At 70.4% G+C, this 42,285-nt stretch carries 39 protein-coding genes and 3 pseudogenes; 25 read left to right on the top strand and 17 right to left on the bottom strand.

Annotated elements, in window-relative coordinates:
* Positions 1-82: 82 nt before the first annotated feature.
* Positions 83-712 carry a MerR family transcriptional regulator gene (locus ACIPEK_RS33365; RefSeq protein ID WP_402003885.1) on the top strand — a complete coding sequence of 210 codons (630 nt, stop codon included), beginning with the start codon at positions 83-85 and terminating at the stop codon, positions 710-712.
* A 49-nt stretch (positions 713-761) separates the two neighbouring features.
* Here the strand turns inward: ACIPEK_RS33365 and ACIPEK_RS33360 are convergent, their stop codons facing one another.
* The gene (locus tag ACIPEK_RS33360) at positions 762-1,190 is read right to left on the bottom strand and encodes a TIGR03668 family PPOX class F420-dependent oxidoreductase (protein ID WP_383073231.1); all 429 of its coding nucleotides are present in this window, start codon (positions 1,188-1,190) and stop codon (positions 762-764) included.
* An 81-nt stretch (positions 1,191-1,271) separates the two neighbouring features.
* On the bottom strand, positions 1,272-2,096 hold the full coding sequence (locus tag ACIPEK_RS33355; RefSeq protein ID WP_402003881.1) for an LLM class F420-dependent oxidoreductase: 825 nt from the start codon (positions 2,094-2,096) through the stop codon (positions 1,272-1,274).
* 333 nt (positions 2,097-2,429) lie between these two features.
* On the opposite strand from ACIPEK_RS33355, the gene ACIPEK_RS33350 reads away from it, so the two are divergent.
* Both ACIPEK_RS33350 and ACIPEK_RS33345 read left to right on the top strand, forming a co-directional pair.
* Positions 2,430-3,158 carry a glucose 1-dehydrogenase gene (locus tag ACIPEK_RS33350; RefSeq protein WP_402003878.1) on the top strand — a complete coding sequence of 243 codons (729 nt, stop codon included), beginning with the start codon at positions 2,430-2,432 and terminating at the stop codon, positions 3,156-3,158.
* Between the two features lie 192 nt (positions 3,159-3,350).
* A complete protein-coding gene (locus tag ACIPEK_RS33345; RefSeq protein ID WP_402003875.1) occupies positions 3,351-4,337 on the top strand; it encodes an LLM class flavin-dependent oxidoreductase in 987 nt (328 codons plus the stop codon).
* A 199-nt stretch (positions 4,338-4,536) separates the two neighbouring features.
* Here ACIPEK_RS33345 and ACIPEK_RS33340 read toward each other — a convergent pair whose 3' ends face one another.
* Complete coding sequence (locus tag ACIPEK_RS33340; protein ID WP_402003872.1) at positions 4,537-5,280, bottom strand: SDR family NAD(P)-dependent oxidoreductase; 744 nt, start codon at positions 5,278-5,280, stop codon at positions 4,537-4,539.
* 328 nt (positions 5,281-5,608) lie between these two features.
* The gene (locus ACIPEK_RS33335; protein ID WP_402003869.1) at positions 5,609-6,073 is read right to left on the bottom strand and encodes an ATP-binding protein; all 465 of its coding nucleotides are present in this window, start codon (positions 6,071-6,073) and stop codon (positions 5,609-5,611) included.
* Between the two features lie 68 nt (positions 6,074-6,141).
* Between ACIPEK_RS33335 and ACIPEK_RS33330 the strand changes: the two are divergent.
* The 4 genes and pseudogenes from ACIPEK_RS33330 to ACIPEK_RS33315 form a co-directional block, all read left to right on the top strand.
* Positions 6,142-6,444, top strand: a pseudogene (locus tag ACIPEK_RS33330) (Scr1 family TA system antitoxin-like transcriptional regulator); the annotation flags it as partial.
* Positions 6,441-6,686 carry a DUF397 domain-containing protein gene (locus ACIPEK_RS33325; RefSeq protein WP_383960728.1) on the top strand — a complete coding sequence of 82 codons (246 nt, stop codon included), beginning with the start codon at positions 6,441-6,443 and terminating at the stop codon, positions 6,684-6,686. The pseudogene ACIPEK_RS33330 and the gene ACIPEK_RS33325, both read left to right, overlap by 4 nt.
* A 454-nt stretch (positions 6,687-7,140) precedes the next feature.
* Entirely contained in the window at positions 7,141-9,570 is a 2,430-nt protein-coding gene (locus ACIPEK_RS33320; protein ID WP_402003866.1) for a GTPase-associated protein 1-related protein, read from the top strand.
* A 178-nt stretch (positions 9,571-9,748) separates the two neighbouring features.
* Positions 9,749-11,392 carry a GMC oxidoreductase gene (locus tag ACIPEK_RS33315; protein ID WP_402003863.1) on the top strand — a complete coding sequence of 548 codons (1,644 nt, stop codon included), beginning with the start codon at positions 9,749-9,751 and terminating at the stop codon, positions 11,390-11,392.
* A 53-nt stretch (positions 11,393-11,445) separates the two neighbouring features.
* On the opposite strand, the gene ACIPEK_RS33310 is transcribed toward ACIPEK_RS33315, so the two are convergent.
* On the bottom strand, positions 11,446-11,925 hold the full coding sequence (locus ACIPEK_RS33310) for a carboxymuconolactone decarboxylase family protein (RefSeq protein ID WP_402003860.1): 480 nt from the start codon (positions 11,923-11,925) through the stop codon (positions 11,446-11,448).
* Positions 11,922-13,001, bottom strand: coding sequence for a dihydrodipicolinate reductase (locus ACIPEK_RS33305; RefSeq protein WP_402003857.1), 1,080 nt, complete (start codon positions 12,999-13,001; stop codon positions 11,922-11,924). Before ACIPEK_RS33305 ends, ACIPEK_RS33310 begins: the two co-directional genes overlap by 4 nt.
* 323 nt (positions 13,002-13,324) lie before the next feature.
* Between ACIPEK_RS33305 and ACIPEK_RS33300 the strand changes: the two genes are divergently transcribed.
* Positions 13,325-13,795 carry a hypothetical protein gene (locus ACIPEK_RS33300; protein WP_383073211.1) on the top strand — a complete coding sequence of 157 codons (471 nt, stop codon included), beginning with the start codon at positions 13,325-13,327 and terminating at the stop codon, positions 13,793-13,795.
* 34 nt (positions 13,796-13,829) lie between these two features.
* Here the strand turns inward: ACIPEK_RS33300 and msrB are convergent, their stop codons facing one another.
* The 4 genes from msrB to ACIPEK_RS33280 form a co-directional block, all read right to left on the bottom strand.
* Positions 13,830-14,237 (bottom strand): peptide-methionine (R)-S-oxide reductase MsrB, encoded by a 408-nt coding sequence (msrB, locus tag ACIPEK_RS33295; protein ID WP_114247299.1) that lies wholly within the window; start codon positions 14,235-14,237, stop codon positions 13,830-13,832.
* Positions 14,238-14,246: 9 nt separating this feature from the next.
* On the bottom strand, positions 14,247-15,641 hold the full coding sequence (gene murC / locus ACIPEK_RS33290; protein WP_402003852.1) for a UDP-N-acetylmuramate--L-alanine ligase: 1,395 nt from the start codon (positions 15,639-15,641) through the stop codon (positions 14,247-14,249).
* A gap of 41 nt (positions 15,642-15,682) precedes the next feature.
* A complete protein-coding gene (locus ACIPEK_RS33285; protein ID WP_351255283.1) occupies positions 15,683-16,135 on the bottom strand; it encodes an indole-3-glycerol phosphate synthase in 453 nt (150 codons plus the stop codon).
* Between the two features lie 147 nt (positions 16,136-16,282).
* On the bottom strand, positions 16,283-17,047 hold the full coding sequence (locus tag ACIPEK_RS33280; RefSeq protein WP_402003849.1) for a pyrimidine reductase family protein: 765 nt from the start codon (positions 17,045-17,047) through the stop codon (positions 16,283-16,285).
* Positions 17,048-17,084: 37 nt separating this feature from the next.
* On the opposite strand from ACIPEK_RS33280, the gene zapE reads away from it, so the two are divergent.
* The 5 genes from zapE to ACIPEK_RS33255 all read left to right on the top strand — a co-directional run bounded on the left by zapE (position 17,085) and on the right by ACIPEK_RS33255 (position 21,616).
* Positions 17,085-18,176 carry a cell division protein ZapE gene (zapE, locus tag ACIPEK_RS33275; RefSeq protein ID WP_402003846.1) on the top strand — a complete coding sequence of 364 codons (1,092 nt, stop codon included), beginning with the start codon at positions 17,085-17,087 and terminating at the stop codon, positions 18,174-18,176.
* Between the two features lie 98 nt (positions 18,177-18,274).
* The gene (locus tag ACIPEK_RS33270; protein ID WP_383073203.1) at positions 18,275-18,700 is read left to right on the top strand and encodes an OsmC family protein; all 426 of its coding nucleotides are present in this window, start codon (positions 18,275-18,277) and stop codon (positions 18,698-18,700) included.
* A gap of 125 nt (positions 18,701-18,825) precedes the next feature.
* Positions 18,826-20,205, top strand: coding sequence for an alkaline phosphatase PhoX (locus ACIPEK_RS33265; RefSeq protein ID WP_402003843.1), 1,380 nt, complete (start codon positions 18,826-18,828; stop codon positions 20,203-20,205).
* Between the two features lie 50 nt (positions 20,206-20,255).
* A complete protein-coding gene (locus tag ACIPEK_RS33260) occupies positions 20,256-20,615 on the top strand; it encodes a hypothetical protein (protein ID WP_402003841.1) in 360 nt (119 codons plus the stop codon).
* Between the two features lie 128 nt (positions 20,616-20,743).
* A complete protein-coding gene (locus ACIPEK_RS33255) occupies positions 20,744-21,616 on the top strand; it encodes a polysaccharide deacetylase family protein (protein WP_402003894.1) in 873 nt (290 codons plus the stop codon).
* Here ACIPEK_RS33255 and ACIPEK_RS33250 read toward each other — a convergent pair.
* From ACIPEK_RS33250 to ACIPEK_RS33235, 4 genes and pseudogenes are all read right to left on the bottom strand, one after another.
* Entirely contained in the window at positions 21,613-21,813 is a 201-nt protein-coding gene (locus tag ACIPEK_RS33250) for a hypothetical protein (protein ID WP_093899291.1), read from the bottom strand. The two genes, ACIPEK_RS33255 and ACIPEK_RS33250, sit on opposite strands and share 4 nt — an antisense overlap.
* A 14-nt stretch (positions 21,814-21,827) precedes the next feature.
* Positions 21,828-22,496: an ABC transporter gene (locus ACIPEK_RS33245; RefSeq protein WP_402003837.1), complete on the bottom strand. Its 669-nt coding sequence runs from the start codon at positions 22,494-22,496 to the stop codon at positions 21,828-21,830.
* Between the two features lie 257 nt (positions 22,497-22,753).
* Positions 22,754-23,569 (bottom strand): annotated as a pseudogene (locus ACIPEK_RS33240) (ATP-binding cassette domain-containing protein); the annotation flags it as partial.
* 44 nt (positions 23,570-23,613) lie between these two features.
* Positions 23,614-24,291: an AIM24 family protein gene (locus tag ACIPEK_RS33235; protein WP_383073191.1), complete on the bottom strand. Its 678-nt coding sequence runs from the start codon at positions 24,289-24,291 to the stop codon at positions 23,614-23,616.
* Positions 24,292-24,363: 72 nt separating this feature from the next.
* On the opposite strand from ACIPEK_RS33235, the gene ACIPEK_RS33230 reads away from it, so the two are divergent.
* The 5 genes and pseudogenes from ACIPEK_RS33230 (at position 24,364) to ACIPEK_RS33210 (ending at position 28,890) form a co-directional block, all read left to right on the top strand.
* Complete coding sequence (locus ACIPEK_RS33230) at positions 24,364-25,122, top strand: peptidyl-tRNA hydrolase (RefSeq protein WP_402003833.1); 759 nt, start codon at positions 24,364-24,366, stop codon at positions 25,120-25,122.
* A gap of 42 nt (positions 25,123-25,164) precedes the next feature.
* Positions 25,165-25,530: pseudogene (locus ACIPEK_RS33225) on the top strand (hypothetical protein); the annotation flags it as partial.
* A gap of 108 nt (positions 25,531-25,638) precedes the next feature.
* A complete protein-coding gene (locus tag ACIPEK_RS33220) occupies positions 25,639-26,946 on the top strand; it encodes a DUF692 domain-containing protein (protein WP_402003830.1) in 1,308 nt (435 codons plus the stop codon).
* Between the two features lie 5 nt (positions 26,947-26,951).
* Positions 26,952-28,001 carry a TIGR04222 domain-containing membrane protein gene (locus ACIPEK_RS33215; RefSeq protein ID WP_402003827.1) on the top strand — a complete coding sequence of 350 codons (1,050 nt, stop codon included), beginning with the start codon at positions 26,952-26,954 and terminating at the stop codon, positions 27,999-28,001.
* Positions 28,002-28,098: 97 nt separating this feature from the next.
* Positions 28,099-28,890 (top strand): TIGR04222 domain-containing membrane protein, encoded by a 792-nt coding sequence (locus ACIPEK_RS33210; RefSeq protein ID WP_402003824.1) that lies wholly within the window; start codon positions 28,099-28,101, stop codon positions 28,888-28,890.
* Between the two features lie 438 nt (positions 28,891-29,328).
* Here the strand turns inward: ACIPEK_RS33210 and hemQ are convergent, their stop codons facing one another.
* A complete protein-coding gene (gene hemQ, locus ACIPEK_RS33205; RefSeq protein ID WP_383073181.1) occupies positions 29,329-30,042 on the bottom strand; it encodes a hydrogen peroxide-dependent heme synthase in 714 nt (237 codons plus the stop codon).
* A gap of 4 nt (positions 30,043-30,046) precedes the next feature.
* Positions 30,047-31,534 (bottom strand): protoporphyrinogen oxidase, encoded by a 1,488-nt coding sequence (gene hemG, locus ACIPEK_RS33200; RefSeq protein ID WP_402003821.1) that lies wholly within the window; start codon positions 31,532-31,534, stop codon positions 30,047-30,049.
* Between the two features lie 127 nt (positions 31,535-31,661).
* Here hemG and ACIPEK_RS33195 point away from each other — a divergent pair, with 127 nt between their 5' ends.
* The gene (locus tag ACIPEK_RS33195; protein WP_402003818.1) at positions 31,662-32,642 is read left to right on the top strand and encodes a DUF4349 domain-containing protein; all 981 of its coding nucleotides are present in this window, start codon (positions 31,662-31,664) and stop codon (positions 32,640-32,642) included.
* 37 nt (positions 32,643-32,679) lie between these two features.
* Positions 32,680-34,068, top strand: coding sequence for an FAD-dependent oxidoreductase (locus ACIPEK_RS33190; protein ID WP_402003815.1), 1,389 nt, complete (start codon positions 32,680-32,682; stop codon positions 34,066-34,068).
* A 223-nt stretch (positions 34,069-34,291) separates the two neighbouring features.
* Here the strand turns inward: ACIPEK_RS33190 and hemE are convergent, their stop codons facing one another.
* Positions 34,292-35,365 (bottom strand): uroporphyrinogen decarboxylase, encoded by a 1,074-nt coding sequence (gene hemE / locus ACIPEK_RS33185; protein ID WP_402003812.1) that lies wholly within the window; start codon positions 35,363-35,365, stop codon positions 34,292-34,294.
* 91 nt (positions 35,366-35,456) lie between these two features.
* Between hemE and ACIPEK_RS33180 the strand changes: the two genes are divergently transcribed.
* From ACIPEK_RS33180 to ACIPEK_RS33160, 5 genes are all read left to right on the top strand, one after another.
* Positions 35,457-36,116 (top strand): DUF3000 domain-containing protein, encoded by a 660-nt coding sequence (locus tag ACIPEK_RS33180; protein WP_402003809.1) that lies wholly within the window; start codon positions 35,457-35,459, stop codon positions 36,114-36,116.
* Positions 36,117-36,366: 250 nt separating this feature from the next.
* A complete protein-coding gene (locus ACIPEK_RS33175) occupies positions 36,367-37,029 on the top strand; it encodes a response regulator transcription factor (protein WP_093899280.1) in 663 nt (220 codons plus the stop codon).
* Positions 37,030-37,146: 117 nt separating this feature from the next.
* Complete coding sequence (locus ACIPEK_RS33170) at positions 37,147-38,412, top strand: HRDC domain-containing protein (RefSeq protein WP_383075124.1); 1,266 nt, start codon at positions 37,147-37,149, stop codon at positions 38,410-38,412.
* A gap of 334 nt (positions 38,413-38,746) precedes the next feature.
* The gene (locus ACIPEK_RS33165) at positions 38,747-39,976 is read left to right on the top strand and encodes a thiolase family protein (protein WP_402003804.1); all 1,230 of its coding nucleotides are present in this window, start codon (positions 38,747-38,749) and stop codon (positions 39,974-39,976) included.
* Positions 39,973-42,102, top strand: a complete 2,130-nt coding sequence (locus tag ACIPEK_RS33160) for a 3-hydroxyacyl-CoA dehydrogenase NAD-binding domain-containing protein (protein ID WP_402003801.1) — start codon at positions 39,973-39,975, stop codon at positions 42,100-42,102. The genes ACIPEK_RS33165 and ACIPEK_RS33160 overlap by 4 nt, the downstream gene beginning before the upstream one ends.
* Positions 42,103-42,285: the final 183 nt, after the last annotated feature.

Genomic DNA, 42,285 nt, shown 5'->3' with positions numbered 1-42,285 from the left:
GCGGTCCGCAACTACGAGGACGCCGGCATCATCCCGCCGGCCCACCGCAGCGGGACGGGGTACCGGGACTACACCGCCACTCATGCCGCCGGCCTACCTGGCGCTCGTCCCTGCCTTCGGCTACTCGACGAGCCGACGCATCATGCATGCCGTCACCGGCGGCCGGCTCGACGAAGCGCTGGAGTACGTCGACGACGGGCACTCGCTCCTGACACGCGACCGCAACACGCTGCGAACCGTCGAAGCGGCGCTCTCACACCTCGGAGCCTCCACCCAGAATGCAGCGGCCAGCACTCGGACGCCTTACAGCATCGGTGAACTCGCCCGCCACCTCGCGCTCGACCCGGCCACCCTGCGCACCTGGGAACGCGCTGGAGTCCTCACCCCACAACGTGACCCGCGCGGGCACCGCCAGTACCTTGCGCAGGACGTGCGCGACGCCGAACTGGCACACCTGCTGCGCCGTGGAGGCCGGCCCCTGGGCACCATCGCCACCGTCCTCGGAGAACTCCGCGACGCCGGCAGCCTCGAAGCGCTGGCCAGGACCCTGGAAGGGTGGCGGCGCGACCTCACGTCCCGCGGAATGGCCCAGCTGTACGCCGCCGGTCAGCTCTCCACCTACCTCGACTCCTTGGACGGATCGGCGAGAACCCGATGCGGCTCGGAGGATGGTCCACGCTCTTCAACCACGGAACCGGCAACTCGTACCTGAGGGCGGGGAGCGTGACGGCCCCCGCCTCGCGCTCTCCGGCGACGTGCTGTCACGACGCGCGCCAGCCGCTCCAGCGCAGGACCGAGACCTCGACCACCGGTCCGCCGGGCGGCCGGTCGGCGTACTGCCGGTATTTAGCCGTGAGCAGGCCGATGCCGCGGCCCGCCTCGGAGGACCGGTCCGGTGGCGGGAGCACGCGGGCCGTGCCATCGGCCCGGGCCCACCACAGGCGGTCCCAGTCCTCCTCGTAGTGGTCGGTGAGCAGGCAGACCGAGGGGTTGGCGGCGATGTTGGCCAGACGTCTCAGCCGCGTCGTCCGCTTCGGCTTGTGGTCGACGGCCAGCATCACCGCGTCGCCGTCCAGGGCGAACACCACCGGAACCAGGTGCGGGCGGCCCTCCGTGTCGGCCGTCGCAAGGTGGGCGATGCGCGCCGCGGCGAACCGCTCCCGTGCCTCAGCGCTCGTCAGAGTCGGCATCGCACCTTCTTCCAGCAGTCACGGCGGTTACGGAATTTCGGATCGGTCCCGCACTCCCGAGGCGCAGCGGTCTCCGGCGCCTCAGCGGTACCGGGCAGCGACTTCGGCCAGTCGGTCCAGGTACTCCAGCGTCTCCCGTTCCGGCAACGTCGGTACGTAGAACAGCAGCCGCTCGACCCCCAGACCGATGTAGCCCTCGACCTGCTCGGGGTCGTCGGGAGCCGCGTACACCGTCACCGGAACCTCGCGGTCGGCGAGGACACGCAGCCGTTCGATCTGCGGACCGAGCTCCTGCGGCGACATGCTGTTGGCCAGCCACGCGTCTCCGAGCTGCGCCACCCGTCGGAACGCGCCCTCGCCACCGCCGACGTAGATCGGCGGATGGGGGCGCTGCACGGGCTTGGGCCAGGCGAAGACCGGATCGAAGTTCACGAACTCGCCGTGGAACTCGGCCTTCTCCTCGGTCCACAGCTCCCGCATGGCACGCAGCCGCTCATCGGTGAGCCGGCCGCGGGTGGAGGGGTCGGTTCCGTGGTTCCTCATCTCCTCACGGTTCCAGCCGACACCGACGCCGAGAATCACCCGGCCACCGGAGACCAGGTCGAGCGAGGCCACCTCCTTCGCCGTGATGATCGGGTCGCGCTGCGGGATCAGCGCGATGCCGGTGCCCAACAGCAGCCGCTCGGTCACCACACCGATCGCGGTCAGGGCCACGAAGGGGTCAAGGGTGCGGTAGTAGATCTCCGGCAGCTCACCACCGCCCGGGTAGGGCGTCTCGCGGCTCGCCGGGATATGGCTGTGCTCGGCGATGAACAACGAGTCGAACGTACGTTCCTCAAGGGCGATTCCGAGTGAGGTCGGGCGGATGCCCTGGTCGGTGATGAAGGTCGAGACCCCGAATTTCACGACGGCTCCTCAAAGGGGCGAGTACGGGAAAGGAACTGGTGGCACAGATCCCTGACTACCCACCCCGGGTGATCTCGCCCCGATGACCACCCGGGAGGACCATCTCGGAGCACGGTTCCAGGCCCGCGGTCGCAACCTCGCGCCGGTCAGTGCCACTTTCTCAGCCACCAGGTGCGGCGGACAGCACCGCTCGGACCGCCGCTTGGCTTTTTAATTCGCCATTCGGCGTGCGTGTGTCGGCTCGATCTGTTCCATCCGAACGATGATTGCGTCATCCGGGATGAACCCGGGCCGTCCGACCATCCATATCTACCGCTATCGGGAGCAGTGACCATGGGCAAACTACAAGGAAAAGTGGCGGTCATCACCGGCGGCACCACAGGGATCGGGCTGGCCACAGCAAAGCTCTTCGTCAGAGAGGGCGCCTATGTCTTCATCACGGGCCGCCGCCAGAAAGAACTCGATGAAGGCATGCAGGCAATCGGCAGCAACGTATGCGGCGTTCAGGGCGACGTCGCCGAACCGGCCGACCTTGACCGCCTCTACGAGACCGTCAAGGCGAATGGGCGGATCGATATCGTCTTCGCCAACGCCGGTCTAGCCGAGTTCGCTTCGCTGGAAGACGTCACGGAAGACCATTTCGACAAAATTTTCGACATCAACGTGAAGGGTGCGCTCTTTACGGTGCAAAAGGCCCTACCGCTCTTGAATGACGGCGCTTCCATCATCCTCACGGGCTCCGTTGCGAGCGTCAAGGGAACCCCCGCTTTCTCGGTCTACGGCGCCAGCAAGGCCGCCATCCGGAATTTCGTTCGAGGATGGACGGTAGAGCTGAAGGATCGCCGTATCCGGTCCAATGTCCTCAGCCCTGGTCCGATCGAAACGCCGCTTGTGGCGGCGCAACCCCAGGACGCCATCGAGAGGATTGCGTCCACCATTCCGATGGGCCGCATGGGGGAGCCCGACGAAGTTGCCAGGGCGGCGCTCTTCCTGGCCTCGGATGACTCCAGCTTCGTCACGGGAATCGAACTTTTCGTTGATGGCGGCAGAGCGCAAATCTGATACCGCAACGGCGCATCCGACAGTGTCGTTCAGTTCGTGGACCCGTCGTGACCACCCGCGGACAGAGAGCTTTCAGATCAGCCCCACTCCGCTGACGCCGCACGTGCCGATCGATCACCCCGCCCAGCTCAGAGCCCCGAAGGCTTGAGCCTGCGAGGTGTGAATTTCCTTCCTGCCCAAGGAGCCTGACCGATGGACATCTCTTGTCAGTTCGCCACATCCCTGCACTCGCCCGAACACATCGCCGTCGCGGATCAGTTGGGCTACCACCGCGCCTGGCTCTACGACACACCCGCCCAAAGTCCCGACGTGTGGGCGATGCTGGCGCTGGCCGCCGAACGCACCCACCGCATCGGCCTCGCCCCCGGTGTCCTCGTCCCGACACTGCGCCATCCGATGGTCAACGCCTCCGGCGCCGCCACTCTCGCCGCCCTCGCACCCGGCCGCGTGGCCCTGGCCTTCGGCACCGGCTTCAACGGCACGCGCGCCCTCGGCGCACCCGCGGCCACTTGGTCCTATCTCAGCACCTACGTCCGAACGGTACGCGGTCTGCTGCGCGGTGAGACCGTGGAATGGGACGACGCCCCCATGCGCATGATGCATCCCGGCACGAACGCACCGCAGCGCCCCATCGACATTCCGGTACTGGTCTCCGCGCTCGGCCCCAAAGGTCTCGCCGTCACCCGCGAGATCGCTGACGGCCTCTTCAGCGTCAACGGCGAGACCGCCCACGCCCACGAGTTCACCTGGGCCGCGCTGGGCATCCACGGCACCGTCCTGGGCGAGGACGAACCACTCGACTCCCCGCGCGTCCGCGCCGCCGCCGGACCCGGCAACGCTCTGGCCTACCACGCCGCCTACGAATTCGGCGGCGACCCCACCGCCCTGCCCGGCGGACAAGTCTGGCTCGACGCCATCACCGCCCATCCCCGAGCCCAACGCCACTTGGCCGTACACGACCAGCACCTCACCGACCTCAACGCGGCCGACACCGCTGCCTGGAACGCGGGAAGCTGGCAGGCCATCACCTCCACCACCGTCACCGGAACCCCCGACCGCATCCGCGACAGGCTCAGCGCCTACGCCCGAGACGGCATCACCGAAATCTCCTACCAGCCCACCGGCCCCGACATCCCCGGCGAGCTCGAACGATTCATCGCCATCGCCCGCGACGTATAGGAACCGAGGCGTCGCGCACCTCGTGCGCGGCGTGCACGGCAGCCCTCCGCAGATCGAAGCCTCTGGTCGAGCGAGCCGGCCCCTGGGCGACATCGCGGATCCGGGACGCGCCGAGCGCGCCCAGCCGCTGCGCGTCGGCCTCGGAGGCAGGGCTGGAGCACCTCGACCCAGAAGTGGGCGAGTCTCAGAGCTGGCGGGCTCAGATGGCGGTGCGGCCGCCGTCGACGGCGACGGTCGCGCCGGTGACGTAGCCGGCCTTCGGCGAGGCGAGGAATGCGACGACTTCGGCGATCTCGGCAGGTTCGGCCGCCCGCTTCATCGCGGTGGTCTCGGCGATTGCGTCGAACAGGTCGCGGGCCTCGGGCCGGGTGTAGACGGGGCCGGGGGCGACGGTGTTGAAGCGGATGCCGCGGCCGCTGTACTCGGCCGTCCAGCCTCGCGTCAGTGACGCCAGCGCGGCCTTGGTCGCACCGTACGCGGCGCCGTTGGCCAGGCCCAGGCTGCCGGCCATGCTGCCGATGTTGATCACGCTGCCCGATCCCTTCGCCGCCATGGCCGGGGCGAAGGCCGCCACGAGGAAGAACGGTGCGCGGACGTTGCTGGCGAACATCGCGTCGTAGTCGGAGACCTTCATCTCCTCAGTCGGTGCCCAGACGGCTCGCCCGGCGTTGTTGACCAGGACGTCGATCTCGCCGACCTCCGAGGCGAGCCGGTCGATGCCGGCCGGGTCCTCAAGGTCCGCCTCGACAAACCGCGCGTGGCCGCCGGCCGCGGTGATCTCGTTGACGGTCTCGGCGCCGCGCTGGGCGTTGCGGCCGGCCACGACGACGGACATTCCGTCGGCGGCGAGCCTCTTGGCGACCGCCCGGCCGATGCCGGACGTGGCCCCGGTGACCAGGGCAGTAATGGGGTGCGGGTCGGGGTTCGCGTGCTCCACAGACATGGGGATGCGCCTTTCCGAATTGTTCTCCAGACCGGAATGTCCGGTAACACCTCCAATCTAGACAGACCTGTCCGGATGCCGCAGGCACGCAGCACGGCAGCGCGGGCGCGGTTGCTGGCCGCCGCCAACGAATTATTCTTCCGCGATCGGCGACCCCCGATCCAGGCGACGGACGTCGCACGTGAGCTTCGACGGGCTTGCGCTGCGGGTTGGTGAACTGCCGGTCGTTGCGGGGCAGGGGGTATCGCCTGGTCGGTCAGTTGCAGCAGCCGCGCCGGCTCTGCCAGACGCACCGCCGGCCGGCCCGCGACGGGCGGTCCCGTGCCCGTCAGTACAGCAGGTCCAGCTCGGCGCGGACCGTCTTTCCCGGCGGTACGCGGTCCAGCACCGCCCACCGGTCGGCCAGCGCCTCGACCAGGATCAGCCCGTGTCCGCTGCCGGAACCGGGCGGCGGCGGTACAAGCTCCCCCGGCCCCGGCGGGCGTCGCTCGCCCCGCGTATCACTCACCTCGATCCGCAGGACGCCGAGTACCTGCGTGTCGCCCGGTGCATGGGTCAGCCGCAGGTCGAAGTCGCGGCCCGGCACCCGGCCGTGCGTTGCCGCGTTCGCGGCCAGCTCGGCAATGATCAGCGCCGCCGTCTCCGATGCGTCACTGCGGTACGGGATGCCCCGGTCGTGCAGCACGTGCAGTGCGAGATGCCGGGCGAGCCTTGCTCCTCGGGGCGTGGAGCTGAAGCGTTGCCCGAACACACGTACAGTGACCGGTGGTTGGGGAGTGGAGAGTGCTTCCATGCGCCCACCGTGACGGCCGGAACACCCGTCGGGCCAGCTCAGCAACTCGTACGCTGAGTCAGCGTACGGGCGCGGACGTCACGCGGAACCTCATCGATCACGTTCTCCGGCTGGTCCAGCTCCGGAACATCGAGGTTCAGATCATGCCGCAGGTTCGGGAGAGCCACGCCGGGCTGGACGGTCCGATGCAGCTGTTGGAGGCCCCGGACCACAGGTGGTTCGGCTACAGCGAGGGACAGGAAAATGGTCACTTCCACGTCGACCCGGCAGTCGTCAGCACGCTCCAGATGCGGTATGCCAGGATGCGTTCACAGGCTCACTCCCTCGAATACTCCGTGAGCCTGTTGCAGCGGATGCGGGGAGCAGCATGAGCACCACAGACCTGACCTGGTTCAAGAGCAGCTACAGCAGCCCCTCAGGCGACTCCTGCGTAGAAGTCGCCCTCTCCTGGCACAAGTCCACCTACAGTGGCGGTTCCGGCGACTCCTGCGTAGAGGTAGCCACCTGCCCCACCACCGTCCACGTCCGGGACTCCAAGGTCGAGCAGGGCCCCCAGCTCGCCCTCTCCCCCGCCGCCTGGACCGGCTTCGTCGCGTACGCCGTGAGCGGCTGACCGTAAACACACCGGCACGACACCGCGCCGCGCACCGGATCAACTCCGTTGCGCGGCACGGCGGGTATCAGTGGTCAAGCGTCAGACGTCAGGACAGCGCCAGCTCGATGACATTGTCGGCTTCCAGGACCCACGTCGCGCTCAGGCCACCCTCCTTCACCCCGGCGTCGCCCCACAAGGGCCGGCTGAACGTCGCAACCCCGGCCACGCCGGGCGTACGGGCGCTGCGTACCGTCCCGTTGGACCGAACGCCTCGACAAGGGATGACCGGGCGACCTTCCGGCAGGGTGCATGCGGGAGCGGTGTGCCTTGATAGCGTCGCTCCCGCGATTGCGGACCGCTCCCCGCCGGGGTCGTCGCTGCGCCCGGACGGCCCGCCCTCGACGGACGGCCGACGGAGCGGGCGTGCTGACGGTACGGGGACGTTCGCGGCAAGGACGAAGAGGGCCGACGCATGAGCCTCGCGCAGTTGCACTACACCTCTGCCTCTGCGGGGGACGACGGGGGCGGCGCGCGGTTCACGGCGGTCAGCTCCGGTATACCCACGCCGGTGCTGGCCGAGGCCGAGCAGCTCCTCGGCTACGAGCCGCCGGCCGGGGCCCCGTACCACCCCACGACCGCTGAACTCCGGTCTTTTCCGGAGGCGTTCAGCTTCAGCGCACTGTCTGACGGCAGCCATCTGCTGAGCCGTACAGTGGCACTCGGCGGCCCCGGCGCAGGCCGTTTCCACGCGCACGCGGTGCATCTCCCGGCCGGTACCGGGCTGCCGGGTGACGTACCGGCGATCACGGCCTGGCGGTCGCCGAACTGGGCCTCCACCACACCGGACGGCGGCACGCCCGGCCGAATGGCCTCGCTGCCCGCCTCCGCCTCCTTCGGGCCGGAGGCGCTGAACGACTTCGCGGTCTCCCGGAGCCCCTGGCTGGCGGCGGTCTTCGCCGACCTGCGCCGGGCGAGCGAGGAGTCGTCGTCGACGCGAGTGGTCATCGTGGAGCGGCAGAGCGCCGATGTGGCCCGGTGGATCGCCCTGGCCACAGCCGTACTCCCGCCGGAGAACGCACAGCGGCTGACCTTCACGACCTACACCCGACGTCCGGCGCAGTCCCCGCACCGGGTTGTCGGAGTGCTGCCCGAGGACGCACCGGAACCGAACGGCTCCGACAACGGACCGCGGGTGCACACCTGCGCCGGGCCACGCCCGGAAGGACCGGTGGACGACACCTGGGCCGAGACCTGCGCCCGGATCTGGCGGAGTCGGTCTCCGGAGCTGTTCCGGGCGGCGGCGGAGCTGCCCGGCGAACCCTTCGCCGCCGGACCACTCGCCGTCACGGCACTCTGCGCGGGCGTCGTGCTCGGCCCCGCCGAGCGTGCCGCGGCAGCCGACTGGGCCGCCGAACGGCCGTACGCGCTGGACGAGGAGCGGACGCGGCGGCTGACCGACGCGCTGACCGCTCCCGACATCGACCGCACGAGCGCCGAACTGTCCTGTGTGGCAATGCTGTTGACCGCTCTCGACGGACGGTCCCCCGCCGCCACGACCGCATCGCTCGCCGCTCTGCTGGTGACGGAGGCGGTATGCGGTGGCAATGTCGCACTCGAACCGCCCGCGCGCTCGGCCTTCGCCGAACCGGCCGGGGAGCGTGCCGCCGCCGCACTCGTCACGGCCCTGGGCGACGACCTGCGTACCGAACTCGCCACTGGTGCGCCCACCGTGCCCGGCCGCAGTGTGGCGCGCACCGTGCAGCTGCTGCGGATCGCGCGGCTGCTCGACGTGGACTGCGCGGACCTGCTCCCCGATGTCGTACACGGGATGGCCCGGTCCCTGCTGGGTGAAGGGGCGGCCGACTGCGGGCCGGTACTGCTCGACCTCCTGGACGAACAGTTCGATGTCCGTACCGCGCTGCTGGGCGAGCTGGACCGGATCGCCCCGCACGATCCGGCGGGGACGGAGCGGCTGCTGACCGGTGTCGCCCTGCCGTTCACCGGGACACAGGCGCTGCCGCATCTGCGGATGTGCGCGGCGGCGCCGGACGCCAGGGCGGGCGGCGGCGACCGGGTGAAGGTGTTGCACACAGTGGTCCGCGCCGGCGGAATGTCACCTTTCACCGAACCGCTGGTGCTGCGGACCGCGGTGGGTCTTGTGTGGGGCGGGGATACGCCCACGGCGGGTGAGGCCCGGCTGCTGCTGGGCGAGACCACCTCCGACGCGCACCGTACGGCCGGTACGTGGTCCGCTCTCGTCGCGGCGGCGCTCGGCGCCCCCGCCGACGACGAGGACGCCCCCGAACTCGCCCATGACCTGTTGCGCGGCTTCCCGCAGGAGATCGATGAGCGGGTGCGCGGCGCCCTGCTGCTCCTGGAGTTCGCACGGGACGTGCGGTCGGGGGCGGCGGAGCCCGGCTGGACGGAACGGACCCGGAAGCTGTGCGCCGGGGCCGACCCGGTGGAACCGGCCGTGCGCGACCAGGCGTTCGGCGCCCTGGCCGGCAGACTGCTCGCCCCGGACCGGCCCGAGGCGGAGCTGTACGCGTTCGTCCACAGCGACGACGCGGACCTCATCGCGGCCTACGGCAGGGCCGCCCGCCAAGACGCCGTCCTCGCCCGGCTGCGTTCCGAACCGGCTTATGTGGCCGACTGCTTCACCGTCTGGAGCTCACACCCGCATGCGGGCCGCGCCTGGAGCGAGACGCGGGCGGCGCTGCTGGAGGAGGTGCTGCGGCCCGTGGTGCGCGGACTGTCCGCAGGCGAGGTGGCGGCCGTGGCGGAGGCCGCCGAGCGTACGGGCAGCAGCCGCACGGCGGAGGCGTTCCGGGCGTGGAACCGGCCGGGCGGCTTCGGCAGACGGCTCGGCAGCAGGCTGACGGCACGGGTGCGGCGGTCGTAGCCAAGCTCAGGACATCAAGAGGCCGCGAGTCCTCGGGCAACCCGCGGGCGCCAGTTGTGCCGGATTGTGCGCTTCCCTGAGTCCATGATCAGGCAGAAGTTACCTATAAGTATGTAGTGACTTTGCGCGCAATCGACAGTAGAACCTGCTTCACTCTGTCGAGAGTGAAGGACGCCACATGAGTGACACCACCATGCATGATGCTGGATCCAAGAGTGTCTCGCGTCGAAGGTTCATCGCAGGAACCAGTTCTATTCTGGGAGCCATGGCTCTCATCGGCCACGCCGCCCCGGCTCAGGCGAAAGCTGTCTCCACTGCGACTCCGATCGACTCCGGGACCCATGTCCCGGCCCTGGTGATCGGCACCGGATACGGGGGCTCCGTCGCCGCCCTGCGTCTCGCCCAGGCCGGCGTCGACGTACACATGATCGAGATGGGCATGGCCTGGGACACGCCCGGCCCGGACGGCAAGATCTTCGCCAACACGACCCAGCCGGACAACCGGTCCTACTGGCTCCGCACCAAAACCAAACAGCCCCTCAGCAACTTCCTCGGCTTCCCCATCGACAAGGACATCTCCCGCTACACCGGGATCCTGGACGCCGAGGAATTCGGCGGCATCACGGTCTATCAGGGGCGCGGTGTCGGAGGCGGTTCGTTGGTCAACGGCGGCATGGCGGTCACTCCCAAGCGCGAGAACTTCGGCGCCATCCTCCCGTCGGTGAACGCCGACGAGATGTACGGCATCTACTACCCGCGTGCCAACGCCGGGCTCGGGGTCAACACCATCGACCCGGCCTGGTTCGAGACCGCCGAGTGCTACCAGTACGCCCGGGTCGGCCGTAAGCAAGCCCAGCGTTCCGGCTTCCCGTTCGTCTTCGTTCCCGCCGTGTACGACTGGGACTACATGAAGCAGGAGGCGGCCGGTACCGTCCCCAGATCGGCGCTGGACGGCGAGATCCTCTACGGCAACAACTACGGCAAGAAGTCGCTGCCGAAGACCTACATAGCCCAGATCAAGGCCACCGGCAAGGTCACCATCTCTCCACTGCACAAAGTCACCTCGGTCGCCCCGGCGGCCGGTGGCGGCTACACCGTCGTCATCGACCAGATCGACACCAACGGGGACACCACGGCCACCAAGTCCGTGACCGCGGACAAGGTGTTCTTCGCGGCAGGCAGCGTCGGCACCAGCAAGCTGCTGGTCACGCTGAAGGCCACCGGAGCGCTGCCCCGCCTGAACGACGAGATCGGCAAGGGCTGGGGCGACAACGGCAACGTCATGTGCGGCCGCGCCAACCACCTGTGGGACCCGACCGGCAGCGTCCAGGCGTCCATACCCACGGGCGGCATCGACAACTGGGCCACTGGTGGTGCGTTCGCCGAGGTCGCGCCGCTGCCCACCGGGATCGAGACGTACGCCTCGTTCTATCTGGCGATCACCAAGAACCCGAACCGAGCCGAGTTCTCCTGGAACGCCGCGACGAGCAAGGTCGATCTGAGCTGGCAGACCTCCTGGAAGCAGCCGTCCATCGACGCGGCCAAGACGATCTTCGACAAGATCAACAAGACGGAGGGGACGATCTACCGCACCGACCTCTTCGGCACCTACAAGATCTGGGGCGATCACCTCACGTACCACCCGCTCGGAGGCGCGGTGCTGAACAAGGCCACCGACAACTACGGCCGCCTCCACGGCTACTCCGGCCTGTACGTCATCGACGGCTCGCTGATCCCCGGCAACACCAGTGTCAACCCGTTCGTCACCATCACCGCGCTCGCCGAACGGAACATCGAAGAGATCATCGCCGCCGACCTGTAACGGTGAGATCGAAGCCCGGGGCCGGGCGGGCTCACCGAGCGGCCCCGGACCCTTCAGCGCCCTGGCAGCGCGCACACGGTGTCGAGGCCCAGCACATGGTTGAGCCGGCCGAACGCCAGCCACGAGCCGATGCTCATGCTCAGCTCCACGATCTCGGGCTGGCTGTAGTGCGCGGTCATCCGGGACCAGAACTCGTCGTCGAGGCCGTGGTGATCCAGGGCGTACCGCTCGGCGTACTCGGCGGCCAACCGGGTCCGGTCGTCGAAGGCGTCGGTGGTGCGCCAGTGGGCCACCGCGTCGGCGAACTCCTCCTCGACCTTCGCTCCGTCCCGTTCGGTCCGCCAATCGAGGCAGAAGACGCATCCGTTGATCTGTGCGATCCGCAACCGCGCGGCCTCGAACTCGCGTAGTCCGAGGGTCGTGTGGGCATACACCGACATCGAGAAATTCGCGGCGGCGATCCCGATCCCGGGGATCATCTCCCCCCACACGTACTCGATCGCATCCTTGCCTTCGGGGATATCGATGTTCATCGTTGTCTCCTTCCGAGCCTGCCAACCGCGGGGCGCAGTGGGACGTCGAGCGCGTCGTAAAGTCCGGGTTCCGCGCCCACAAGCCAGTCGATGGCGCTCACGAGCCTGCCGACTGCGGTGGCGTTCCCGCCCGCGGACCGGTTCTCGCCCTCGTCGGTGGCCTCGACCGTGACCTCGATGCGCGGGCGGCCCTCGATGACCACCCGGTGTGCGCCGTCGCCGTCGGGCGGCGTCGGCCAGTCCAGTGCGCAGGACGGATGGATGCGCGTGATGTGCTCGATGATGATGCGGGGTTCGCCCTCGACGATGCCTTGCACCTCGAACCGGACAGCGCCCTGGGTGCCCGCCTCGAACTCGCCCATCGTCCTGGTACTCACCATGGTCTCAAGAGGGCGCCGGTCCAACGTCTCGCGGATGTCGTCGAGTTCGACGCCGAGGGCCCTGGCCATCAGCCGCACTTGGCCGCCCCAGACCATCGTGGGGACCGTCGGCGCAAGCATCAGAGGCTCATAGTCCATCGGCTGTCCCATGCCGACCAAGTACCGGACGGAGTCCTCCTGGTCGTAGGTGGAGTAGTCGAAGATCTCCTGACAGCGGATCACGTCCACGGTGGTGCCGAGTCCGCTGATCAGCAGCGGCAGTACGTCGTTGCCCCAGCCGGGGTCGACACCGGAGACGAACAGCGAGCCGCCGCCCTCAGCGATGGCGGCCAGCACCGGATCCCGCAACTCCGGCGGGGCGCCCAGCCGGTCGTAGAGCGCGTACACCGCAGGGGTGACGACTACGGCTCCGCCCCGGATCGCCCTGATGATGTCGGTGAGGGCCTCGTCGGGGCGGATGTCGCCGGACGCCGCGTACACCACCGCCTGGGGACCGGCGGCCAGCACACTGTCGATGTCGTCGGTCGCGGCAACCCCCAGACCGCGGTCGAGCCCTCCGAGGTCGCCCGCGTCGCGGCCGACCTTGTCGGGGTTGTGGACGAGCACGGCGGTGAGCGTCAGCGCCGGATGGGCATCGACGGCACGGATCGCCGCGCGGCCGACGTTGCCGGTACCCCAGACAACCGTGGAAATCATGCGCGGAGGGTAGCGAGAGGGCGCATCAGTTCATAGTGGCGTGACCGGAAAGAATTCCAATCGCTCGTGCGTAGCAGGGCGGCGAGTGGGCGTTCCCGGACAGCGTGCCGTTCGCGCGGATCGCCGAGGCCATTCCCTCCGGGGACGGTGCGGATCTCGTGGATCGGGCTGCAGACGCTCGCTCCCGAACCGTCCCTGTCCTGAGCTTCCGGACCCGGCCGGACATACGTCACGGCTTCCTCGGAGCGACCGGTACCGTAGGTACAATCTTGTGCGCCTCCTGACGGGCTGCATGAACCGCCAGAGGAACAGATGAGGAAGCCATGACGACGAACCGCGGACGCAAGGACGTCATCCGGGACCGGATGGCCGCGACCGGCGAGTCGTACAACGTCGCCGCCCGCAACCTGAAGGCGATGAAGGACATGGGTGCCACGCGTGAGGCCGTCCTCACCCAGCGCTGGCGTCCCGCCGACTCGCTCGACGTTCCGTGCCCCTGCGGTGGTACGTGCGAGCCGGGCGAGCGGTGCGAGCGCTGCCACGCGCTGCACCGGCATGTGGCGCGCTACCCCGGCAGTGTCACGGACGTGGAGACCTGGGCGGACCGTTACGACTGCACGGGCTGCGCGTCCTCGTACATCCTGACGGTCGTGCTGCCCGGCCGGCCGTGGGGTGTCGCCGAGACGGTCGTCCAGGGCGGGTCCGCGGAGCCGGTCGTGCGGGCCAGGGTCTTCCCGGGGGTCGCCCACCCGCTGCTGCGGCCGGAGCACCCCGAGGGCGAGGACGAGGGCTGACGCCCGGCGTCAGCCCTCGCTCAGGTCGTGGCCGTCAGCCCTCGTCGGGCGTCAGGCGCAGTGAGATCGAGTTGATGCAGTACCGCTGGTCCGTCGGGGTCGGGTAGCCCTCGCCCTCGAAGACATGGCCGAGGTGCGATCCGCAGCGGGCGCAGCGGACCTCGGTGCGGACCATGCCGTGGCTGCGGTCCTGGATCAGTTCGACCGCGTCCGTGTCCTTCGGGTCGTAGAAGGACGGCCAGCCGCAGTGCGACTCGAATTTGGTGTCGGAGCGGAACAGTTCCGCGTCACAGGCGCGGCAGGAGTAGACGCCCGTGGTCTTGGTGTCGGTGTACTCGCCGACGAAGGCGGGTTCGGTGCCGGCCTGGCGCAGGACCGCGTACTCGGCGGGCGTCAGCTCCGCCCGCCACTGCTCGTCCGGCTTCTCGATGTCGTACGACACGTCGCTCCCTCAGCTCGACAGGTGGTCCAGGATCTGCGGGCCGAGGTCCGTGACGTCGCCCGCCCCCATGGTGAGAACGAGGTCGCCGGGCTTCGCCATTCCCGCGATGGCCTCGGGGACCGCCGCCTTGTCGTGTACGGCGGTGACATCGGCGCCCGCGGACCTCGCGGCGTCGATGATCAGGTCGCTGGTGATGCCGGGGATCGGGTCCTCGCGGGCCGGATAGATGTCCAGGACCACGGAGGCGTCGGCCAGTGCGAGGGCCTGGCCCATCTCGGCTCCGAGCTCCTGGGTGCGGGAGAAGAGGTGGGGCTGGAACACGACCAGGAGGCGGGCGTCGGATGCGGCGCCGCGCATCGCTTCGAGGTCCGCGGTCATCTCGGTGGGGTGGTGTGCGTACGAGTCGATGACCTGCACGCCCGCGGCCTCGCCCTTGAGCTGGAGACGGCGCTTGACCCCCGTGTACTTGCCGAGGGCCGAGGCCAGGTTGTGGGCCGGGATACCGAGGGCGACACCGGCGGCGAGGGCCGCGACCGCGTTGTGGGCGTAGTGGCGACCGGGCACGGAGACCGTGAAGGTGAGGTACTTCCCGTTCAGGATGACCGTTACCTCGCTGGTCAGGCCGCGCGGGGTGACCTTGTGGACGCGTACGTCGGCGGTCTCGGACTCGCCGTAGGTGACGACCTTCACCGAGGACAGGGCGCGCACCCGCTTGGTCAGCTCGACGGCGCCGGGCTGGTCGGCGGCGATCACCAGGGTGCCGTCGGGGACGATCTTGCCTGCGAACGTCTCGAAGGATTCGTAGATCTCGTCCATCGAGGCGTAGTTCGCGTGGTGGTCCAGCTCGACGTTGAGGACGATCGCGACCTCGGGGTCGTACTTCTGGAAGCTGCGGTCGCTCTCGTCCGCCTCGGCGACAAAGATCTGGCCCTCGCCGTGAGCGGCGTTGGTGCCGGGGCCCGCGAGGTCTCCGCCGATGGCGTACGAGGGGCCGAGGTTCAGCTCGGACAGGGCGACGGCCAGCATCGATGTGGTGGTCGTCTTGCCGTGCGTACCGGCCACCGCGATCGCGCGCAGGCCCCCCATCAGGGAGGCCAGCGCGTCGGAGCGGTGCACGACGGGGATCGACAGCTCGGCCGCGCGCACCAGCTCCGGGTTGTCGGCGCGGATGGCGCTGGAGACGACCACGCACGAGGCGTCGTCCGCCAGATGTCCGGCGGCGTGCCCGATGTGGACGGTCGCCCCCAGCGCCCGCAGCGCCTCGGCCGTTCCCGACTCCTTGGCGTCACTGCCCGCGACCTTCGCACCGCGCTGGGTGAGGATCTTCGCGATGCCCGACATTCCGGCGCCGCCGATGCCGATGAAGTGCGGTCGTTCCATGGCGGCAGGAATACCGGGTGCCATGCGTGTGTCTCCCCAGAAGTTGAAACGAGTACCCGCCCAGCCTATTCGCTGTGCGCGAAGAGCTTGAGCACCGGTACGCCGACCTTGTGCCGGGCCCTGGACGCCCAGTCCCTGTGGAAGAACTCTTCCACGTAGTGCGGCGCGGTCAGCACGATGACTTCATCGGCCTCCGCGTCGTCGACCACGGACTTCAGCTTGTCCAGCGGGTGCTCCTCGATCACCTGCCCGACCGCTTCGGAGCCTGCCTGCCGCAGGGCCTCGAGCGACACTTCGAGCGCCAGTTCGGCAGACTGCCTGGCATTCTTGCCCTCCGGCTCCTCACCCTCCCGGGCGGCTTCCTTCAGTTCGCCCATCGCCAGGTCGTCGATGGCCCGCAACAGCACATCGGCCTGGTCACCGCGCGGCTGCATGAGCACGACGAAGGAGGTCCGCTCCTCCCCGTGCAGGGTGGTGACGAACTCGACGTCCTCGGAAGTGAGGGGCTTCTCGATCATCAAAACGCTGGTGAACACCACAGGCGCCCTTCTGCTTCAGTAACCGTCGCCGGTCTCTGCTGAAACCATCCTTCCCCGTGGTCGCACGGGGTCTGCGAGTAATTGTGCCCACCGGAAGCTAACCGGAGCGGTAAATTCCGCCGATTGTCAGATCCGACGGTATCGGGTGAAGAGGAACCCGGCCTCTTCCAGCATCGATGTCAGGGAGAATCGTTCCGGCACGGCCACCGAGGGGCCACCGGCGATCCGCTGCGCGTCTCCGGCGGTCAGCATCGGCGAGAGGGTCAGACAGAGCTCGTCCAGCACCCCGGCCGCCACGAACTGGCCCAGCATCCTGGGTCCGCCCTCGGTCAGCAACCGCTTGAGTCCGCGGTCCGCCAGCTCACGTACGGCCCTGGCGGGGTCCACCCGGGAGCCCTCCCCCGCGATCACCACCTCGGCGCCCGCCTTCCGCGCCGCCTCGATCCGGTCCGCAGGGGCTCCGTTGCCGGTCAGCACGAGAGTCGGGACGAGCGGCGAGACGAAGAGCGGCAACGAGAAGTCCAGGTCCAGGCTGCCGCTCACCACGGCGATCGCCGGTGCGGGCCCCTGCCCGGCCGCTGCCCGGCGGGCGGCGAAGGCCTCGCGGGCCCTGGCGGGCCGGTAGCCCTCCAGCCGTACGGTCTCCGCCCCCGCCACGACCACATCGGCCAGACCGCGCAGGGTGCCGAAGATCCGCATGTCGCTCTCGCAGGAAATCGGCTGCGAGCGCCCGTCGTGCTGAGCGGCGCCGTCGAGCGTCGAAACCATGTTGGCGCGCAGCCAGGGGCCGTCCTGCTCGGGGTACGCGTAGGCGTCGGCCAGATGGTCCAGACTCCACTCCCCCTCGTCGTCAGCCGGTGTCGGGTCGGTCACAGGGAAGAGGCGTCGCATGTTCTGCAGTCTGGCACGGCGCTTAAGGTTGATGGTTGTGTCGTCCTCCATCGCCGTGCCGGGGCAGAGCCCCATAGCCGAAACGGCCCCGCTGTCCCTGTGTGCCCTTGAGCCGCACGTCCCTGCCGACCGCCTGGTCGCCGAGATGGTGCCGCCGCCGCGCTTCGACTCCGTACGCTTCGATACGTACGTCCCGGACCCCAACCAGCCCAGCCAGACCGAGGCGGTCGGGGTCCTGAGCGGATTCGCGGCCGGGCTCGGCGGGGCACACGCCAGCGGCTCGGGCAAGCGCAAGTGGTTCAGCAGGAAGCCGGCCGCGCCCGCGGGGCCCCTCGGCGTCTACCTCGACGGCGGCTACGGCGTCGGCAAGACGCACCTGCTGGCCTCTCTCTGGCACGCCACGCCCGCCGCGCCCTCGCTGAAGGCGTTCGGCACCTTCGTCGAGCTGACCAACCTGGTCGGTGCGCTGGGCTTCCAGCAGACCGTGCGGACGCTGAGCGGGCACCGGCTCCTGTGCATCGACGAGTTCGAGCTGGACGACCCGGGCGACACGGTTCTGGTGTCGTCGCTGCTCAGCAGGCTGGTCGAGGCCGGGGTCGCGCTCGCCGCCACCTCGAACACATTGCCCGGCAAGCTGGGCGAGGGCCGGTTCGCCGCCGCCGACTTCCTGCGGGAGATCCAGGGGCTGTCCGCGCACTTCCATCCGCTGCGGATCGACGGCGAGGACTACCGCCACCGCGGGCTGCCCGAGGCGCCCGCGCCGTACTCCGACGAGCAGGTCACCAAGGCCGCGTACGCCACCGAGGGCGCGAGCCTGGACGACTTCCCCTCGCTCCTCGACCATCTCGCCCGGGTCCATCCGAGCCGCTACGGCGCACTGACGGACGGACTGCGGGCGGTCTGCCTCACCGAGGTCCAGCCGGTGCCGGACCAGTCGACCGCGCTGCGGCTCGTCGTCCTCGCCGACCGGCTGTACGACCGGGAGGTGCCGGTGCTCGCCTCCGGGGTCCCGTTCGACAAGCTGTTCAGTGAGGAGATGCTGAACGGCGGGTACCGGAAGAAGTACTTCCGGGCGATCTCCCGGCTGACGGCGCTGGCGCGCGACGCAAAGGGTCTGGTGGCGCAGTAGGTTCGGGGCGTACCCCCCTTCGGGGGCGTACCACCGAGGTGCCTCGGCGCGCCTCGTATCTCCCGTATCACCGCGCACACCGTTTGAAGGGATCCAGTATGGCTACCACGCGTCAGGCGCACACGGTCTGGGAAGGCAACCTGATCGAGGGCAAGGGTGTCGTCACTTTCGACTCCTCCGGCATCGGCGACTACGAGGTCTCCTGGCCGTCCCGCGCGGAGAAGGCGAACGGAAAGACCAGCCCCGAGGAGCTCATCGCGGCGGCGCACTCCAGCTGCTTCTCGATGGCGCTGTCCAACGGCCTGGCCACCGCCGGTACCCCGCCGACCCGACTGAACACCCAGGCCGACGTGACCTTCCAGCCCGGTACCGGCATCACCGGTATTCACCTCACCGTCCAGGGCGAGGTGCCGGGTCTCGACGAGGCGGGCTTCCTCAAGGCCGCCGAGGACGCCAAGGCGAACTGCCCGGTCAGCCAGGCGCTCACGGGCACGACGATCACGCTCACCGCGTCCCTGGCCTGACCCCACGGGCCCCTGCGGACCCGTGACACGCACGAGGCTCAGTGACCCGCGTGGTTCCCGCGCGGCGATACGCGTGGTACACACATGCGGGTCACTTCTCCTGTCCGCCAGCAGGGAGTTGCCTCATGTCATCAGCAGCAGCACGACAACTCGCAACACGACGACAGGTCCTGGCCGGCAGCGGCGCGGCCGTTGCCTCGATCGCCTTCGCCGGGGCGTTCTCCGAACTCTTCGCGGGTACCGCCGCCGCCCGTGGACACAGCGGCTACGGCCCGCTCGTGCCCGACCCGGACGGTCTGCTCGACCTCCCGAAGGGCTTCCGCTACCGGGTCCTGTCCCGGGAGGGCGACCCGCTCCGCTCCGGCGAGGGCCAGGTCCCCAGCAACCACGACGGCATGGCCGCCTTCGCGGGCCGGCACGGACACGTCCGTCTCGTACGCAATCACGAGAACCGCGCCACCGGAAGAATCCCGGTCCCGACCGTCGAGGGCCTCACCTACGACCCGATGGGCAAGGGCGGCTGTACGGCCCTGGAGCTGGACGGCCGCAACAACGTCCTCGGCGAACGCGTCGCCATCGCCGGTACGGCGGTGAACTGCGCGGGCGGCCGCACCCCTTGGAACACCTGGCTGACCTGCGAGGAGACCGAGGACAAGGCCGGCACCAACGGTTACACCAAGGACCACGGCTTCATCTTCGAAGTGGACGGCGCCGATCCGCACCGCACCGGGGCCGTGCCGCTCACCGCGATGGGCCGCTTCCAGCACGAGGCGATCGCGATCGATCCGAAGAACGGGATCGTGTACGAGACGGAGGACGCCTTCGACAAACCGTTCGGGCTCTTCTACCGCTTCCTGCCGAACAAGCCGCTCGGCGGTACGGGCTCGCTGCGGGCCGGCGGTCATCTGGAGGCCATGCGGGTGCCGGGCGTCCCCGACCTCTCCGTGGTCCAGGAGACCGGTGCGAGCTTCGAGGGCATCGAGTGGGTCCCCGTACCGGATCCGCCGGCCACCGGAACCCCGATCAGGTTCCAGGACTTCGGCCCGAAGGGCATCACCCACGCGCAGAAGCTGGAGGGCTGCTACTGGGGCGGGTCGTCGGTCTACTTCGTCTCCAGCTTCGCGCACAGCTCGCAGGGTTCGGCGGCCGATCACTACGGCCAGGTATGGCGGTACGAGCCGAAGCGGCGTCGTCTCACGCTGGTGATCGCCTTCGGCCCCGCTACGGACGTCCAGCTGCCCGGCGAGTCCCCCGACAACATCTGCCTGGCCTCCGACGGGGGGCTGATGGTGTGCGAGGACGGCGACGGCGCGCAGCATGTGTTCGGCCTGACGCGGGGCGGCGAGGTGTACGCGATGGCGCGGGGCCGGCAGAACATCGGGACGCCCGAGGAGCCCTCGTGGGGCGAGTTCGCCGGGGTCACGTTCGCTCCGGACGGCGGGACGATGTTCGTCAACTGCTATACGCCGGGGACGACGTTCGCGGTGACGGGGCCGTGGCGCTGATGCGTTGATGCGCAGGGGGCGGGCAACTGTTGCCGGCACGGCGGCACTCGATGAGCGTGATCTGCCTGCGCTACCCCTTCGTCGGCGGCTTCGACGAGCGGGTGCGTGCGCACGCGGCGCGGCTCACCGCGGAACCGGCTGCCGGTGCCCGGGATCTGTGGACGTACCTGGAGGTCCGGGACGCCGCACGGGCCGCCCTGCTCGCCTTCGACGTAGCCGGGCCGGGTGCGCACGCCGTACATCTGTGCGCGCCCGAGACCCTCGTGCCGTTTCCGACGGAAGAGCTCCTGCGCCGCCATCACCCCACCGCCCGGCTCCTGCGCCCCCTGCCCGGGCGTACCGCGCCGGTGGACACCACGGCCGCGCGGCGGCTCCTCGGCTTCACAGCGGAACATCTGCTCGATGGCTGATCAGACACTTCTCGGCGGCTCCACGGCCGGAGTGAATCCGAGAACGACTTCGATGCGGAGGATCACCACATACAACTGTCAGTCAGATAATCCGGTACTTTCCGTGAGTGACGAACTCTGTACGGAATCTGACGGCTCTGACTGTCCTGGGCACGGTACTCGGCGGCCTTGCCGGGTGCGGGAGCCCCGGAGGCTCCCCGGCTGCGGAGCGTACGCCCGTTGTCGCCGACGCACCGTCGCAGACGGCCTCGGCACCGCCGCTCGTGAGCGCACCCCCCGCCGCGACGGAGCAGCCGCCCACCATGACACCGGGCCCGGGCGCGCTGACGCCCGTCTTCACGCGCGGGGCCAAGACGGCCGGGAAGGTTGTGGCGCTGACCTTCGACGCCGATATGACGGCCGACGAGGGGCCGCGCGCGGCTGCGGGCGAGCACTTCGACAACCCCGGACTGATCGCGCTGCTGCGCCGACTGAAGGTTCCCGCGACGGTGTTCATGACGGGGCGGTGGGCCGATGAGTACCCGACGCAGGCCCGGTCCATCGGCGCCGATCCGCTCTTCGAGATCGCCAACCACTCGTACAGCCACTACGCCTTCAAGTCCCCCTGCTATGGACTGCCGACCGTGGCGAAGGGCGAGATGCGCGGCGATGTCGAGCGGGCCTTCGCCGCGTTCCGGAAGGCCGGTGTGCGCAATGTGGTGCCGTACTTCCGCTTCCCCGGCGGCTGCTACGACAATGCGGCGCTGCGCGCGCTCGCGCCCGAGAAGGTGACGGCGGTGCAGTGGGACGTCGTCAGCGGCGACGCGTTCGCGACGGATGCGGACGCGGTGGCGCAGCAGGTGTTGAACGGGGTGAAGCCGGGCTCGGTGGTCGTCATGCACTGCACCCGCAGCGCGGCACCGGTCACGGACGAGGCGGTGCGCCAGGTGGTCCCGGAGCTGCGCAAGCGCGGGTACCGCTTCGTGAAGGTCTCCGACCTGATGCGAACGCGCCCTGCCTAGCCGGAGCACGCCGTGCGCTGGGCCTCCTGCCATTCGCAGACCGGGCAGAGCGTGACGCCCTTGACCGACTCCGGGTACTCGGTCGGCTTCCGGCACAGCACGCACTCGGCGTACGGAGGTCCCGCGGCGGGTGCGGGGGCCACGGCAGGCGTTTTGCAGTACGACTCGTCCACGCGTACGCCATTGCGCTCATCCATGCGCAGGAGACTACTCAGCCGCGCAGCGAGGTGAGCCTGCAGGCGAGCGCGGCCACCGCCGCTGCGATCGCGGCGGCTGCGACGAGCGGCAGGAGCGGCACGTGCACCGTGCCGGTCTGCGAGCCGGTGACCAGACCCGTCACGGCGTGGTTGGCCGGCGAGCCGCTGGTCACCAGGGCCAGCAGTGCGGCGAGCACGGTGGTGGCGACGGACCAGCCGCGCCGGTGCAGCAGCGGCCGGGTGCACAGCGCACCGACGGCCGCCCCCAGCAGCACGCAGCAGACGGCGGCGAGCAGTCCGGCGAGCCCCGCGGGCAGCAGTGGCACCCGGACGGTGTTGTCGGTGCTGGTCGGCGAGCTGATCAGCAGCACGATCGGGGTGGCGACCGCGCCCAGGAGCCCGGCGCACCCGAGCGCGACGAGCAGCGAGGCGAGGTGGACACGCGGCGATCCCGCCACCGCGGCAGCGACGGTACGGGCAGCGGGCGGCTCCTGGTTGACGCAGAGCCGTACGAGCCAGGCGGTGACGGGCAGGAGCCCGGCGGCAGCGTAGCCGAGCGAGTCGAGGACGGGCTGCCCCGACTGGACGCCGATGCCGAGGAAGGCCGCGTACAGCAGTACCGGGGCGAGCCAGCGCTGGGAGCGGATCAGCAGGGCGGCCTGATAGCGGAGGAGGGCGGTCATGGCACCTCGGGAGTCGAGCGGTTACAGGGGGTCGGTGCAACGGCCGTGGGGGCGGACCCGGGAACGGCACCCGGGTCCGGGGTGGTCGTGCCCGGGGCGGCAGCACCCGGGGCGGCAACACCCGGGGCCGTCGTGCCCGCGGCGGCAACACCCGGGGCCGTCGTGCCCGGGGCGGCAACACCCGGGGCCGTCGTGCCCGGGGCCTTCGTGCCCGGGGCCTTCGTGCCCGGGGCCGTCGTGCCCGCGGCGGCCTTCGTGTGCGGAGCGGCCTCCGGCTCCGGAGCGGCGCCGGGGGCGGTCGTCAGCTGTCGGATGTGCCAGGGCGGGCGCGCGGCGAGCAGCGCGCGCAGCAGCGCGTCGGAGTGCGCGGCCGCGACGGTGAGCCGTACGGCCCCGTCTGCCGCGCGCGTGCGCTCGGGCGTACCCGGCAGCCCGGCGGGGAGTGCGGCGCCCGGTGGGCCCGCCGCCTCGATGCGTACCTGCGGCCCGGTCCCCGCGGCTCGCGCCACGGGTACGGCGGCGAGCCCGTGCCCCTCGACCCGGAACGCGGCGTCGACCACCCCGGCGAGCCGGCGCGGGTCGTGGTCGACGAAGACGACGGTGGAGCCTGCCGCGATCCGCTCGGCCACGGCCCGGTCCAGCTCGTCGCGGGCCGCGGCGTCCAGGCCGGTCCATGCCTCGTCCAGGACCAGCAGCTCCGGTTCGGCGAGGAGCGCCTGGGCGACGGCGACCTTCTGGCTGGTCCCTTTGGAGAGTTCCGGAAGAGGTGTACGGGCATGGCCGGCGGCCCCGAAACGGGCGAGCCACGACTGCGCCCGGTCCGCCGCCTCGGAGGCCCGCAGGCCGTGGATCCGGCCGAGGTGGACCAGGTACCCGGCCGCGGTGAACGGCAGCGCGGCCGGGAAGCGCTCGGGGACGTATGCCGTACGGGGCCTGCGGCCGGTGATCCGGCCCTCTGTCGGGGCGTCGATCCCGGCGAGCAGCCTCAGCAGCGTCGACTTGCCGGTGCCGTTGGCACCCTCGATGCGGATCAGGGTGTGCGGGGGCAGGTCGAGGTCGACCCCGCGCAGCACCCATGGTCCGCCGAGGCCGTACCGGCGGCCCACCCCGCTCAGGTTCAGTTGGCCGATGCCTTCTCGGGCTTGGCCTCGCTGGGCCGTACGATCACGAATCCCTCGCCGTCCAGCCGCAGTTGGACGGCCTCTCCGGACCCGCCGCGCATCATCGAGCCGAAGCTCTGCGAGCGGTGCAGCGATGTGGTCAGGTTGGCGCTCCAGCCGACCACCGCGTCCGTGTCGACGCACACCGGCTGCTGGGGCGTGACGGGTATCACGATGGGGTGGCCCTCACACATCAGGCCGAGCTTGCCGTATCCGGTGAAGACGCTGTTGAAGATGCCGCCGCCGGTCATCCCGGCGCCCTTCACGGTCTTGATCTCGTAGGAGAGCGTGGCGTCGAAACAGAGCACGTTGCGGCCGTTGATGGTGAGGACGTCGCCCTGCTCCATGTCCACGATGAAGCAGTTGGCGGCCTCGTGCGCGAACCAGGCCTCGCCCTGGCCGCGGACCGCCATCAACGGCAGCCCTTCACCGGTGACGGCGCGCTTGAGCAAGCCGCCGAGGCCCTGACCCTTGCGCTCGAACTGCAGATCACCGCGGAAGGCGATCATCGCTCCCTGGCGGGCGTGCATCTCGCCGTTGACGGCGTACTTGATGGATTTGGCGTTCTGCAGGGTCATCCCGGGGGCGGTTGCCTGCTGCGCCATGTTCTCACTGGAAAAGAGATCACTCTTCATGCGGTGCATCCTCACCCGGAGCGATTCATTCCGCCAAGAAGCGTTTCTCGGGCGGCTGGCAGACTGGGACGAGTGAGCGACAACGACACCCCCGTATCCCCGTCCGAATCCCCGGCCACGTCCCACTCCCCCGCGGCGGACAGCCCGTTCAGGTCCGAGCGGACGCGCCGCGACGAGGCCCAGCAGTTCGTGCTGCCGCTGGTCGTGCACATCGAGAAGACGGCTCCCCCGGCCCGTACCGACGCGCTGCGGACCGCCGCCCGCGCTGTGCTCGTGATGCTCTCCGACGAGCGGTCGGCCGACGAGGGCGAGTGGGCGCGGGCGATGCGGGACTGGCAGGACGCCCGGATCCGCAAGGTGGTGCGACGGGCGCGCGGCGCGGAGTGGCGCAAGGCGTCCGCGCTGCCCGGCATCACGGTCACCGGCGAGAGCGCCGAGGTGCGGGTCTTCCCGCCGGTGCCTCTGGACGGCTGGCCGAAGGAGCTGGCGAAGCTCCAGGTGTCGGGGACCGATCTGGACGACCCCGAGCCACCGGCCGCACCCGATCCCGCGAGCCCGGTGCTGTGGCTGAACCCGGAACTGGACATGTCGGCGGGCAAGGCGATGGCACAGGCCGGGCACGGCGCGCAGCTCGCCTGGTGGGAGCTGTCGGAGACGGAGCGCAAGGCATGGCGCGAGGCGGGCTTCCCGCTGTCGGTCGCCACTTCGGAGGCGGGCCGCTGGCAGGAACTCACGGTGAGCGGGCTTCCGGTGGTGCGTGACGCCGGGTTCACCGAGATCGCTCCGGGGTCGTGCACCGTGGTCGCCGACCACCCCGCGCTGCGCGGCTGAGCGGGGTCAGGGGCCGCTCCCCTTGTCCGCGGGGCCCGTTGAACATCCCGGTGCGGTGATACGTACCTCCCGGTACTGCCGTACCGGCAGCGCCAGTTCGCCGATCTGCTGAGGAACGCGCACGGCAAGGTCTTCGCTCTGATCGCCCAGGTCCGGCACACCACCCGCAATTCGCTGATCCGGCAGCCGGCGGCCGACGCCAACCAGACGGTGCTCGACCACATCACCATGCTGGAGGGCACCGGCTTCGTCGACTTCGACGCGATCGCGCGCGAGGCGGCCGGCGCGGCGACGGCCGGCCCGACGAGACCGCCCGCTCCCGTCGGCACAGTCGTACCGCCGGTGCCGGCGGAGCCGACCGGGGACATGCCGTTCACCTCGCGGCCCTCCACGATGCCGATGCCTTGACCACCCCGGACCGGGAACCTCAAATCAACCTCTGAACGTCCCCCTCTTCGGATTCACCACCGCCCGTCAGGGCCATTAGCCCTGCACGGAGTGGAGGAGGGGGACGACATGAAGCTGGGAATCGGCATCGGCTGGCGGCCGGAGATCGCGGACGCCGTCGAGGCACTGGCGGGGATCGACTGGGTGGAGGCGGTCGCGGAGAACATCTGCACCGACCATCTGCCCGATTCGCTGGTGCGGCTCAGGGCGCGCGGTGTCACCGTCGTCCCGCACGGTGTCTCGCTCGGCCTGGGCGGGGCGGAGCGCCCCGACGCCGGCCGGCTCGCGGATCTCGCGGCCCGGGCCGAGCTGCTCTCCACGCCGCTGGTCACCGAGCACATCGCGTTCGTACGGGCCGGGGGGCCGCGCACCGCCTCGCCGGGGCTGGAAGCGGGCCATCTGCTGCCCGTGCCACGGACCTGGGACGCGCTGGACGTGCTGTGCGAGAACGTACGGATCGCGCAGGACTCGCTGCCGGTGCCGCTGGCACTGGAGAACATCGCGGCGCTGATCTCCTGGCCCGACGAGGAACTGTCCGAAGGGCAGTTCCTGGCGGAGCTGGTCGAGCGCACCGGCGTCCGGCTGCTGATCGATGTCGCCAATCTGCACACCAACCACGTCAACCGCGGCGAGGACCCGGCCACCGCGCTCGACGAGCTGCCGGTGGAGGCCATCGCGTACGTACATGTGGCGGGCGGCGTCGAGAAGGACGGCGTCTGGCACGACACCCACGCCCACCCGGTCACCGAGCCCGTACTCGACGTCCTCTCCGGACTGCGCTCCCGGGTCGACCCGCCCGGCGTACTCCTGGAACGGGACGACGACTTCCCGCCGGCCGAGGAGCTGGCGGGCGAACTGATCACGATCCGCGCCACGCTGGACCGGGCGGCTGCCCTCGGCACCGGCGCGTCGGCGCACGCCGGGACATCCGTATCGCGACCTGCCCGGGACCCCGGTCGGTTTCCAAAATCCGTGCGCGACCGGGTCGCGGTCGCCCAGACCGCGTTGCTCTCCGCCCTCGTCGCGGGCACCCCCGCTCCGCAGGGCTTCGACCACCGCCGTCTCGGGATCCAGAGCCGTGCCCTGGCCGCCAAGCGGGCCGGGGTCGTCGCCAAGGTGGCACCCGAGCTGCCGGAGATTCTGGGCGCCGGCTACCGGGACGCCTTCCTCGCGTACGCCAGGACCCGTCCTATGTCCGCGGGCTACCGGCGCGACGCGCTGGACTTCGCCGAGGGGCTGCTGATCGCCGGCCGTCCCACCGACGACGCGGCACGGCGCCGGCTGACCCACTGGTGGCAGGACCGGGCCGCCGCGCGACCACCGCGCCGCTCCACCCGGCTGGTACGAGCGGCCCGCGCGGCCCTGGTCGGAAGGTGACCGGCATGAACACCCTCGCAGTGCTGGTGGATCTCGGCATCGTGGTCTCGTCGGTCCTCCTGATCGTGGGGCTCACCCGTGCCCGCGGCGGGTCCGGCGGCCCCGCCCACGACCTCTTCGAAGTCGCTTTCCTGAACGGCGGTCCGGGCAGGGTGGTGGACACCGCGCTCACCGCGATGCAGACGGACGGGCGGCTCGCCATCGGCGGTCCCGGCATCGTCGCCGTCCAGCAGATGGACGCCCGTGACCCGGTGGAGCGTGCGGTGCTCCAGGAACACGCCATGGCGCCCAGCGGCGCGCTGCACACCCTGCGCGACGCGGTGATGCGGCACCCCGCGGTGCAGGAGATCGGCGACGCGCTCGCGGCCCGCGGTCTGCTGGCCTCGCCCACGGCGAGCCGTACGTGGCGCCGCTGGGGCATCGCGCAGGGGCTTGTCTGTTTCCTGGCCATCCCGCTCACGGTCGTGATGACGGCTGTGCAGTCCATGGCCGACTACGCAGCCGACGTGGACTTCGCCGTACCGTTCATCTTCAAAGTCCTCCCCTTCCTGCTGGTCGGCTTCCCGACCGGCTTCGTCTGCGCCGCCGTCGCCCGGGGGCGGGCCACCCAAGCGGGGCGCCGGGCCGCCGAGGCGTACCGCACCGCCCATGCGTACAACCCGCACCCGGCCCATCTGGTGGCCACGCACGGACTGCGGGCCCTCCCCGATCCCGTACTGCAGACGCAGCTGATCGCGGCGGCCAGGATGCGCCCGGCGGGACGGCCCCTGCACTCGGGCTCGCGCTCGTCCTCGTCCTCGGACTCCTCCGGCATGTTCGTCGCACCGGCGGTGTGGTGCGCCGGTAGGGGCCCCGGCAACGGCAGCTGCGGAAGCTCCAATGACGGTGGCAGCGGAGGTGGCGGTGGCGGTGGCGGGTGCAGTTCGGGGTCGAGCTGCGGTTCGGGGTCCAGTTGCAGCTCAGGGTCCGGCTGCGGCGGGTCGAGCGGCTCCAGTTGCTCCAGCAGCAGCGGTTCCAGCTGCGGTGGCGGGTCCAGTTGTGGCAGCAGCTCCTGAGCGACCGCGGCGTCCCGCTGCCCGGCCCACGCCGCCGAACCGTCCGCATGCTGCACAGGCCATGGCGTTCCACGCCCGTCCCGCATAGAAATCCGCCATGCTCTGGGTACTGTTTCTGCTGGTCGCATGGGGTGCGGCAGCCATCTCGTGCATCCGGCTCTGTATCGTCGCCGCCCGCACGGGGCTGCTGCACGACGCATCCGCGAATTCTGTACGGAAGGTGCCGGACGGTCCTGAACTGACCCTGTACGAGACCGCTTTCCTGGCCGGCGGACCACACCGGGTGGTCGATCTGACGCTGGTCACCATGCATCTGCGGCGGCGGCTGCTGCTCGCCCACACCGGGTGGGCGACGGTCGTCGACCCGGAGGGCCGGGACGAGATGGAGCGCACGGTGATCCGTGCCATCGGTCCGCAGGGCCAGTCCCGCATACGGCCTGTGCGGACGGCCGCGGCGACCGCCGAACCCGTGCGCGCCCTGGCCGACCGGCTCGTCACCGCGGGTCTGGCCGTCCCCGGCGGCGCCGGAACCGATGTCGCCGCCGCGGTCCGGGCGGTGCGCGGCGTGGCTCTGCTGGTGGTCGCGATGGGCGCTGTCGCCCTGTTGATCCCCGGTCAGGAGCGCAGCGCCGGCGGTCCGGTGGTCCCGCTGCTCGTCTGGTTCGGGCTGCCGCTCGCACTGACGCTGGGCTGTCTGATCATCGCCCGGATGGAGATCCATCCGTACAGCTCCTGGGCCTCACCCGCCGGGCAGCGACTGCTTGCCGCGAACGAGATCCCGGCGGTAAAGGACCATGGTGTCCTGGCGGTGATTGCCGTACGGGGTGTGCGCGCCGTGGACGATCCGGCGCTGCGGGCCGCACTCGGGGCCCACCGTCCGTCCAGCTGATCGCTGACGAAAGGTCATTTCTCGTCAGCGAGACCGCCGTTGGCCAGCGGGGACAGCAGCGGCATGACGGCCCGACACCAGGACGGGCTGCTTGCAGACGACATAGTGGCTGAACAACCCGCCCTGCCGTTTCCTTGGTGGTCGGTCAGCACCGCCCCGGGACCTCTGAGCAGAAAGAGAGCCCCGGTGAAGAACATGGTTGAGCAGCAGCGCGCCTCACCCAAGCCTGCCGCCGACGCCCCGGAGCGGCCGGCAGTGTCCGCCGGCGACTGCGGGCTGCTTCTCCGCGTGCTTCTCTGTGGGTTCCGGGGTCGCCGCAGGTCGGAGCCTGCGGCGAACCCGGAGCCGAACCCGGTGTCGCTGGAACGACGGGCAGCGCGGAACGCGCCGGTGCCCCGTCGTCTGATCTTCCGGGTTGGGGTGGTCGGAGCCCGCTCGCTACGCGAGTCCGGCCACCAGGTCTGCAACCGACTTCCTGCGCCCCGTGTAGAACGGAACCTCCTCGCGGACGTGCATCCGCGCCTCGGAGGCCCGCAGGTGGCGCATCAGGTCGACGATGCGGTGCAGCTCGTCGGCCTCGAAGGCGAGGATCCACTCGTAGTCGCCGAGCGAGAAGGAGGCGACGGTGTTGGCCCGGACGTCGGGGTAGCCACGGGCCATCTTGCCGTGGTCCGCGAGCATGCGGCGACGGTCCTCGTCCGGCAGCAGGTACCAGTCGTAGGAGCGCACGAAGGGGTAGACGCTGATGTAGTTGCGCGGCGTCTCGTCGGCCAGGAACGCCGGGATGTGCGACTTGTTGAACTCGGCGGGGCGGTGCAGCGCCATGTTCGACCAGACCGGCTCCAGTGCCAGGCCCAGCTTGGTGCGCCGGAAGAGGTTGTACGCCTCCTGCAGCTCGTCCGCGGTCTCGGCGTGCCACCAGATCATGATGTCGGCGTCGGCACGCAGGCCGGAGAGGTCGTAGGTGCCGCGGACGGTGATGTCCTTCGCCGCGAGCTGGTCGAACAGCTCCTGGACCTCATCGGCGTAACCGGCACGGTCCGCGGGCAGGACATCGCGCAGCTTGAAGACGGACCACAGCGTGTAGCGGATGACCTCGTTGAGGTCCTTGGCCTTCTTACCGGCGTTGGGGATCTTCTCAGGCGCACTCATACGGCTATTGTCCCGCCTCGCTCCGTGTGCCCTGAACCAGGGTCGACGTGGCGATGATCTCTTCCCCGGACCCGCCGGTGAGGTCGCGGACGATCTCGTCGGCGGCACGGTGGGCGCTCGCGATGCACGCCGGGATGCCGACCCCGTCGTAGACCGCTCCGCAGACCCGCAGGCCTGGCAGCTTGGCGACCTCGTCACGGATCCGGGCGACCCGGGAGAGGTGGCCCACCGGGTACTGGGGCAGTCCGCCGATCCACCGGGTGACCTCGGTGTCCACGGGCTTCGCGGCCAGTCCGGTCGCCTCGGCGAGGTCACGCAGCGATACGTCGACCAGCTCGCTGTCCTCGCGGTGCAGGTGGTCCTCCTCGCCGTACCGGCCGACGGAGGTGCGCAGGACGAACAGGCCGGGGGCGGAGTCGGCGACCCAGTTCCACTTGTGGGTGGAGAAGGTGGAGGCCTTGATGGTGCGGCCGTCGACCGGCGGCACGAGGAAGCCGGAGCGTCCGTCGAGTGCGCCGGTGGCGGCCACGTCGGAGCGGCGGAACGCCATGGTGACGAGCGCCATCGACGCGTACTCGACACCGGCGAGCTCGGCGGAGGCGGCCGGGGACTCGGCGGCGAGCAGGGTGGAGGCGGACCAGGCCGGGGCGGCGAGCACGATGCCGTCGGCGGTGATCACCCGGGTGTCCGTTCGGACGTCCCAGCCGCCGGTGGTACGGGTCAGGCCGAGGACGGGGGTGGCGGTCAGGATCTCCCCGCCCGCCGCGCGCACGGCGTCGGCGACCGCGTACGGCAGGGTGCCGATGCCGCCGTCGATGCCCTGGAAGACCGGTCCGGTCTGCTGCCGGGCCGCGGCCCGCTCCTGGATGCGCCGGACACCGTCGAGCAGCGAGCCGCCCTCCCGCACCACCTCGAAGAGCTGCGGTACGGCGGCGCGCATCGAGATCCGGTAGGCATCGCCCGCGTACACGCCTCCGAGCAGCGGTTCCACGAGCCGGTCGACGACCTCGCGGCCCAGCCGGTCGGCGACGTACGCGCCGACCGCGACATCGTCGCCGACGGCGGTCGGGGTGAGGTCGCGCTCCTGCGCGATGCGCGCGAGGCCCTCCGGGGAGAGCACCCCGCTGAGCGCCGCCGGGTCGCCGGGTACGCCCATCACATGGTCCTTGGGCATGGGCCGCAGGGCGTCGCGTGTCCAGACCGATGCGGTGGCGGTGGCGGGCGGCTGGAGGCGGTCGCCGAGCCCGACGGCGCGCGCCAGGGCGACCGCTTCGGGGCGCCGGGCGAGCATCGACTCGGCGCCCAGGTCGACCTGGGTACCCGCGATGTCACCGGTCATGAGTTTGCCGCCGAGCCGGTCGGTGGCCTCGAGGAGGGTGACCCGCAGCCCGGCCCCGAGGAGCCGGTGGGCGGCGGCGAGACCGGCGATGCCACCGCCGATGACGACGACATGACCCGTACCTGTGTCCGCGCGGTTTATTGAACGCTGCATGCCTCCACTCTCTCAAACCTCTTCCGAGTCCTGAACGTGACCGCTTCGAAACCGGTATCAGGCAACCCGCACCACCGCCCCGCACGTCGAACCGGCACCATCAACCACCCACCTCGGGGGAGCAGTTATGCAGACAGACCGGCATCCAGGCCGTTCATCCGTCCGTCGTTCGCGCACGATCCTGGCCGCCGGGCTGCTGGCCGGCCTCCTCGCACTGAGCGGCTGCGGCGCCGCCGGCAGTGCGAGCGACGCGAGTTCCGGGGACGACAAGAAGGCGATCTCCGCGGACGAGCGGGGCGCCGCGGACACCGCGGCCGGGAAGACGGCACAGGATCCGCAGGAGGCCGGCGGTTCGCCGGCGGAGCGGAAGAAGCCCGACGCCCTGCCCGCCGGCACCCATGTCATCCGTACCGCCACGCTCTCGGTGGAGGTGAAGAGCGTGCCGAAGGCCGCCGCGGCCGCCCGTTCGGTCGCGGAGGGTGCGGGCGGTCTGGTGGCCCGCGAGGAGACGGAGCGGGTCGACGACACGCATGAAATGTCACATATCGTGCTGCGTGTTCCGCAGGGTGAGTACGACGCGGCGCTGCGGGATCTCGCGGGCGCCGGGAAGCTGTTGTCGCGCACGTCGTCCGCGAAGGACGTCACCGACCAGGTGGTCGACGTGGAGAGCCGGATCGCCACCCAGCGGGCGAGTGTGGCGCGGGTGCGCAAGCTGATGGACCGGGCCGAGAAGCTCACCGATGTGGTCGCACTGGAAGGCGAACTGAGCAGTCGTCAGGCCTCCTTGGAGTCACTGCTCGCCCAGCAGGAGTCGCTGAAGGACCGCACCACACTCGCCACGATCACGCTCGACCTCTCCGAGCCGGAGACGGTGGCGAAGGACGGCGACGACGACCCCGGTTTCCTGGACGCGCTCGGCGGTGGCTGGCACGCGTTCGTCACGATGCTGCGGTGGCTCGCGATGGCGGTGGGGGCCGCGGCCCCGTTCCTGGCCACGGCCGTCGTACTCCTGCTGCTGTGGCGGCTGCTCCCGGGCCGCCTGCCCGGACGCCGTGCGCGGCGGGCGCCCGAGCGGTCCGAGTCCTCGTCCACGCCCCCGGCGTCGTAGCGTGGTCCCTTCGGACTCGGCGTCGAAGGGACCAGGCATGACGGCGGAGCGACTGGTAATCATCGGCGGTGACGCGGCGGGCATGTCCGCCGCGTCCCAGGCCCGCAGACTCAAGGGTCCCGACGAGCTGAGCATCGTCGCCTTCGAGCGGGGCCATTTCAGCTCGTACTCCGCCTGTGGCATCCCGTACTGGGTCGGTGGCGACGTCGCGGAGCGGGACGACCTCATCGCCCGTACGCCGAAGGAGCACCGGGCCCGCGACATCGACCTGCGGATGCGGACAGAGGTCACGGAGATCGATGTCGCCGGGCAGCGGGTGCGGGCCTTGGACCGGGAGACCGGTGAGACGTACTGGACGGGCTTCGACAAGCTGGTGATCGCGACGGGCGCCCGGCCGGTGCGTCCGGCGCTGCCCGGTATGGACGCACCCGGGGTGCACGGGGTGCAGACGCTGGACGACGGGCAGGCGCTGCTGGAGTCGCTGGACCGGGTGGCGCCGGGGCGCAGGCGGGCGGTCGTCGTCGGGGCGGGCTACATCGGCGTCGAGATGGCGGAGGCGATGCTGAAGCACGGTTTCGAGGTGACCGTGCTCAACCGCGGCGAGCAGCCGATGGCGACACTCGACCCCGACATGGGGCGGCTGGTCCACGACGCGATGGACGGCCTGGGCATCACCACGGTCAACCGGGCCGAGGTCACCGCGATCCGCACCGGCCCGGACGGCCGGGTCCGCGCCGTCGCCGCGGGCGACGCCTCCTACCCGGCGGACGTGGTGGTGCTCGGTATCGGTGTGGAGCCGGAGACGACGCTGGCGCGGGCCGTCGGCCTCCCGCTGGGCCCGCACGGCGGCCTGCTCACCGATCTGTCGATGCGGGTCGTCGGGCACGACAACATCTATGCGGGCGGCGACTGTGTCGAGGTCCTCGACCTGGTGGCGGGCCGTACCCGCCATATAGCGCTGGGCACCCATGCCAACAAGCACGGCCAGATCATCGGGGCCAATGTGGGCGGCGGCTATGGGACGTTCCCGGGGGTGGTGGGTACCGCGGTGAGCAAGGTGTGCGATCTGGAGATCGCCCGCACCGGGCTGCGGGAGAAGGACGCCCGCGCGGTGGGCCTGCGGTTCGTCACGGCGACGATCGAGTCGACGGGCCGGGCGGGCTACTACCCGGGGGCGCAGCCCATGACGGTGAAGATGCTCGCGGAGTACCGCACGGGGCGGCTCCTCGGTGTGCAGATCGTGGGCCGGGAGGGGGCGGCCAAGCGTGTGGACATCGCGGCCGTGGCGCTCACGGCCGGGATGACGGTGGACCAGATGACCGCCCTGGACCTGGGCTACGCCCCGCCGTTCTCACCGGTCTGGGACCCCGTCCTGGTGGCGGCCCGCAAAGCGGTGACGGTACTGCGGCGGGCGGGCACCGCCTGAGAGCCTGTCGGGTGACCTCCGGTCGGATAGCGGACGCGGTCTGGTGCGTGCGATTCCAAGGCGGAGGAGGGAGTCGACGCGAAGGGCCCCCCATGCCTTCAGCTATGGGGGAGTTGGTGACTGACGACAACGCGGGAAGCGTGCGTGCCAGGACGTGGCCGCCCGGTCGGAGGTCACCCGACAGGCTCTGAGTGCGCGGTGCCCGGCGCCCGGTCCCCTCGGCTCAGCGCTCGGTCCGCTCGTGCACGTACTCCACGAGCCGCGTCAGCGCGTCCGGGTCCATCGACGGCATGACGCCGTGGCCCAGGTTGAAGACATGGCCCTCGAGACCGGCGGCCGCGTCCAGCACTTCCTGGGCCTTCTCCTGCACCACCGTCGTCGGCGCGAACAGCACCGCGGGGTCGAGGTTGCCCTGGAGCGCCTTGCCGGGGCCGACCCGCCGCGCGGCCTCGTCCAGCGGAACCCGCCAGTCGACGCCGACGACATCCGCGCCCGCCTCGCCCATCAGGCCGAGGAGTTCGCCCGTGCCGACACCGAAGTGGATGCGCGGGACCCCGTACGGAGCGACGGCCTCGAAGACCTTCGCCGAGGCGGGGAGCACCGAACGCCGGTAGTCGGCGGGGGCCAGCGCGCCCACCCAGGAGTCGAAGAGCTGGACGGCCGAGGCACCGGCCTCGATCTGGACCTTGAGGAAGGCGCCGGTGATCTCCGCGAGCCGGTCGAGCAGATCCGCCCACAGCTGCGGGTCGCCGTACATCAGGGCCTTGGTGTGCTCGTGGTTGCGGGACGGGCCGCCCTCCACGAGGTAGCTCGCGAGCGTGAAGGGCGCGCCCGCGAAACCGATCAGCGGGGTGGAGCCCAGTTCGGCGGTGAGCAGGCCGATGGCCTCGGTGACGTAGCTGACATCCTCGGGCGTGAGGTCGCGCAGCCGGGCCAGATCGGCGCGGGTGCGGATCGGATCGGCGATGACGGGGCCGACACCGGGCTTGATGTCGAGGTCGATCCCGATGGCCTTGAGCGGTACGACGATGTCGCTGTAGTAGATCGCGGCGTCGACCTTGTGGCGGCGGACGGGCTGCATCGTGATCTCCGCGACCAGCTCCGGCATCATGCAGGAGTCGAGCATCGGGATGCCCTCGCGCACTTTCAGGTACTCCGGCAGCGAACGCCCTGCCTGGCGCATGAACCAGACCGGCGTGTGCGGCACGGGCTCGCGGCGGCATGCCTTCAGGAACGCCGACTCACGGGTGGCGGATGTCTTCGTCTGCTGGCCCATGGGGCGGTCGTTGGCACTCACACACAGAATCTTCGCACGAAGCCGCAAGCAGCCGGGCCCGCCCGGGTGTCCCTCCCTGCGCGAGGCTCCGGTTCCGCCTACTCTTCCCCGCATGGCTCCGGCTCAGGGACAGTTCTCCGATCAAACCGATGGCGCTGACAGCAAGGACAGCGCGGAGGGTGGTTCCGTCCCGCCCGCGTTCCGGTCGGCAGTGGACGCGCTGCGCTCGGCGCGGCTGCGTCCCGAGCTGGAAGTGGAGCCGACTCGGCCGCCCAAGCGGCTCGCTCCGTACGCGTACGCCCTGGAGGCCGCGGTCGTGGACGGCGAGGACGATCTGGCCGACGGCCGCCTCGTACTGCTCCACGATCCGGCCGGGCACGACGCCTGGCACGGCACCTTCCGCCTGGTGACGCTGGTACGGGCCGAGCTGGAACCGGAGATGGCCTCCGATCCGCTGTTGCCGGAGGTGTGCTGGTCATGGCTGACCGGTGCGCTGGAGGCGCGCGGTCTGTCGTACGGAGAGGCGGGCGGCACGGTGACCCGGGCGGGGTCGCACTACTTCGGTGCGCTGGCCACAAGACGCCCGGCGACGCAGATCGAGATCCGGGCGTCATGGACACCGCGCGAGGGCCGGGGCGGGGTGCCGGACACCGCGGCGCATCTGATGGCGTGGGGCGATCTGCTGTGCCAGATCGCCGGCCTGCCACCGTCCGGCTCCGCCGATGCCGCGGTGGTGACACTCCCCCAGCGGCGCGGCCCCCAGGTTCCCTGAACCTGTCCTGAATCCGCCCCGAACCCTTCCCCTTGCCGGTAACGCTGCGTCATAACCGTCGCAAAGTCACCGGCATTCTTTTCGTACAATCGATCGCATGTCCGATTTGCCCGAATTGTTACTCACCAAATAGTGATCTTCCTCTAAAGGAGGACGGGTCTGCTGCCGAAGAGGTCAATGACCCTTCAAGCACGGTTCGCCCCGGCTTCATCCCCGAGCCGGCCCGTCCCGCCACTCCCCAGGAGGCCTGGTGTCCGTTCTCCTAGAGCAGCCCGCAAGCCTGGTCGCCTACCGCCCGAACAAGCCGACGGCCATGGTCGTCGTGGCCGACCCGCGCGTCCGTTCCACCGTCACCCGCCATCTGTGGGCACTCGGAGTACGTGACGTCATCGAGGCGTCGTCCATCGCGGAGGCCCGTCCCCGCGTCGGCAATCCACGCGACATCTGCGTAGCCGACGTCCACCTGCCCGACGGTTCCGGGCTGACCCTGTTGTCCGAGACCCGAGCCGCCGGCTGGCCGAACGGCCTCGCCCTCTCCGCCGCCGATGACATCGGCGCCGTACGCAACGCCCTGGCGGGCGGAGTGAAGGGCTACGTCGTCACCGGCACCCGAACCAATATCGGCCACCCCACCCGTCCCGGCGTCGCTCCCATCGGCGCCACTGCCGCCCGTATGCACCGTCGGCCGCCCGGCACCCCGAGCCACCCGGGCGGCTACCGCGAACTGTCCGGCCGCGAGGTCGAGGTCCTCCGGCTGGTCGCCGAAGGCCAGTCCAACAAGGCCATCGGCGTCTCCATGGGCCTGTCCGCCCTGACCGTCAAGAGCCACCTCGCCCGAATCGCCCGCAAGCTCGGCACCGGAGACCGCGCAGGAATGGTCGCCGTCGCCCTGCGAACGGGCATCATCCACTGACCCCCGCACCCCGGCACGTGCACACAGCCATACGCACCGGCTGGTTTGCATTCATCGGCGCCCGTCGACGGAACGTTCCGTCGACGGGCGCCGTACATACACAGATACCCTTGACACGTGACCGACGCCCAAGAGACCGCAGCAGACACTTCACTGCGAACCACCGGGGGCGCTCCCCCGGACGACGTCGCCCCGGCGCCGATCCCCTTGCTCGAACCTCGAGAGGGCATTCCCCCGGTGGTGGCATCCGACGACGCCCTCGCCCGGGTGGTCGCCGCCTTCGCCGCGGGCTCCGGCCCGGTGGCCGTCGATGCCGAGCGCGCCTCCGGCTACCGCTACGGCCAGCGCGCCTACCTCGTGCAGCTGCGCCGCAACGGCGCGGGCAGCGCACTGATCGACCCTGTCGGCTGCCCCGATCTGTCGGGACTCGGCAGCGCCCTGAGCGGCAGCGAGTGGATCCTGCACGCCGCCACTCAGGACCTGCCCTGTCTGCGCGAAATAGGGATGACTCCCACCGGGCTCTTCGACACCGAGCTGGCCGGACGGCTGGCCGGCTTCCCGCGGGTCGGCCTCGGCGCCATGGTCGAGAACGTGCTCGGGTACTCGCTGGAGAAGGGCCACTCCGCCGTCGACTGGTCAACCCGTCCGCTGCCCGACCCCTGGCTGCGCTATGCGGCGCTCGACGTCGAGCTGCTGATCGATCTGCGCAACGCCCTGGAGGACGAGCTCGACCGGCAGGGCAAGCTCGACTGGGCGCGGGAGGAGTTCGACGCGATCGCCTCGGCGCCGCCCGCCCCCCCGCGCAAGGACCCGTGGCGCCGCACCTCCGGCATGCACAAGGTCCGCCGCCGCCGTCAGATGGCGGTGGTACGGGAGCTGTGGACCGCCCGTGACCAGGTTGCCCAGCGCAGGGACGTCTCCCCCGGCAAGGTGCTGGGTGACGCCGCGATCGTCGAGGCGGCGCTCGCGCTCCCACCGAACACGCATGCGCTGACCGCGCTGCCCGGGTTCGGCCACCGCATGGGGCGGCGGCAGCTCGAGCAGTGGCAGGCGGCCATCGACCGGGCCAAGGCGCTGCCGGACGCCGAGCTCCCCCAGCCCGGCCAGACCCTCGCCGGTCCGCCGCCGCCCCGCGCCTGGGCGGACAAGGACCCGGCGGCAGCGGCCCGGCTCTCGGCCGCCCGCGCCGCGGTGTCGGAGCTCGCCGAGCGGCTCCACATGCCGCAGGAGAATCTGATCACCCCGGACACGGTGCGCCGGGTCTGCTGGGAACCGCCGAAGAATCCGACCGCGGACGCGATCGAGTCCGTGCTCACCGGGTACGGCGCGCGGCGCTGGCAGATCGAACAGGTGACCCCACTTCTGGTCCGGGCGCTGGTGTAGGCGGCCTGAGGGCTCACCCCTGAGGGTCGTAATCACGCCAGGTTGCGCGACCTCCGGCCGCGCTCTGCCCTCAATCGCCGGACGGGCTGTTCTCACCGCCGCGTCCGGCGATTGTCGTTTCCGGCGCGGCTCGACACCTCCGGCAGCCGGCCACCGGCCCATCCGGCGTTCGCGGCCGAAACGGTCCTCGCGCCCGCCCCATCCGCATGTGACCTTCGCCGCTCCCACCACAAGGGCTGGGCAGTCTGGTTACCCGCAAGTAGCATGAGGGGAGCGGCGCGCCTGTGGGCGTGCCCCGCAGCAGTGCCATCCCGCACCCTGGAGGAGAGCCACCGTGCCTCGTACCATCCGGGACGTCGTCTTCGTCGACGGCGTCCGCACCCCGTTCGGCAAAGCGGGCCCCAAGGGCATCTACCACGAGACCCGCGCCGACGATCTCGTCGTGAAGGCCATCCGGGAGCTGCTGCGCCGCAACCCGGACCTGGACCCCGCGAAGATCGACGAGGTCGCCATCGCCGCCACCACCCAGATCGGCGACCAGGGTCTGACGCTGGGCCGCACCGCCGGAATCCTGGCCGGTCTGCCGCAGTCCGTCCCCGGTTACTCCATCGACCGCATGTGTGCGGGCGCCCTGACCGCCGTCACCTCGACGGCCGGCTCCATCGCCTTCGGCGCGTACGACGTCGTCGTCGCCGGTGGTGTCGAGCACATGGGCCGCCACCCGATGGGCGAGGGCGTGGACCCGAACCCGCGCTTCGTATCGGAGAAGCTGGTCGACGAGTCCGCCCTGTTCATGGGCATGACCGCGGAGAACCTGCACGACAGGTACCCGCAGATCACCAAGGACCGCGCCGACCGGTACGCGGTCCGTTCGCAGGAGAAGGCCGCCAAGGCGTACGCCAACGGCAAGATCCAGCAGGACCTGGTGCCGGTCTCCGTGCGCCGCACCAACGCCGAGGCCGGGGAGACCGGCTGGGGCCTGGTCACCGCCGACGAGCCGATGCGTCCGGGCACCACGCTGGAGTCCCTCGCCGGTCTGAAGACCCCGTTCCGCGCGCACGGCCGCGTCACCGCCGGTAACGCCGCGGGTCTCAACGACGGTGCCACCGCTTCGCTGCTCGCCGCCGAGGACGTCGCCCGCGAGCTGGGCCTCCCGGTCAAGATGCGCCTCGTGTCGTACGCCTTCGCGGGCGTCGAGCCCGAGGTCATGGGCTACGGCCCGATCCCGTCGACGGAGAAGGCCCTCGCCAAGGCGGGGCTGACCATCGGCGACATCGGTCTGTTCGAGATCAACGAGGCGTTCGCCGTGCAGGTGCTCGCCTTCCTCGACCACTACGGCATCGCCGACGACGACGCGCGCGTCAACCAGTACGGCGGCGCCATCGCCTACGGTCACCCGCTGGCCTCGTCCGGTGTGCGTCTGATGACTCAGCTCGCCCGTCAGTTCGAGGAGCAGCCTCAGGTCCGCTACGGCCTGACCACCATGTGTGTCGGCTTCGGCATGGGCGCGACAGTCGTCTGGGAGAACCCGCACTTCGACAAGGCAGACGGAGGCAACAAGTGAGCTCCACCACTGAGCTTCTGAAGGGTGCGGCCGAGCTGTTCCCCGGCGAGGTCGTCACGCAGGCGCACGTGCGCCACCTGGACCTTCCGGCCGGTGCGGGCCGCTTCGCCCTCATCACGCTGGACAACGGCCTGGACCACACCAAGCCGACCACCTTCGGACCGCAGTCGCTGGCGAACCTGAACGCCGCCGTCGACCAGGTCGAGAAGGAGGCCGCCGAGGGTGCGATCGCCGGTATCGGCATCACCGGCAAGCCGTTCATCTTCGCGGTCGGCGCCGACCTCAAGGGCGTCGAGCTGCTGAAGAACCACGACGACGCGCTCGCCATCGGCAAGGGCGGCCACGACGTCTTCCGCCGCCTCTCCGGCCTCGCGGTCCCGACGTTCGCGTACTACAACGGCGCGGCGATGGGCGGCGGTGTCGAGGTCGGTCTGCACTGCTCGTACCGCACCGTCTCCAAGGCGCTGCCCGCGTTCTCGCTGCCCGAGGTCTTCCTCGGTCTGGTCCCCGGCTGGGGCGGCTGCGCACTGCTGCCGAATCTGATCGGTGCCGACCGCGCGGTCTCCGTCATCATCGAGAATTCGCTGAACCAGAACCGCCAGCTCAAGGGCAAGCAGGTCTTCGAGCTCGGGATCGCCGATGCCCTCTTCGAAGGTGCGGACTTCCTGGAGCAGTCGCTGATCTGGACCGCGAACGTGCTGAACGGCACCGTCACGGTGGAACGCCCCGAGGTCGACCGTGGTGACGCCTGGGACCGGGCCGTCGCCCGCGGCAAGGCCATCGCCGACTCCAAGGTGCACGGCGCCGCCCCGGCCGCGTACCGCGCGCTGGAGATCATCGCCGCGGCGAAGGACGGCGACCTGAGCGCCGGCTTCGACGCCGAGGACCAGGCCCTTGCGGACCTGATCATGGGCGGCGAACTGCGCTCCGGGATCTACTCCTTCAACCTGGTCCAAAAGCGTGCCAAGCGCCCGGCCGGTGCCCCGGACAAGGCCCTGGCCCGCCCGGTCACCAAGGTCGGCGTCGTCGGTGCCGGTCTGATGGCCTCGCAGCTGGCGCTGCTGTTCCTCCGCCGTCTGGAGGTGCCGGTCGTGCTGACCGACATCGACCAGGTGCGCGTCGACAAGGGTGTGGGCTACGTCCACGCCGAGATCGAGAAGCTGCTGGGCAAGGGCCGCATCAACCAGGACAAGGCCAACCGCCTCAAGGCCCTGGTCTCCGGTGTGCTGGACAAGGCCGAGGGCTTCTCCGACGCCGACTTCATCATCGAGGCCGTCTTCGAGGAGATCGGCGTCAAGCAGCAGGTGTTCGCGGAGGTCGAGGCGGTCGCCCCGGCGCACGCGATCCTCGCCACCAACACCTCGTCCCTCTCGGTCACCGAGATGGCGTCGAAGCTGCAGCACCCGGAGCGGGTCGTCGGCTTCCACTTCTTCAACCCGGTCGCGATCCTCCCGCTGCTGGAGATCGTCCGCGGCGAGCAGACCGACGACGCCTCGCTGGCCACGGCGTTCGGTGTGGCGCGGAAGCTGAAGAAGACCGCGGTGCTGGTGAAGGACGCCCCGGCGTTCGTCGTCAACCGTATCCTCACCCGCTTCATGGGCGAGATCCAGAACGTCATCGACGAGGGAACCTCCGTCGAGGTCGCCGAGAAGGCCATCGAGCCGCTCGGTCTGCCGATGTCGCCGCTGGTGCTCCTGGAGCTGGTCGGCCCGGCCATCGGTCTGCATGTCTCCGAGACCCTGAACCGCGCCTTCCCGGACCGGTTCACCGTCTCCGAGAACCTGGCCGCGGTCGTCAAGGCGGGCAAGCGCGGCTTCTACGTCTACGAGTCCGGCAAGCCGGAGCTGGACCCGGAGGTCGCCGCGCTCCTCAAGCAGGGCGATGTCGTCCTGTCCGAGGAGCAGGTCCGCGACCGAGTCCTGGACTCGGTGGCGCAGGAGATCGGACTGATGCTGGACGAGGGCGTCGTCGCCGAGGCCCAGGACATCGACCTCTGCCTGATCACCGGCGCGGGCTGGCCCTTCCACCTGGGCGGCATCACGCCGTACCTGGACCGTGAGGGCGTCTCGGAGCGGGTGAACGGCAAGAAGTTCCTCGCGCAGGGCGTGGCGAGCGTTCCGGCGTAACGGATTCGCTCCGTCCCGGCCGACTGAGGGGCGTGGGGAACTGCCGACCGGCCACAGCCGGTCGGCAGTTCCCCGCGCCCCTTTCGGGCGTGCCGTACAGCTGGTCGCGCCCACGCGGCGGAGCCACATATTCGGCCCGTCGGCGGCGCGTGCGCCCCTGGGCGCATGAAGGCACTGCTGGTG

The organism is Streptomyces sp. NPDC088246, assembly GCF_044741025.1.
Taxonomy (GTDB): domain Bacteria; phylum Actinomycetota; class Actinomycetes; order Streptomycetales; family Streptomycetaceae; genus Streptomyces.
Note: the sequence above shows the minus strand (reverse complement) of the source record. Positions and strands in the feature narration are given on the sequence as shown.

Excerpts from the sequence above, each read along its gene's own strand:
- ACIPEK_RS33285 (WP_351255283.1), bottom strand. The coding sequence starts at position 16,135 with ATGATCGAGAAGCCCCTCACTTCCGAGGACGTCGAGTTCGTCACCACC.
- ACIPEK_RS33235 (WP_383073191.1), bottom strand. The coding sequence starts at position 24,291 with ATGAAGAGTGATCTCTTTTCCAGTGAGAACATGGCGCAGCAGGCAACC.
- ACIPEK_RS33320 (WP_402003866.1), top strand. The coding sequence starts at position 7,141 with ATGAGCCTCGCGCAGTTGCACTACACCTCTGCCTCTGCGGGGGACGAC.
- ACIPEK_RS33265 (WP_402003843.1), top strand. The coding sequence starts at position 18,826 with ATGTCATCAGCAGCAGCACGACAACTCGCAACACGACGACAGGTCCTG.
- ACIPEK_RS33335 (WP_402003869.1), bottom strand. The coding sequence starts at position 6,073 with ATGGAAGCACTCTCCACTCCCCAACCACCGGTCACTGTACGTGTGTTC.
- ACIPEK_RS33360 (WP_383073231.1), bottom strand. The coding sequence starts at position 1,190 with ATGCCGACTCTGACGAGCGCTGAGGCACGGGAGCGGTTCGCCGCGGCG.
- ACIPEK_RS33325 (WP_383960728.1), top strand. The coding sequence starts at position 6,441 with ATGAGCACCACAGACCTGACCTGGTTCAAGAGCAGCTACAGCAGCCCC.
- ACIPEK_RS33210 (WP_402003824.1), top strand. The coding sequence starts at position 28,099 with ATGCTCTGGGTACTGTTTCTGCTGGTCGCATGGGGTGCGGCAGCCATC.
- ACIPEK_RS33300 (WP_383073211.1), top strand. The coding sequence starts at position 13,325 with ATGACGACGAACCGCGGACGCAAGGACGTCATCCGGGACCGGATGGCC.
- ACIPEK_RS33250 (WP_093899291.1), bottom strand. The coding sequence starts at position 21,813 with ATGGATGAGCGCAATGGCGTACGCGTGGACGAGTCGTACTGCAAAACG.
- ACIPEK_RS33270 (WP_383073203.1), top strand. The coding sequence starts at position 18,275 with ATGGCTACCACGCGTCAGGCGCACACGGTCTGGGAAGGCAACCTGATC.
- ACIPEK_RS33195 (WP_402003818.1), top strand. The coding sequence starts at position 31,662 with ATGCAGACAGACCGGCATCCAGGCCGTTCATCCGTCCGTCGTTCGCGC.
- ACIPEK_RS33280 (WP_402003849.1), bottom strand. The coding sequence starts at position 17,047 with ATGCGACGCCTCTTCCCTGTGACCGACCCGACACCGGCTGACGACGAG.
- ACIPEK_RS33350 (WP_402003878.1), top strand. The coding sequence starts at position 2,430 with ATGGGCAAACTACAAGGAAAAGTGGCGGTCATCACCGGCGGCACCACA.
- ACIPEK_RS33340 (WP_402003872.1), bottom strand. The coding sequence starts at position 5,280 with ATGTCTGTGGAGCACGCGAACCCCGACCCGCACCCCATTACTGCCCTG.
- ACIPEK_RS33220 (WP_402003830.1), top strand. The coding sequence starts at position 25,639 with ATGAAGCTGGGAATCGGCATCGGCTGGCGGCCGGAGATCGCGGACGCC.
- ACIPEK_RS33180 (WP_402003809.1), top strand. The coding sequence starts at position 35,457 with ATGGCTCCGGCTCAGGGACAGTTCTCCGATCAAACCGATGGCGCTGAC.
- ACIPEK_RS33345 (WP_402003875.1), top strand. The coding sequence starts at position 3,351 with ATGGACATCTCTTGTCAGTTCGCCACATCCCTGCACTCGCCCGAACAC.
- murC (WP_402003852.1), bottom strand. The coding sequence starts at position 15,641 with ATGGCACCCGGTATTCCTGCCGCCATGGAACGACCGCACTTCATCGGC.
- ACIPEK_RS33215 (WP_402003827.1), top strand. The coding sequence starts at position 26,952 with ATGAACACCCTCGCAGTGCTGGTGGATCTCGGCATCGTGGTCTCGTCG.
- ACIPEK_RS33315 (WP_402003863.1), top strand. The coding sequence starts at position 9,749 with ATGAGTGACACCACCATGCATGATGCTGGATCCAAGAGTGTCTCGCGT.
- ACIPEK_RS33190 (WP_402003815.1), top strand. The coding sequence starts at position 32,680 with ATGACGGCGGAGCGACTGGTAATCATCGGCGGTGACGCGGCGGGCATG.
- ACIPEK_RS33310 (WP_402003860.1), bottom strand. The coding sequence starts at position 11,925 with ATGAACATCGATATCCCCGAAGGCAAGGATGCGATCGAGTACGTGTGG.
- hemG (WP_402003821.1), bottom strand. The coding sequence starts at position 31,534 with ATGCAGCGTTCAATAAACCGCGCGGACACAGGTACGGGTCATGTCGTC.
- ACIPEK_RS33365 (WP_402003885.1), top strand. The coding sequence starts at position 83 with ATGCCGCCGGCCTACCTGGCGCTCGTCCCTGCCTTCGGCTACTCGACG.
- ACIPEK_RS33260 (WP_402003841.1), top strand. The coding sequence starts at position 20,256 with ATGAGCGTGATCTGCCTGCGCTACCCCTTCGTCGGCGGCTTCGACGAG.
- ACIPEK_RS33245 (WP_402003837.1), bottom strand. The coding sequence starts at position 22,496 with ATGACCGCCCTCCTCCGCTATCAGGCCGCCCTGCTGATCCGCTCCCAG.
- ACIPEK_RS33305 (WP_402003857.1), bottom strand. The coding sequence starts at position 13,001 with ATGATTTCCACGGTTGTCTGGGGTACCGGCAACGTCGGCCGCGCGGCG.
- hemQ (WP_383073181.1), bottom strand. The coding sequence starts at position 30,042 with ATGAGTGCGCCTGAGAAGATCCCCAACGCCGGTAAGAAGGCCAAGGAC.